51 protein-coding genes (2 of these 51 cut by a window edge) are annotated in these 56,825 nt (G+C 59.4%); 34 read left to right on the forward strand and 17 right to left on the reverse strand.

Features of this window, described 5'->3' with window-relative positions; genetic code table 11:
- On the forward strand, positions 1–322 hold the final stretch of the coding sequence (gene rep / locus MKFW12EY_RS01850; protein WP_054762386.1) for a DNA helicase Rep. Its footprint begins 1,688 nt before the window's first position; 322 of the gene's 2,010 nt are visible here — the last part of the coding sequence; the start codon falls outside the window, past its left edge; the stop codon is at positions 320–322.
- Positions 323–325: 3 nt separating this feature from the next.
- Here rep and MKFW12EY_RS01855 read toward each other — a convergent pair whose 3' ends face one another.
- The gene (locus MKFW12EY_RS01855) at positions 326–1,666 is read right to left on the reverse strand and encodes a DegQ family serine endoprotease (protein WP_197496063.1); all 1,341 of its coding nucleotides are present in this window, start codon (positions 1,664–1,666) and stop codon (positions 326–328) included.
- Positions 1,667–1,815: 149 nt separating this feature from the next.
- Here MKFW12EY_RS01855 and MKFW12EY_RS01860 point away from each other — a divergent pair, with 149 nt between their 5' ends.
- On the forward strand, positions 1,816–3,159 hold the full coding sequence (locus MKFW12EY_RS01860; protein WP_054762383.1) for a cyclic nucleotide-binding domain-containing protein: 1,344 nt from the start codon (positions 1,816–1,818) through the stop codon (positions 3,157–3,159).
- Positions 3,160–3,196: 37 nt separating this feature from the next.
- Here the strand turns inward: MKFW12EY_RS01860 and rpmG are convergent, their stop codons facing one another.
- A complete protein-coding gene (gene rpmG / locus MKFW12EY_RS01865) occupies positions 3,197–3,352 on the reverse strand; it encodes a 50S ribosomal protein L33 (RefSeq protein WP_054762382.1) in 156 nt (51 codons plus the stop codon).
- Between the two features lie 11 nt (positions 3,353–3,363).
- Complete coding sequence (rpmB, locus tag MKFW12EY_RS01870) at positions 3,364–3,600, reverse strand: 50S ribosomal protein L28 (RefSeq protein WP_054762397.1); 237 nt, start codon at positions 3,598–3,600, stop codon at positions 3,364–3,366.
- 138 nt (positions 3,601–3,738) lie between these two features.
- On the opposite strand from rpmB, the gene gshB reads away from it, so the two are divergent.
- The 18 genes from gshB to MKFW12EY_RS01960 all read left to right on the forward strand — a co-directional run bounded on the left by gshB (position 3,739) and on the right by MKFW12EY_RS01960 (position 26,980).
- Positions 3,739–4,689, forward strand: coding sequence for a glutathione synthase (gene gshB / locus MKFW12EY_RS01875; RefSeq protein ID WP_054762380.1), 951 nt, complete (start codon positions 3,739–3,741; stop codon positions 4,687–4,689).
- A 1-nt stretch (position 4,690) separates the two neighbouring features.
- The gene (locus MKFW12EY_RS01880) at positions 4,691–5,584 is read left to right on the forward strand and encodes an energy transducer TonB (protein ID WP_064029831.1); all 894 of its coding nucleotides are present in this window, start codon (positions 4,691–4,693) and stop codon (positions 5,582–5,584) included.
- Positions 5,585–5,600: 16 nt separating this feature from the next.
- Positions 5,601–6,167 carry a YqgE/AlgH family protein gene (locus MKFW12EY_RS01885; RefSeq protein WP_054762395.1) on the forward strand — a complete coding sequence of 189 codons (567 nt, stop codon included), beginning with the start codon at positions 5,601–5,603 and terminating at the stop codon, positions 6,165–6,167.
- Positions 6,160–6,606: a Holliday junction resolvase RuvX gene (gene ruvX, locus MKFW12EY_RS01890; RefSeq protein ID WP_054762377.1), complete on the forward strand. Its 447-nt coding sequence runs from the start codon at positions 6,160–6,162 to the stop codon at positions 6,604–6,606. The genes MKFW12EY_RS01885 and ruvX overlap by 8 nt, the downstream gene beginning before the upstream one ends.
- A gap of 72 nt (positions 6,607–6,678) precedes the next feature.
- The gene (gene pyrR, locus MKFW12EY_RS01895) at positions 6,679–7,200 is read left to right on the forward strand and encodes a bifunctional pyr operon transcriptional regulator/uracil phosphoribosyltransferase PyrR (RefSeq protein ID WP_054762375.1); all 522 of its coding nucleotides are present in this window, start codon (positions 6,679–6,681) and stop codon (positions 7,198–7,200) included.
- A complete protein-coding gene (locus MKFW12EY_RS01900; protein ID WP_054762374.1) occupies positions 7,197–8,159 on the forward strand; it encodes an aspartate carbamoyltransferase catalytic subunit in 963 nt (320 codons plus the stop codon). The genes pyrR and MKFW12EY_RS01900 overlap by 4 nt, the downstream gene beginning before the upstream one ends.
- Before the next feature lie 58 nt (positions 8,160–8,217).
- Positions 8,218–9,522, forward strand: coding sequence for a dihydroorotase (locus MKFW12EY_RS01905; protein ID WP_221053913.1), 1,305 nt, complete (start codon positions 8,218–8,220; stop codon positions 9,520–9,522).
- A 45-nt stretch (positions 9,523–9,567) separates the two neighbouring features.
- Positions 9,568–10,269 (forward strand): LOG family protein, encoded by a 702-nt coding sequence (locus MKFW12EY_RS01910; protein ID WP_221053914.1) that lies wholly within the window; start codon positions 9,568–9,570, stop codon positions 10,267–10,269.
- A gap of 65 nt (positions 10,270–10,334) precedes the next feature.
- A complete protein-coding gene (locus MKFW12EY_RS01915; RefSeq protein WP_064029825.1) occupies positions 10,335–11,321 on the forward strand; it encodes an AAA family ATPase in 987 nt (328 codons plus the stop codon).
- On the forward strand, positions 11,321–12,235 hold the full coding sequence (locus MKFW12EY_RS01920; RefSeq protein ID WP_054762372.1) for a DUF58 domain-containing protein: 915 nt from the start codon (positions 11,321–11,323) through the stop codon (positions 12,233–12,235). Before MKFW12EY_RS01915 ends, MKFW12EY_RS01920 begins: the two co-directional genes overlap by 1 nt.
- Before the next feature lie 15 nt (positions 12,236–12,250).
- The gene (locus MKFW12EY_RS01925; RefSeq protein WP_221053915.1) at positions 12,251–16,396 is read left to right on the forward strand and encodes an EAL domain-containing protein; all 4,146 of its coding nucleotides are present in this window, start codon (positions 12,251–12,253) and stop codon (positions 16,394–16,396) included.
- 17 nt (positions 16,397–16,413) lie between these two features.
- Complete coding sequence (locus MKFW12EY_RS01930) at positions 16,414–16,881, forward strand: DUF4381 domain-containing protein (protein ID WP_064029821.1); 468 nt, start codon at positions 16,414–16,416, stop codon at positions 16,879–16,881.
- The gene (locus tag MKFW12EY_RS01935; protein ID WP_221053916.1) at positions 16,878–17,864 is read left to right on the forward strand and encodes a vWA domain-containing protein; all 987 of its coding nucleotides are present in this window, start codon (positions 16,878–16,880) and stop codon (positions 17,862–17,864) included. Before MKFW12EY_RS01930 ends, MKFW12EY_RS01935 begins: the two co-directional genes overlap by 4 nt.
- On the forward strand, positions 17,864–19,648 hold the full coding sequence (locus MKFW12EY_RS01940) for a vWA domain-containing protein (RefSeq protein ID WP_221053917.1): 1,785 nt from the start codon (positions 17,864–17,866) through the stop codon (positions 19,646–19,648). Before MKFW12EY_RS01935 ends, MKFW12EY_RS01940 begins: the two co-directional genes overlap by 1 nt.
- A gap of 39 nt (positions 19,649–19,687) precedes the next feature.
- Positions 19,688–20,977, forward strand: coding sequence for a hemolysin family protein (locus MKFW12EY_RS01945; protein ID WP_221053918.1), 1,290 nt, complete (start codon positions 19,688–19,690; stop codon positions 20,975–20,977).
- A gap of 135 nt (positions 20,978–21,112) precedes the next feature.
- Positions 21,113–22,156 carry an efflux RND transporter periplasmic adaptor subunit gene (locus tag MKFW12EY_RS01950; RefSeq protein ID WP_096875589.1) on the forward strand — a complete coding sequence of 348 codons (1,044 nt, stop codon included), beginning with the start codon at positions 21,113–21,115 and terminating at the stop codon, positions 22,154–22,156.
- 3 nt (positions 22,157–22,159) lie between these two features.
- Positions 22,160–25,285, forward strand: coding sequence for an efflux RND transporter permease subunit (locus MKFW12EY_RS01955; protein ID WP_221053919.1), 3,126 nt, complete (start codon positions 22,160–22,162; stop codon positions 25,283–25,285).
- Between the two features lie 15 nt (positions 25,286–25,300).
- Positions 25,301–26,980 carry a BatD family protein gene (locus MKFW12EY_RS01960; RefSeq protein WP_221053920.1) on the forward strand — a complete coding sequence of 560 codons (1,680 nt, stop codon included), beginning with the start codon at positions 25,301–25,303 and terminating at the stop codon, positions 26,978–26,980.
- A gap of 1 nt (position 26,981) precedes the next feature.
- Here MKFW12EY_RS01960 and nudE read toward each other — a convergent pair whose 3' ends face one another.
- Positions 26,982–27,533, reverse strand: a complete 552-nt coding sequence (gene nudE, locus MKFW12EY_RS01965; protein ID WP_054762356.1) for an ADP compounds hydrolase NudE — start codon at positions 27,531–27,533, stop codon at positions 26,982–26,984.
- Positions 27,534–27,577: 44 nt separating this feature from the next.
- The gene (locus MKFW12EY_RS01970; protein ID WP_221053921.1) at positions 27,578–29,080 is read right to left on the reverse strand and encodes a methyl-accepting chemotaxis protein; all 1,503 of its coding nucleotides are present in this window, start codon (positions 29,078–29,080) and stop codon (positions 27,578–27,580) included.
- 145 nt (positions 29,081–29,225) lie between these two features.
- Between MKFW12EY_RS01970 and yrfG the strand changes: the two genes are divergently transcribed.
- Positions 29,226–29,903, forward strand: a complete 678-nt coding sequence (yrfG, locus tag MKFW12EY_RS01975) for a GMP/IMP nucleotidase (protein ID WP_054762351.1) — start codon at positions 29,226–29,228, stop codon at positions 29,901–29,903.
- Here the strand turns inward: yrfG and rhlB are convergent.
- The gene (gene rhlB, locus MKFW12EY_RS01980; protein ID WP_054762349.1) at positions 29,818–31,149 is read right to left on the reverse strand and encodes an ATP-dependent RNA helicase RhlB; all 1,332 of its coding nucleotides are present in this window, start codon (positions 31,147–31,149) and stop codon (positions 29,818–29,820) included. The genes yrfG and rhlB overlap by 86 nt on opposite strands.
- Positions 31,150–31,250: 101 nt before the next feature.
- Between rhlB and trxA the strand changes: the two genes are divergently transcribed.
- From trxA to MKFW12EY_RS02000, 4 genes are all read left to right on the forward strand, one after another.
- Positions 31,251–31,577, forward strand: coding sequence for a thioredoxin TrxA (trxA, locus tag MKFW12EY_RS01985; protein ID WP_054762347.1), 327 nt, complete (start codon positions 31,251–31,253; stop codon positions 31,575–31,577).
- Between the two features lie 164 nt (positions 31,578–31,741).
- Positions 31,742–32,998: a transcription termination factor Rho gene (gene rho / locus MKFW12EY_RS01990; RefSeq protein WP_054762345.1), complete on the forward strand. Its 1,257-nt coding sequence runs from the start codon at positions 31,742–31,744 to the stop codon at positions 32,996–32,998.
- Between the two features lie 241 nt (positions 32,999–33,239).
- Positions 33,240–34,910: an ABC transporter ATP-binding protein/permease gene (locus tag MKFW12EY_RS01995; protein WP_197485158.1), complete on the forward strand. Its 1,671-nt coding sequence runs from the start codon at positions 33,240–33,242 to the stop codon at positions 34,908–34,910.
- Positions 34,911–35,068: 158 nt separating this feature from the next.
- Positions 35,069–35,326: a hypothetical protein gene (locus MKFW12EY_RS02000; protein ID WP_054762343.1), complete on the forward strand. Its 258-nt coding sequence runs from the start codon at positions 35,069–35,071 to the stop codon at positions 35,324–35,326.
- Here the strand turns inward: MKFW12EY_RS02000 and MKFW12EY_RS02005 are convergent.
- Positions 35,308–35,760, reverse strand: coding sequence for a molybdenum cofactor biosynthesis protein MoaE (locus MKFW12EY_RS02005; protein WP_054762360.1), 453 nt, complete (start codon positions 35,758–35,760; stop codon positions 35,308–35,310). The two genes, MKFW12EY_RS02000 and MKFW12EY_RS02005, sit on opposite strands and share 19 nt — an antisense overlap.
- Before the next feature lie 5 nt (positions 35,761–35,765).
- Positions 35,766–35,999: a MoaD/ThiS family protein gene (locus MKFW12EY_RS02010; RefSeq protein ID WP_054762341.1), complete on the reverse strand. Its 234-nt coding sequence runs from the start codon at positions 35,997–35,999 to the stop codon at positions 35,766–35,768.
- 51 nt (positions 36,000–36,050) lie between these two features.
- Between MKFW12EY_RS02010 and moaC the strand changes: the two genes are divergently transcribed.
- Positions 36,051–36,545: a cyclic pyranopterin monophosphate synthase MoaC gene (moaC, locus tag MKFW12EY_RS02015; RefSeq protein ID WP_054762339.1), complete on the forward strand. Its 495-nt coding sequence runs from the start codon at positions 36,051–36,053 to the stop codon at positions 36,543–36,545.
- On the opposite strand, the gene MKFW12EY_RS02020 is transcribed toward moaC, so the two are convergent.
- The 6 genes from MKFW12EY_RS02020 to rlmH all read right to left on the reverse strand — a co-directional run bounded on the left by MKFW12EY_RS02020 (position 36,542) and on the right by rlmH (position 44,323).
- On the reverse strand, positions 36,542–37,117 hold the full coding sequence (locus tag MKFW12EY_RS02020) for an outer membrane protein assembly factor BamC (RefSeq protein WP_064029801.1): 576 nt from the start codon (positions 37,115–37,117) through the stop codon (positions 36,542–36,544). The genes moaC and MKFW12EY_RS02020 overlap by 4 nt on opposite strands.
- Before the next feature lie 8 nt (positions 37,118–37,125).
- Entirely contained in the window at positions 37,126–37,944 is an 819-nt protein-coding gene (locus tag MKFW12EY_RS02025; protein ID WP_064020299.1) for a carbon-nitrogen hydrolase family protein, read from the reverse strand.
- Between the two features lie 61 nt (positions 37,945–38,005).
- Positions 38,006–41,812: a YhdP family protein gene (locus MKFW12EY_RS02030; protein WP_221053922.1), complete on the reverse strand. Its 3,807-nt coding sequence runs from the start codon at positions 41,810–41,812 to the stop codon at positions 38,006–38,008.
- 9 nt (positions 41,813–41,821) lie between these two features.
- Positions 41,822–43,279: a ribonuclease G gene (gene rng / locus MKFW12EY_RS02035; RefSeq protein WP_064020301.1), complete on the reverse strand. Its 1,458-nt coding sequence runs from the start codon at positions 43,277–43,279 to the stop codon at positions 41,822–41,824.
- The gene (locus tag MKFW12EY_RS02040; protein ID WP_054762329.1) at positions 43,276–43,854 is read right to left on the reverse strand and encodes a Maf family protein; all 579 of its coding nucleotides are present in this window, start codon (positions 43,852–43,854) and stop codon (positions 43,276–43,278) included. The genes rng and MKFW12EY_RS02040 overlap by 4 nt, the downstream gene beginning before the upstream one ends.
- Positions 43,855–43,858: 4 nt before the next feature.
- Positions 43,859–44,323, reverse strand: coding sequence for a 23S rRNA (pseudouridine(1915)-N(3))-methyltransferase RlmH (gene rlmH / locus MKFW12EY_RS02045; RefSeq protein WP_221053923.1), 465 nt, complete (start codon positions 44,321–44,323; stop codon positions 43,859–43,861).
- A 310-nt stretch (positions 44,324–44,633) separates the two neighbouring features.
- Here rlmH and MKFW12EY_RS02050 point away from each other — a divergent pair, with 310 nt between their 5' ends.
- Complete coding sequence (locus MKFW12EY_RS02050; protein ID WP_054762324.1) at positions 44,634–45,224, forward strand: Uma2 family endonuclease; 591 nt, start codon at positions 44,634–44,636, stop codon at positions 45,222–45,224.
- A gap of 41 nt (positions 45,225–45,265) precedes the next feature.
- Here MKFW12EY_RS02050 and MKFW12EY_RS02055 read toward each other — a convergent pair whose 3' ends face one another.
- Positions 45,266–45,478, reverse strand: a complete 213-nt coding sequence (locus MKFW12EY_RS02055) for a phage integrase N-terminal SAM-like domain-containing protein (RefSeq protein ID WP_054762322.1) — start codon at positions 45,476–45,478, stop codon at positions 45,266–45,268.
- 222 nt (positions 45,479–45,700) lie between these two features.
- On the opposite strand from MKFW12EY_RS02055, the gene MKFW12EY_RS02060 reads away from it, so the two are divergent.
- The 3 genes from MKFW12EY_RS02060 to MKFW12EY_RS02070 all read left to right on the forward strand — a co-directional run bounded on the left by MKFW12EY_RS02060 (position 45,701) and on the right by MKFW12EY_RS02070 (position 46,946).
- Positions 45,701–46,048, forward strand: coding sequence for a hypothetical protein (locus MKFW12EY_RS02060; RefSeq protein ID WP_157199424.1), 348 nt, complete (start codon positions 45,701–45,703; stop codon positions 46,046–46,048).
- An 82-nt stretch (positions 46,049–46,130) separates the two neighbouring features.
- Positions 46,131–46,586, forward strand: a complete 456-nt coding sequence (locus MKFW12EY_RS02065; protein ID WP_221053924.1) for a hypothetical protein — start codon at positions 46,131–46,133, stop codon at positions 46,584–46,586.
- A gap of 99 nt (positions 46,587–46,685) precedes the next feature.
- Positions 46,686–46,946 carry a hypothetical protein gene (locus MKFW12EY_RS02070; RefSeq protein WP_221053925.1) on the forward strand — a complete coding sequence of 87 codons (261 nt, stop codon included), beginning with the start codon at positions 46,686–46,688 and terminating at the stop codon, positions 46,944–46,946.
- Between the two features lie 541 nt (positions 46,947–47,487).
- Here MKFW12EY_RS02070 and MKFW12EY_RS02075 read toward each other — a convergent pair.
- Together MKFW12EY_RS02075 and MKFW12EY_RS02080 are read right to left on the reverse strand one after the other, a co-directional pair.
- Positions 47,488–47,748, reverse strand: a complete 261-nt coding sequence (locus MKFW12EY_RS02075) for a DUF2024 family protein (protein WP_054762316.1) — start codon at positions 47,746–47,748, stop codon at positions 47,488–47,490.
- Between the two features lie 107 nt (positions 47,749–47,855).
- Positions 47,856–48,905 (reverse strand): threonine aldolase family protein, encoded by a 1,050-nt coding sequence (locus tag MKFW12EY_RS02080; RefSeq protein WP_221053926.1) that lies wholly within the window; start codon positions 48,903–48,905, stop codon positions 47,856–47,858.
- 208 nt (positions 48,906–49,113) lie between these two features.
- On the opposite strand from MKFW12EY_RS02080, the gene MKFW12EY_RS02085 reads away from it, so the two are divergent.
- The 4 genes in view from MKFW12EY_RS02085 to MKFW12EY_RS02100 are tightly spaced (at most 43 nt apart) and all read left to right on the forward strand, a layout consistent with a single transcriptional unit that may run on beyond the window.
- The gene (locus MKFW12EY_RS02085; protein WP_054763640.1) at positions 49,114–50,586 is read left to right on the forward strand and encodes a complex I subunit 4 family protein; all 1,473 of its coding nucleotides are present in this window, start codon (positions 49,114–49,116) and stop codon (positions 50,584–50,586) included.
- A gap of 43 nt (positions 50,587–50,629) precedes the next feature.
- Positions 50,630–53,779 (forward strand): DUF2309 domain-containing protein, encoded by a 3,150-nt coding sequence (locus tag MKFW12EY_RS02090; RefSeq protein ID WP_221053927.1) that lies wholly within the window; start codon positions 50,630–50,632, stop codon positions 53,777–53,779.
- Positions 53,780–53,787: 8 nt separating this feature from the next.
- Entirely contained in the window at positions 53,788–55,359 is a 1,572-nt protein-coding gene (locus tag MKFW12EY_RS02095) for a proton-conducting transporter transmembrane domain-containing protein (RefSeq protein WP_082409908.1), read from the forward strand.
- Positions 55,356–56,825, forward strand: partial view of a complex I subunit 4 family protein gene (locus MKFW12EY_RS02100; RefSeq protein WP_064020315.1) — the 5' portion only. It continues 66 nt past the right edge of the window; only the first 1,470 of its 1,536 coding nucleotides appear in the window; it begins with the start codon at positions 55,356–55,358; its stop codon lies off the right edge, out of view. The genes MKFW12EY_RS02095 and MKFW12EY_RS02100 overlap by 4 nt, the downstream gene beginning before the upstream one ends.

Raw genomic sequence — 56,825 nt, forward strand, 5'->3', positions numbered from 1 at the left:
GGGCCTGGAGTTTCCGCACGTGTTTCTGATCGGCATGGAGGAAAACCTGTTGCCGCACCAGAACAGCATCGAGACCGGCAATATCGAGGAAGAGCGGCGTTTGGCCTATGTCGGCATTACCCGCGCCCAACAAACCCTGACCTTCAGTTATTGCACCCACCGCAAGCGCTACGGCGAGCTGGCCGAATGCGAACCCAGCCGATTTTTGAGCGAGTTGCCGGAGGAGGATTTGGAGTGGGCCAACCGAAAACAGTTGGCTCCGGAAGAGATCAAGCAGCGCGGCAAGGCCAGCCTGGCCGCGCTGAAATCGATGTTGGCTTGAGGCTTATTGCAGCACCACGAAAAACGCCTCGCCGCCGCGCTGCAGGTTGACCAGCAATGGCGCATTCGGGTTGACCACCTGTTTCATTTCGTCCAGGTTTCTGACCCGGTAGCGGTTGGCGGTGACGATGACGTCGCCGGGGCGCAGGCCGGTTTTCCAGGCTTTGGAGTTTTGCTCGATTTTTTCGATCAGGATGCCTTCCACTTGATCCTTCGGCGTGACGCCGAGCGTGGCGCCGCTCAACACCGGATGCAGTTTGGCGCCTTCCAGTTGCGGCCGTTTCGGTTTGCCGATTGTGGCTTGCACGGTTTTGCGTTCTTCGCCGCGCATGATGTCCAGCTCGGCGGTATCGCCGACTTGCAATAGGCCGATCGCGTTGCGGATTTGAGCGCTGCCGCCTTTGACATCCTGGCCGTTGATCGCGACGATGATGTCGCCCGGTTCCAGGCCGGCTTTTTCGGCCGGCGAGCCGGCTTCGACTCGGCTCACCACCGCGCCGCGCTGGCTTTTCAACGAAAACGCCTTGACCAATTCCGGCGTCAGATCCTGGGTGGTGACGCCGAGCAGGCCGCGCCGTACCTCGCCGTGTTGCACCAAAGATTCCATCAAACGCATCGCCATGTTGGACGGAATCGCGAAGCCGATGCCGACGTTGCCGCCGCTGGGCGCCAGGATGGCGGTGTTCATGCCGACGAATTCGCCGCGCAGATTGACCAGCGCGCCGCCGGAGTTGCCGGGGTTGATCGAGGCGTCGGTCTGGATGAAGTCTTCGTAGCCTTCGATGCCCAGGCCGGAGCGGCCCAAGGCGCTGACGATGCCGGAGGTGACGGTTTGGCCCAGGCCGAACGGATTGCCGATCGCGACGACGAAGTCGCCGACTTTCAATTGGTTGGAGTCGGCGATTTTTAACGCGGTCAGGTTGTCGGCCGGAATTTGGATCACGGCGACGTCGGCTTCCGGGTCGGTGCCGAGCAGTTTGGCGTTAAGCTGGCGGCCGTCGGCCAAGGTCACGGTAATCTTGTCGGCTTTGTCGATCACGTGGTTGTTGGTCAGCACGTAGCCTTGGTCTTTGTCGATGATGACGCCGGAACCCAGGCTGTTGCGTTGTTGCTGCTTGGGGTTGTTGGGGATGTTGAAAAAGCGGCGGAAAATCGGGTCGTTCATCAACGGGTTTTCCTGCATCCGCACATTGGTCGAGGTGGAAATGTTGACGACGGCCGGCATGCTTTGCTCCAGCATCGGCGCCAGCGACGGCAGGTTGCTGCCGTCCACTTGCAGCGGCAGTGCGGCGTTGGTTTGCCAGCTACTCAAGCCAAGCAACAATAGCAGAATCAGTTTATTCATGGTCGTCATGTTCTCCGGTTGTGGGTCGTTGAATCGCCGGCATGGACACGCCGGAGCCTAAATTTGTTTCAAAGTGTTTGATTAATAATCGGCTATCATAGGCCATGTTCTGTCGTTGGATTCCGTTCACTTCAATCCGCACCTGACTCGTGGCTGTCGACATCCATTCCGCCGAGGGCCGGATTATCCGGCAGTTAATTCCGCTCTCCACGCTGCCGTTTAGTAAATTTGAGGCGATATGCGCGCAAATCAATATCGAATCCGCCGAAGAGGGTAAATTTTTATTTGAACGCGGCGACGAGCGTAACGAGCTGGTCTATTTGCTGGACGGCAGCGTGACCTTGCAGACCGAAGCGCTCAAGATCGAAACCATCAGCGCCGACAGCCCTTCGGCGCGGTTTGCGCTGGCGCACCAGATTCCGCGAAAGGTGAACGCAGTCGCTAATAGCAGAATTCGGTTTTTACGTTTGAATAGCGATGTGGTCAAATCGGCGCAAGACGGCAATTTCGAGGAAAACGAGAGTTTTATGGTAGTAGAAGAGGTGGAAGACAACGACGACTGGATGACGACGCTATTGAAGTCGCCGGTGTTTCGGGCGTTGCCTCCGGCCAATCTGCAGAAAATTTTGATCGGCATGCAGGAGTTGCGGGTCGAGGTCGGTGAAGTGATCGTCAGGCAGGATGACCCTGGCGACTATTTCTACATCATCAAGAAAGGCCAGTGCCAAGTCAGCCGCCGGCCGGCGCCGAACGCAAAAGAGATCAAGCTGGCCCAGCTCGGCGATCAGGATACCTTCGGCGAGGATGCGTTGATTTCCGGCGAACCGCGCAACGTGTCGGTGACCGCGCTGAGCGATGTCAGCCTGTTGCGTTTGTCCAAAGAGCTGTTTCTGACGCTGATCAAACAGCCGACGCTGAAATACATCGATTACCGGGAGGCGCAGGATTTGGTGGCGAAGGGCGCCGATTTGATCGATGTGCGCGAGCCGGACCGATACAAGCCATCGCATTTGCCGATGAGTATCAATATCCCGTTTTTTTCGCTAAGGATGCATTTGAAGACCTTGAATCGCCAACATCCGATCGTGGTGGTTTGCCAGAACGGCAGGATGAGCGAGGCGGCGGCATTCATCTTGATGCGGCATAAATTCAACGCGCTGATTTTGGCCGGCGGCATCGACGCTATCGATCCGGCCCATTTGAAAGCGCCGTCTTCTTTTCCGATCGACGATGGCGTCGAAACCAGCAATTTTCGGGAAGTATCCGGCGAAACCGGCATATCCGCCGCTAGCAGCCAAGTGTTCGCCGAGCCGTCGTCGTTACAGGACGACATGCTGAAGCTGCGCCGCTATTTGCAGCAATTTAAGACCAAGTACAATATTTTGGAAGCCGAGAAAAAGGCTTTGGAAATGAAGTATGTGTCGCTCGCCAAATACGCGGAAAGCCTGAAGGCTGAGTTGGCGGAGCTGAAGAAAGCCGACAACCGGGGCTGACCGGGTATCCCGGCCGCCCGGAGGGCTAGAAGCGGATTTATTTGATTTTGGCTTCTTTGTACATCACGTGCTTACGGACGACAGGATCGTATTTTTTGATCTCCATCTTTTCCGGCATGGTTTTCTTGTTTTTGGTCGTGGTGTAGAAATGGCCGGTGCCTTCAGTCGAAACCAATTTGATTTTGTCGCGCATTGTCTGTCTCCTTAAACTTGTTCGCCGCGGCTACGGATGTCGGCCAATACCGCATCGATACCGTTTTTGTCGATGATCCGCATGCCTTTCGAGGATACTCTCAAGCGTATCCAGCGGTTTTCGCTTTCGACCCAGAATCTGTGGTGGTGCAGATTCGGCTCAAAACGACGCTTGGTTTTGTTCATCGCGTGTGAAACGTTGTGCCCGCTCAGGGGGCGTTTACCTGTTACTTGGCATACTCTGGACATGACTACCTCAATGCGAGCTTTTGATTCAAAATAGCCGCGCTTTATATCAAAAAAACTTTTCCGGGTAAACCACAGCCCGGAAAATAAATTTGATAAAATCCGCTCCATTTCCACTTATTTCGCGTACTACAGGACTTTATGGCACTCAAACTCGGCATGGTCATGGACCCCATCGACCAGATCAATATCAAGAAAGACACCAGTTTTGCCATGTTGCTGGAAGCCCAGGCCCGCGGTTGGGAGCTGCACTATATGGAGCTGTCCGATCTGTTCATGCACAACGGTCACGCCTACGCCCGCAGCCGCTTGCTCGAAGTCAAGCGCGACGAGCGGCAATGGCATGCGTTCGGCGCCGAGCGGCAGATCGAGTTGTCCGAACTGGACGTGATCATGATGCGCAAGGATCCGCCGTTCAACCAGGAATACATCTATGCCACCTACATATTGGAACAGGCCGAACGCCAAGGTGTGTACGTGGTCAACAAACCGCAGTCTTTACGCGACGCCAACGAAAAAATGTTTACCGCCTGGTTTCCGCAATGCTGCACCGATACGCTGGTGGCTCGGGACCCGCAAAAAATCCGCAATTTTCTGGCCGAACAAGGCGAGATCATTCTGAAGCCTTTGGACGGCATGGGCGGCGCCTCGATTTTCCACGTGCGCGAGGGCGACCCTAATCTGAGCGTGATTCTGGAAACCATGACCCGCCACGGCAGTAGTTACATCATGGCGCAACGTTACTTGCCGGCGGTCAGGGACGGCGATAAGCGGATTTTGATGGTGAACGGCGAACCGGTGCCTTATTGCCTGGCGCGGATTCCGGCCAGCGGCGAAAGCCGCGGCAATTTGGCCGCGGGCGGCCGCGGCGAAGGCCGCGAATTAAGCGCGCGCGACCGCTGGATCGCCGAACAGGTCGGGCCGACCTTGCGCGAAAAAGGCTTGGTGTTCGTCGGTTTGGACGTGATCGGCGACTATCTGACCGAGGTCAATGTCACCAGCCCGACCTGCGTTCAGGAATTGGACAAGCAATTCGGCATCAATATCAGCGCGCAATTAATGGACCACATTGCCGCCCAAGTACAAGGCTGAAATGCAGGCTCCGCAATTGACGCCGACTCCGCTGTCGCAAGGCGATTCGCTGATCACGGCGCTGTTCCTGGCAGCGGTAGTTCATATCGCTCTCGTGCTCGGGATCAACTTCACGGCGCCGCAGCCGGCAAAAGTGAATAAGTCGATGGAAATCACCGTGGCGCACACGCCGCTGAAAAAAGCGCCGAAAGATGCCAAATATCTGGCCGCCGAGCATCAACTCGGCGCCGGCGAAGAAACCAAGAAACCGGAGCCGTTGCAGCATAGAGAGGCCGTGCCGCTCGCACCGCCGAGTCCGCCGCCGAAAAAAGTGCAGCCGCAACCGGCGCCGGTACCGGCAAAGCCGGTCACCGAGAAAGTCCTGGTCCAAGCCAAGGCGCCGGCCAAAGTGGCCGCCGAGCCGGAACAACCGGTGCAGACGCCGGAACCGGATGAAGTGCACGATGCCGCCCCCAAATTGTCGGCGGAAGCTCTGCAGCAGCAAATCGCGCAATTGGGCGAACGGATTCGCAATAGCCAGCAAAGCACCCAGGAATCCAAGATCAAATTCGTGCACTCGATCAGTACCCACAAATACCTGGCGGCACAGTACGTCAAGGATTGGGAGGACAAGGTTGAGCGTACCGGCAATCTGAATTATCCTGAAGCGGCACGCAAAAAAGGCGCTTCGCAGACCTTGACGATGGATGTCGGCATCAACGCCGACGGCAGTATTTACAGCATGCGGATAGTCAAATCGTCCGGTAATCCGGCGCTGGACGACGCCGCCAAACGCATCGTCAAGATGAGTGCGCCGTTCGCGGCGTTGCCGGACGAGTTGTTACGGGAAGTGAACGTTTTGGTGATCACCAGGGTCTGGAAATTCTCGGACGAAACCGGTATGACCGCACGCTAGCCTAATGAGCAATGCCATGACAGACGTAACGTATTTGAACAATCAGTTTTTGATCGCGATGCCCGGCCTGGCCGACCCGCATTTCTTTCATACCGTCACCTACCTGTGCCAGCACAATGCGGAAGGTGCGCTCGGTATCGTCATCAACCGGCCCACCGGTATGAAATTGAAAGATATTTTCGAGCAGATGGGCATCAAATCCGAAATCGAAGCGGTGTTGAACACGCCGATTTTCGCCGGCGGCCCGGTGCAGCAGGAGCGCGGCTTCGTGATACATAATGCCTGCGGACAACGTTGGGACTCCAGCATTTCCACCGCGGAAAACATTACCTTGACCAGTTCCCGCGACATCCTGGAAGCCATCGCCGAAGGCAGAGGCCCCAGCCACTACCTGATCGCGCTGGGTTATGCCGGCTGGGGTAGCGGCCAGTTGGAAAAAGAAATCGTCGAAAACGCTTGGTTGAATACGCCCTGCGGCGAAGCCATCCTTTACGAGACGCCGATCAGCCAACGCTGGAACGCCGCGGCCGGCCAGCTCGGGATCGACATCAATCGCCTGACCACGCCGGCCGGACATGGTTAAAATCGATCCGCTGGCTGCCAAATTAAGCAGCGACGCCTATCTGGGATTCGATTTCGGCAACAAAAAAATCGGCGTTGCGGTCGGTTATGCCGGCAGCGGCATCGCCAGTCCGCTGCAAACCATCCGTTCGTTAAACCAAGTGCCGGATTGGAGCCGCATCGGCCAGCTTATCGCCGAATGGCGGCCGGCCGGATTGGTGGTCGGCATTTCCCGCCAAGCCGACGGTTCCGACAATGTCGTGACGCCGCGGATGCAAAAATTCTGCCGCCAGTTACACGGCCGTTACAATCTGCCGGTACACCAGATCGACGAAGCGCTGACCACATTTGCCGCCAAACAGATGCTGTTCGACGAATTGCAACTCAGCGCGACTAAACTATGGGCGGTACAGGACCAACTTGCCGCCCAATTGATTCTGCAAAGTTGGTTTGACCGATAAATCCGGATTTAGGGCGGATGGGTTTTTGTCCTGCGCTCTATCGATAATAACTATAAGACTCTCGACCACGCCATGCCTACCGCTTCATTGAATATCGACATTCTGCTGGATAACCTGGAACTTGCCATCCGCCAGCAGATCGGCGAACGCAAACTGCATAATCCGCTGCTGATCGGCATTCACAGCGGCGGCGCTTGGGTCGCCCGCCACATGCACTTACGCTTGGGCATCAGCGAACCGCTGGGTTTGCTGGACATCACCTTTTACCGCGACGATTTTTCCCAAATCGGCATGCATCCCAAGGTCAAGACCAGCCAGTTGCCGCCGCATCTGGAAGGGCGCGATATCATTCTGATCGACGACGTGTTTTACAGCGGCCGCACCAGCCGCGCCGCACTGAACGAGATTTTCGATTACGGCCGCCCCAGCCAGGTAGTGCTGGCGGTGTTGATCGAGCGCAACGGCCGCCAAATTCCGCTGCAGCCCGATTGCCGCGGTATCCGTATCGATCTGGCCGAGGGCCAGCGGATCAAATTGACCGGTCCCGACCCGCTCGGCATCGAGATTCAGGACTTGGCCGGAGTCGCGGCATGACCCGGCATCTGCAACTGACCGAGCAAGGCAAGCTCAAGCATTTTCTGACCATCGAAGGTCTGGACCGGGAGTTGTTGACCGAGATTCTGGACACCGCCGAGTCTTTCGTCGGCATGTCCGAGCACCAGGTCAAAAAAGTGCCGTTGCTGCGCGGCAAGACCATCGTCAACCTGTTTTTCGAAAACTCGACCCGCACCCGCACTACCTTCGAGCTGGCCGCCACCCGGCTGTCGGCCGACGTGTTGAACATGGACATCGCCCGTTCCGCGACATCCAAGGGCGAGAGCCTGCTCGACACCATCCGCAATTTGGAAGCGATGCAGGTCGACATGTTCGTCGTCCGCCACGCCTTGAGCGGCGCGGCTCATTTCATCGCTCAGCAAGTGGCGCCCCACATCAGCGTAATCAATGCCGGTGACGGCCAGCACGCCCATCCGACCCAGGCCATGCTGGATATGTTCACGATCCGCCAATACAAGAAACAATTCGCGGGCCTGAAAGTCGCGATTGTCGGCGACATCCTGCATTCGCGTGTGGCGCGTTCGCAAATCCTGGCTTTAAACGCGTTGGGAGTGGCCGAAGTTCGGGTCATCGCCCCCAAAACGCTGTTGCCGGCCCAGGTCAAAACCATGGGCGTCACGCCGATCCACGACATGGACGAAGGCCTGGCCGATGTCGATGTCGTGATCATGCTGCGTCTGCAAAAGGAACGGATGAACTCGGCCTTCCTGCCCAGCGAAAGCGAATTTTTCCGCTGTTTCGGTTTGACCGAAGCCAAGCTGCAGCGGGCCAAGTCCGATGCGATCGTGATGCATCCGGGCCCGATCAACCGCGGCGTCGAGATCGCCTCCAGCGTTGCCGACGGTTCGCAATCGGTGATCCTGCAGCAAGTCAGCAACGGCGTGGCGGTAAGGATGGCGATCATGTCGATGGCCATGCAAAGCGGAGGTACGGCATGACCCCATTTCAGGACGGAAATTTTGCACCGGCAGCGGCGGTCCGCCAGGGAGGTATCGCGTGAGCAGGATCAAAATCGAGAACGGCCGTATCGTCGATCCGGCCAACGGCATCGACGCCATCGGTTCGCTGTATATCTCGGGCGGCAAAATCGTCGCCGTTGGCGCAGCGCTGGCCGATTTTGACGCGGAACAGACCATCGATGCGGCCGGCCAAGTGGTGTGTCCCGGCTTCGTCGACCTGAGCGTGCGCCTGCGCGAGCCGGGCCAGACCCAAAAAGGCAATATCCAATCCGAAACCCGGGCCGCACTCGCCGCCGGCGTGACGTCCTTGTGTTTGCCGCCCGACACCAAGCCCTGCATCGATACGCCGGCCGTGGTCGAGTACATCAAAGACAAGGCGGAGCAGGCCGGCTATGCGCAGGTTTACAGTATCGGTGCGTTGACCCAGCGCCTGGACGGCAACGAACTCAGCACGATGTTTGCCTTGAAACAGGCCGGCTGCATCGCGGTGGGCAATGCCAGCGCGCCGCTTGGCAATTTGTTGATTTTGCGCCGGGCCATGGAATACGCCAGCAGCCACAATTTGCTGTTGATGTTCCGCGCTAACGAGGCGTCGCTATCCGGCAAGGGTTGCGCCCACGAAGGCGCGGTCGCTAGCCGTTACGGCTTGCCGGGCATTCCGGAAGCGGCGGAATCGATTGCGTTGGCGCAGTGTCTGGAACTGGCCGAACTGACCGGCTGCCGGGTGCATTTCAGCCAGATCAGTTGCAAGCAATCGGTGATCAAGATCCAGCAGGCCAAAAAGTACGGTCTGAACGTCACCGCCGACGTTGCGATACATCAACTGCATCTGACCGAAAACGACATCGAACCGTTCGACAGCAACTACCACGTGATGCCGCCGCTACGCGCGGCGATAGACCGCCAATACCTGCGCGAAGCCTTGGCCAACGGCACCGTCGACGCCATTTGTTCCGACCACCAACCGCACGACCTGGATGCCAAGCTCGGCGCGTTTCCGGAAACCGAATCCGGCGTGGCGGCACTGGAAACGCTGCTGCCGTTGACGCTGGCGTTGACCGGCCAACACCGGATCGGTTTGGCGCAAGCCCTCGCCGGCCTGACCTGCAATCCGGCGCGGATTATGGGCTTGGCCGCCGGTACGCTGGCAATCGGAGCGAACGCCGACGTCTGTATTTTCGACCCCGCTCTGGTCTGGCGGGTCGAGCGCCCGGCCTGGCTCAGCGCCGGCTGCAATACGCCCTATTGGGGGCGCGAGTTGATCGGGCGCGTGACCCACACCTTACAAGCCGGACGGGTGGCTTACCGGCTGCAGCAACCCGCGGCAACCAACCGGGCCTGACCTCCGTAACCGTGACGGCGGGCAGCCCTCGCCAAGGAAGCAAACATGAGTTGCATCAAAAACCGAACCAGCAGTTCCGCATCGACCAGCATTATCGACGATTTGAAGGGCGATCAATCCTGGCGTATTTTTCGCATCATCAGCGAATTTACCGAGGGTTTCGACGAATTGTCCGGCCTGTGCGACGCGATTTCGATTTTCGGCTCGGCCCGCTTGAAACCGGAGCATCCCTACTACGCCAAGACCGTGGAAATTGCCGACCTGCTCAGCAAACAGGGCTTTGCCATCATCAGCGGCGGCGGGCCGGGCGTGATGGAGGCGGCCAATAAAGGTGCCATCGCCAACGACCAGCCCTCTATAGGGTTGAATATCGAATTGCCGATGGAACAAAAGCCCAACCCTTACCAGAACATCGCGCTGAATTTCCGTTATTTCTTCGTGCGTAAGGTGATGTTCGTGCGCTACTCGATCGGTTACGTCTGTATGCCGGGCGGTTTCGGTACGCTGGACGAATTCTTCGAAGCGCTGACCTTGATGCAGACCCACAAGGTCTACCCGATACCTTTGGTGTTGTTCGGCAGCGATTTCTGGAACGGGCTGATGGACTGGATGAAGGCGAAAATGCTCGAATACGGCACGATTTCCGAAGAAGATTTGGCGCTGATCACCGTCACCGACGACCCGCACGAGGTCGTCAAAATCATGGTTGCCCACCGCGAATGGAAAGACCGGCAACGCAAAAACTAGTCAAACCGCAACTTTTCGGACCGTTGCCGGTCCCAGACCGGCAAACTTTAAAACCTTAATCAGACATGACCGCTACCAGCCCAGATTCCTGCCAAACCGCGCTGCAACAACTCAAACACCACATCAACAGCCAAATCATCGGCCAGGAAGTCCTGGTGGAACGGATGTTGATCGCGTTGCTGGCCGACGGCCACCTGTTGGTGGAAGGTGCGCCGGGTCTGGCCAAAACCCGCGCCATCAACGTTCTCAGCCAGGGCATTCAGGCCGATTTTCACCGGGTGCAATTTACCCCGGACCTGTTGCCGGCCGATTTGACCGGCACCGAAATTTACCGGCCGCAGCTCGGCAGTTTCGAATTTCAGACCGGCCCCTTGTTTCATAACTTGATTCTGGCCGATGAAATCAACCGGGCGCCGGCCAAAGTGCAGGCGGCGTTGCTGGAAGCGATGGCCGAGCGGCAGATCACGGTCGGCAAAGCCACTTATCCGTTGCCGCAACTGTTCATGGTCATGGCCACGCAAAACCCGATCGAACAGGAAGGCACCTATCCGTTGCCGGAAGCGCAGCTCGACCGGTTTTTGCTGCACGTCAAAATCGATTATCCCGATGCGGGCCACGAACAAGCCATTCTGCATTTGGCCCGTGCCGAAGCCAGAGGCGCCTTGCAGGCCGGCGCCGCGCCGGCGGTAAAGATCAGCCAGCAAACTCTGTTCGCCGCCCGCGGCGAAGTGCTGGACCTGTATCTGGCCGACAGCCTGGAGCAATATTTGTTGCAGATCGTATTGGCAACCCGTAAGCCGGCGGCTTACGGCCAGGACCTGGCGGGCTGGATCCAATACGGCGCCAGCCCGCGGGCCAGCATTGCGTTGGATCGTTGCGCCCGGGCCAAGGCCTGGCTGGCGCAGCGCGATTTCGTCGATCCGGCCGATATCCAGGACATGGCTTACGACGTGCTCCGCCACCGGCTGATTTTGTCTTACGAAGCCGAAGCCGAAGGCATCACCGCCGACTATGTGGTCAAGGAACTGATCGCCAGAATCGCCGTGCCCTGATGAATGCGCAACCAACGGCCGACAACCCGCGGGTGGCCGTCTCTCTAAAAGCGTTGGTCGATCTGGCCAAACCGGCCGCTGCAATCAGCCTGGGCCATGCCAACATCCGCGCGGCGCAGAGCGGCAATTACCTGTCGCATCTGAAAGGGCGCGGCATGGCATTCGACGAAACCCGGCTGTACCAGCCCGGCGACGACGTGCGCCGCATCGACTGGCGCGTCACCGCCCGCACCGGCAAACCGCACAGCAAGATTTTCAAGGAGGAACGGGAGCGGCCGATGTTCATCGCCGTCGATTACCGGGCGGCGATGGCGTTCGCTACCCGCGGCGTATTCAAATCGGTGCAGGCCGCTCGTCTGGCGGCGTTGCTGGCTTGGGCCGCACTACAGCAGGGCGATCGCATCGGCGGCCAGATTTTCAGCGAAGCCGGTTGCCAGGAGATCCGGCCGCAAACCGGCAAACCGGCCTTGCTGCGTTTTTTGAATGCCCTGGTAAAACCCGCCTATAGCGGCGATCCGGCCGCTACGCTCGACCTGCCGTTGTCCCGGTTGCTGCACCACGCCCACCCCGGCAGCCGGGTCTATATCCTCAGCGACTTTCGCGGCCTGAACCCCGCCGCCGAGCGGCATCTGGCCAATTTGGCCAAGCACTGCGAAGTGGTCCTGGTTCACATCGCCGATCCGCTGGAAATCAGCCTGCCCGGCAAGGGTCGCTACCGGTTTACCGACGGCTTGCGGGAAATCCTGTTCGACAGCGGCGACCGGCAACGGGCGGAGGCTTACCGGCAACGTTTCGCCGACCGCCGCCGGTTGTTGCAAAAGTTGTCCAACCAATTGCGCCTGCTGTTGATTCCCTGCAGCACGCAGCAAGCGGCGCTGGACGTACTGACCGGTGCCCGGCCGCAATACCGCTAGCGTTTTAGAACGACCATGCCCGCTTCCCAGAATCTGTTACGTTCCGCCAATCTGGCCGCCCCGGCGCTGCGGGCACGGCAAGCCGGATTTATGCGGCCATGGCATTTCGCCGGCGGTATCGGTTTGCTGGCGGCCGCGATTTTTCTCGGCGGTTGGTTGGGGATGAAATTGGTGATTCCGCCCGGTTATTCCAGCCCGCTATGGCCGCCGGCCGGGATTGCATTGGCCGCGCTGCTGATATTCGGCCGCCGGTTCTGGCCCGGCATCTGGTTGGGGGCGCTGCTGAACGAACTGGCCACGGCTGCGAGTTTCTCCGGCCAATTGGACTCCGCCGCTATTGCCGCCGCGTTGCTGATCGCCAGCGGCAGTACCCTGCAAGCCGTGGTCGCGTCCGTGTTGTCCGAAAAATACCTGCAGCCGGGCCTGCCGAAGTTGGAGACGCCGGGCGCCATCCTGGCGTTTTTCGTGTTGGCCGGTCCGCTGGCCTGTTTGACCGCACCCAGCGTTGGTGTCGCCACCCTGTACGGCCTGGATTTGATGCCCGGCGACGAGTTGCAGAACTCCTGGCGCAACTGGTGGATCGGCGACAGCTTGGGGGTGATGGTGATCGCGCCGTTGCTGTTTTGCGCCTGCGGCCGGCCGCAGGCGTTGTGGCGGGCGCGGCGCTTGAGCGTGGCTTTGCCGCTGCTGGGAACTTTGCTGGCGCTGGTTTTAGTGTTCATGCAGGTGTTTCGCGCCGAGCAAACCCGGATCCAGCAGGCCTTCGACAATCGGGCAGCGGCCATCGAAACGCTATTGGTGGAATATACCACCCATGTCGTCGACAGCAGTCTGGCGTTGCGGGATGTGTTTCTGGCGTCCAGCGATGTCAGCCGCGCGGAATTTGCCGTGTTCGCCCGCGGCATTTTGGAACGGCATCCGGAAATCCAGGCCTTGGAATGGTTGCCGCGCATCCGCCTCGAGCAACGCGCAGCCTTCGAAGCCAAAGTACAGCAAGAAGGCTACGCCGGCTTTCGCATTACCGAGCGCGGCGCCGACGGCGGTTTGGCGCCGGCCGCCGAACGCGCCGAATATTTTCCGGTGGCCTACGTCGAGCCGATGGTCGGCAACGAAAAAGCGTTCGGCCTGGATTCGCTTTCCAATCCGCTGAGCAAACTGGCCAAGGACGAGGCCCGCGCCACCGGCAAGCCGACCGCGTCGGCCGGCCTCAGTCTGATGCAGGTCAACGGCTCGGCGCCAGGCGTATTGGTGTCGATACCGGTGTTCAAGGCGGCGGCCGGCGTTAGCGGCCAGGATTTTGCCGGTTTCGTATCGGCGGTGATTTTGCCGGCGCGGATGGTGGAAGTCGTTACCAAGGGGCTGAACACGCAATCGTTGGACATCAGTATCGAAGATACCGCCGGTACCGGCGTGCATAAGGAACTGTTTGCCAAGCGTCTGCCGGCCACGGTAAGGCAAAATTACGCGCTGCGGGATTGGCAGCGCATCTTCAAGTTCGTCGACCGCGATTGGCGGGTGACGATCTCGCCGAGCAGCCTGTTCATCAACGAACAGGGTTCTTCGGTGCTGTGGGTGACCTTGCTCGGCGGGCTTTGTTTCACCAGCTTGATGAACATCATGCTGTTGATCGTCAGCGGCCGTACCGCCGCCGTCGAAGCTTTGGTCGAACAACGCACCCGCGATCTGGAAACGGCGGTGGCCGAACAAAAAGCCGCGGCGCAACAGGCGCAGGAGTCGGAGCTGAAATTGCGCACTATCGTCGAATCGCAACCGGAATGCGTAAAACTGCTGGCGCGCGACGGCAGCCTGCTGCAGATGAACCGGGCCGGCCTGGACATGATAGAAGCCGATAGCTTGCAACAGGCGCAGGATTGCCGGTTGGAAGATCTGGTTGGCGCCAAATACCGTAGCCAATTCAAGAAATTGATCCGCCGCGTCTTCGCCGGGGCTTCCGGCACGCTGGAATTCGAAATCACCGGTTTACGCGGCGGCCAGCGCTGGCTGGATACCCATGCCGTGCCGATGCGCGATGCCGACGGCAACATTACCGCCTTGCTCGGCCTGTCGCGCGACATTACCGAGCGCAAATTGGCCGAGGACGATTTGAAACTGGCCGCCCGCGTATTCAGCGCAGCCCACGAGGGCATTTTGATCACCGACGCCGCCGCCAACATCATCGACGTCAATCCGACGTTTTGCGAGATTACCGGATACAGCCGGGACGAAATCGTCGGCAAAAATCCAAGCATTCTGCAATCCGGCAAATACGGCCCGGAATTCTATGCCGAGATGTGGCGCGAGTTGCGCCAGCACCAGCATTGGCACGGCGAATTGTGGAACCGCAAGAAAAACGGCGATTTATATGCGGAATGGTTGACGATTTCGGCGTTGTGCGACAGCGACGGCCACATCACGCATTACGTCGGCCTGTTTTCCGACGTGACCCAGGCCAAACAGCAGCAACAGCTTTTGGAGTTGGTGGCGCATTACGACCCGCTGACCCGCTTGCCGAACCGGATATTGTTCGCCGACCGTCTGAGCCAGGCTATCGCCCACAGCAAGCGGGACAAGTCGCTGCTGGCGATCTGCTTTCTGGATCTGGACGGTTTCAAACCGGTCAACGACGTGTTCGGCCACGACGTCGGCGACCGGGTGCTGGTGGAAGTGGCGGAGCGCATCAAAAATGCCATACGCGAGGAAGACAGCGTGTCGCGCCACGGCGGCGACGAATTTGCGTTGCTGCTGCGCGATATCGACACGCTGGAGCAATGCGAGCAGGCCATTCGGCGCATTCACCAGGCGATTTCCGAACCGTTCGCCATCGACGGCCAGCAAGTCACGGTCGGCGCCAGCAGCGGCTATACCTTATATCCGCTGGACGATGCAGATCCGGACGGCCTGTTGCGTCACGCCGACCACGCCATGTACCAGGCCAAATTGGCCGGCAAGAACCGCTGCCAGTTGTTCGATGCGACCCAGGACCAGCAGATCATGCATCGCCACCAGCAATTGCGCGATATCGAAGCGGCCTTCCTCAACGGCGAAATGTGCCTGTATTACCAGCCCAAAGTCGATATCAAGCGCGGACGGGTGGCCGGGGTCGAGGCGCTGATCCGTTGGTTGAGCCCGCAACGCGGCATGGTGCCGCCGCTGGATTTTTTGCCGGCCATCGCCTCCACCGATCTGGAAATCCGCATCGGCAATTGGGTGATCGAGCAGGCCTGTCGCGACCTGGCGGCCTGGCGGGCGCAGGGGTTGAAGTTGGAAGTCAGCGTCAATATTTCCTCTTACCACTTGCTGTGGCCCGGGATTCAGGACCATATCGCCGGCATCTTGCGGCAACATCCCGAGGTTCCGGCGCAAGCCTTGCAGCTCGAAATTCTGGAAAGCACTGCGTTGGACGATTTGGGCGCCGTGAACCGCATCATCAAGAATTGCCGGGAACAACTCGGCATCAGCGTGGCGCTGGACGACTTCGGCACCGGCTATTCGTCGCTGACCCATTTACGGCATTTATCGGTCGATACCGTCAAAATCGATCAGACCTTCGTTCGCGACATGCTGGACGACCCGGACGATTACGCCATTATCGACAGCGTGATCGAGCTGAGCCAGGCTTTTAACCGTAAGGTGGTTGCCGAAGGCGTCGAAAGCCAGGAGCAGGGCGTCGTACTGTTGTTGCTGGGCTGCCGGCTGCTGCAAGGTTACGCGATTGCCAGGCCGATGCCGGCCGCGCAGATCGCCGAGTGGGTCGCCGGGTACCGGCCTTTCGCCGACTGGAATTTCTATGCCAATGCCGAGTTGACGCCGGAACAGACCATGATCGCGATCCGGCGCTGCGATGCCCGGCAATGGTTGCAGCGGGTGCGGGATTGCCTGTACGGTGCCGGGCAGAAGCCGGCGCCGGCCTGGCCGATCATGGATCGCAAACGCACCCATCTCGGGCGCTGGCTGCGTCAGGCCAAGCAGGAGCGGCAATACGCCGAGGATTGGCTGGAACGGCTCCAGCAATTGCAGCACGATTTGCACAGCCAAGCCGACCGCTTGAAGCATCGGTACGATGCCGGCGAGTTGGCGGCAGCGCAAGCCGGGTTTGCCGATTTGCAGGCGCTACAACAGGAAATCGACGAACGCCTGATCCTGTATACTCAACTTCCCTGAATTCGATAACGCCAACGATGGAACAATTGCCGTTAAGAGATATTCATTTGCCCGACGCCGTCGGTTTTTGGCCGCCGGCGCCCGGCTGGTGGGCGTTGGCGCTGTTGCTGCCGGTTTTGGCGCTTGCCTTGCGCCAACTTTATAAAAGAATGCGCCGGCGCAGCGCCGTTAAAATCGCCGGCAAATTGCTGCAAAGTATGCGCAGCCAACCCAACGGCGATGCCAAACAAACCGTGGCGGCCTTGTCCGCGTTGCTGCGCCGGGTCGCGCTGAGTACCGCGCCGCGGCGGGACGTGGCCAGCCTCAGCGGCCACGCCTGGCTGCAGTATCTTGACCGCTCCCTGCCGGATGCGCCGTTCACGCAAGGTCCGGGCCGATGCCTGGCCGATGCCCACTTCCGGCCGCACGCGCCGGCCGAAGCCGAACTGGACGCGGTGTTCGAGCTGTGCGAACGCTGGCTGAAACAACAGGCGAAACACGCATGATAACGCTGGTCTGGCCTTGGCTGTTGGCCCTGGCGCCGTTGCCGCTGTTGCTGCGCCGCTGGTTGCCGGCCCAGGCTCCGGCCCGGCAAGCGGCGTTGAAAACGCCGTTTCTGGACGATTTCGGCAGCGATCCGGGGCAAATCGCCGGTAGCGAACGGCGCTGGCCGCTATGGCTGGCCGCTTGCGCCTGGCTGTGTCTGCTGTTGGCGGCGGCGCGGCCGCAATGGCTGGGCGAGCCGTTGGAGCAGGCGGTCAGCGGCCGCGATCTGATGCTGGCGGTCGACGTATCCGGTAGTATGCAGGAGGAAGACTTCCTGTTGGGTAAACAGCGGGTAGACCGGCTGACCGCGATCAAACAGGTGGCCGGAGACTTCATCATGCGCCGCGCCGGCGACCGTCTCGGCCTGATTCTATTCGGTACCCAGGCTTATCTGCACGTACCGTTGACCTTCGACCGTAAGACCGTGCAGACCTTGCTCGGCGAAGCCTTTATCGGCATCACCGAAGACGAACCGAAAACCTCGATCGGCGATGCCATCGGCCTGGCGATCAAACGCCTGCAAGACCAGAAAGATGCCAGCCGGGTGCTGATTCTGTTGACCGACGGCGCCAACACCGCCGGCGAACTGGAGCCGCTGAAGGCGGCCGAATTGGCCGCCGAACACCACTTGAAAATCTATACCATCGGTATCGGCGCCGACGAGATTTTGGTGCGCAGTCTGTTCGGCACCCGCCGGGTCAATCCGTCGGTGGATTTGGACGAAAAAACCTTGACCGCCATCGCCGATACCAGCGGCGGCCACTATTTCCGCGCCCGCAATACCGAGGAATTGGAGCGCATTTACCAAATGCTGGACCAACTGGAACCGGTGGAAAAAGACAAACAATATTTCCGGCCGCGCGCGGAGCTGTTCCATTGGCCGCTGACCCTGGCCTTGTGGCTGGCCGGTTTGGTCGCCGCCGGGAGTTTGCGGTGGAGCTGATGCCGGCAGAGTTCCATTTCTTGCGTCCGCTCTGGTTTCTGGCCTTAGTGCCGGCAGCTTTGCTTTTGCTGAAACTGGCGCGGCACCGGCAAAGCCGGGCGAATTGGACCGAGGTTTGCGATGCGGAGCTGCTGCCGTTTGTCCTGCAGGACCAGCCGGCGGCAGCGCAACGGCGCCACAGCGTCGTCGCCGCCGCGCTGGCGGCAGTACTGGCGGTCACCGCGTTGGCCGGCCCGACCTGGGAGCGTTTGCCCAGCCCGGCTTTTCGCAACGATGCGGCACTGGTCATCGCGCTGGACTTGTCCAAATCGATGGATGCCGCCGATATCAAGCCCAGCCGCATCGGCAAGGCCCGCTACAAAATCGCCGATCTGCTGAAACAGCGCAAGGACGGCCAGACCGCGTTATTGGTTTACGGCGGCGACGCCTTTACCGTGACGCCGCTGACCACCGACACCGCGACCATCGACAGCCAGTTGCCGGCATTGACCACCGACATCATGCCCAGTCCGGGCAGCCATACTGCTATCGCCATCGAACACGCCGCCAATTTGTTGCGCCAGGCTGGGCTGGCCAAGGGCCATATCCTGCTGGTCACCGACGGCGCCGACGCCGATGTGGCGGAACAAGCCGAGCATTGGCTGGGCGGTTACCAATTGTCGGTGTTGGCGGTCGGTACTGTCGACGGCGCGCCGATCCAAGCGGCCGGTGGCGGCTTTTTGAAAGACCGCAGCGGCAACATCGTCGTCGCGAAAATGGACGACACCACGTTGGCGACTCTGGCCCGCCATGGCGGCGGCCTTTACCAGCCGGTAACGGCCGGCGACGAAGACGTCGAAGCCTTGAGCCGGGCGTTTAACGCGGCGCAAACCGATCCGCAAAACCGGGATTCGAATTTGCTATTGCAGCAATGGGACGAGAAAGGCCCGTGGCTGGTTTTGCTGGTGTTACCGTGGGCGGCACTGCAGTTCAGGAAGGGTTTGCTGCTCTGGTGCCTGTTGAGCCTGGCGCCGCTACCCAGAAACGGGTACGCGCTGGATTGGCAAAGTTTATGGAAAACCCCCGACCAACGCGCGCAACAAGCCTTCCAGCAGCAGCAATACCAGCAAGCTGCCGAACAGTTCCGCGATCAAGCCTGGCGCGCCGCCGCCCAATACAAGGCCGGCCAATACGAACAGGCCGCCGAAACCTTGCAGCACGCCGACAGTGCGGAAGGCCATTACAACCGCGGCAACGCGCTGGCTCTTGCCGGCCGGCTGCCGGAGGCGGTGGAGGCTTACCGCGAGGCCTTGCGGCTCGACCCGCAGCACCAGGACGCGCGCTTCAACAAGGAATTAGTCGAGAAGAAATTGCAGGAGCAACAGCAACAAAACCAGGGCCAGCAAGGACAGCCACAGGACGCCGGGCAAGACCGGCAACAGCAACAGCAAGCGCAGTCCGGTCAAGCCGACCGCGACCGGCAGGCGCAATCGGCTGAGCAACAACGAGAACCAGCGGCGGAGCAACGGCAGTCTGGGCAGCAACCGCAAACGCCGCAGGAGCCGAAACAAACGGATGAACAACAACCGGCGCAGCCCGACCCGGCCCAAGCCCAGCCCAAGGACGCCAAACCGGAACCGCAGCCGGCGCAATCGGCCGCCGAGGTCGAGCAGAACGAAACCGAGCGCGCCAACCAACAGCTATTGAAACGTATCCCCGACGAGCCCACCGGTTTGTTGCGGCGTAAATTCAAATACCAATACAGCCAACGCAATCGCCGGACTCAGGCCGAAAACCCCTGGTAAAGCGCAGCGTAACCCGTTCCACAGACTGATGAGAAGACGATGGATATTGGCCTGATACTGCTCTTGATTTTGCTCAACGGCGTGTTCGCCATGTCGGAAATGGCGCTGGTGTCGTCCGGATTGGCCCGCTTGCAGAAATTGGCCGGAGAAAAGCGCGCCGGTGCCGCCACCGCATTGAAACTGCACCAAGACCCGTCCCGGTTTTTGTCGACGGTCCAAGTCGGCATTACCTCGGTCGGCATCCTCAGCGGCGCGCTCGGCGAGAGTGCCTTGACCGAGCCGCTGCAGCGCTACCTAGCCCAATTTCCCTGGTTGGCGGCTTACGCCGATAGCATCGCTCTGATCGCAACCGTGGTTGCCATCACCTATTGCTCGGTCGTGGTCGGCGAATTGGCGCCGAAGCGCTTGGCTTTGCTGAATCCGGAACGGATTGCGCTGGCCGTCGCCAAACCGATGAACATGTTGGCTGCGCTCGCCAGTCCGCTGGTCTGGTTGCTGTCTTCGTCCAGTTCGCTGTTGTTGCGCTTGTGCGGCGCCCACCAGCCGCCGCAGGCCAGCGTGACCAACGAGGAAATCAAGTTGCTGATGGAAATCGGCGCCGAGTCCGGCGTGTTTCATGCCAGCGAACGCCATCTGGTCGGCAACGTCATGAAACTCGACGAGCAGCGGGTCGGCGCGGTGATGACGCCGCGGCTGCAGATTTATGCCGCCGACCTGGAGGACGGCGACGCCGCGGTGCGGCGCAAGATTGCCGAATGCCCCTACGCCAGAACCGTGATTTGCCGCGGCGGGCTGGACAACATCGCCGGTGTGTTGGCGCGCAGCGATTTGCTGCTGCCGGCGATGAGCGGAACGGCGTTCGAAATTGCGCCGTTCGTCCGCACGCCGCATTACGTGCCGGAGACGATGACGCTGGTGCAACTGCTCGAGTATTTCAAAGCCAATAAGGCCGATTTGGCGCTGGTGGCCAATGAATACGGCGATATCGAGGGACTAGTGACGTTGAGCGATGTGTTAAAGGCCATCGTCGGCGAACTGCCCGGCGGCGACCTGGATGTCGACATTGCCGAACGGGCCGACGGCTCTTGGTTGGTCGACGGCGGTGTCTCGGTGCAGCGCCTGAAATCGTTGATCGGCATCAGCGGCGAACTGCCCGGCGAAGCCGACAATGCCTACCATACGGTGGGCGGCTTCGTCTTGTTTTACTTGGAAGACATTCCGCGCGTCGCCGAAACCTTCGAATACCGGGAATGGCGGTTCGAAATCGTCGACATCGACGGCGTGCGGATCGACAAAGTGCTGATCACACCGCGCCCCGGCGAAGAATAAGCGCCGGGGCCGGCCGGTTGCGGCAGCACCGGGCAAGCAGATTACTGACAAAAGGAAATAACCATGCAAGTACAGCGATTCTTAACTCTGTTCCTCGTTTTAGTTTGCTGGGCCGGATCGGTTCCGGCCGCGGACATGAAACCGTTGCTGGAAGCGTCGCCGGCGTTGATGAAATTGTTGACGATAGAGGAAGTCAGGCCCGGCGAGATGCGGGAGTCGTTGAGCTTGTCGGCACAAGTGGACTTGGACCAGCATCGGGTGGCCCGGATCGGTGCCAGCGTGACCGGCCGCATCACCGAAATCAATGCGATGCTGGGCCAGAGCGTCAAGAAGGGCGACCGGCTGGCACTGTTGAACAGCACCGAACTGAGTCAAGCCCAATCGGATTATCTGAAAGCCACCTCGCAAGTCAATCTGCGGCGGATCACCGTCAAGCGCGCCGAACGTTTGCTGGAAAGCGGCGTGATCGCCGAAGCCGAGTTGCAGGAACGCCAGGGCGTGCTGGTCGAAGCCGAGGTGGACTTGCGCGCTGCCAGCGACCGCCTACGGGTGATGGGCATGAGTGAGGCCGATCTGAAGCGGCTGGACAAGCAGCGCAGCATCCATTCGTTTTCGCCGGTCACCTCCAGCATCGACGGCGTCGTGATCGAGCGTAACGTTGCGATCGGCCAGGTGGTGCAGCCGGCCGACAGCCTATACACGGTCGCCGATTTGTCGCAACTGTGGCTGGTCGCCGAGATCCCTGAACAACAGGCGCACTGGGTGCACCAGGGCGACCAAGTGCTGGCCGAGGTGCCGGCGCTGCCGGGCGAGAGCGTCAGCGGCAAATTGATCTACGTCTCCGATCTGGTCGATCCCGACACCCGCACCGTGACGGTAAGAATGGCGCTGGCCAACCCGCAACGGCTGTTCAAACCGCAGATGCTGGCAACCCTGAAAATCAGCAAGCCCGGCGCCCAGTCGCTGCTGATTCCTAGCCAGGCGGTGGTGCGGGAAAACGATAAAGACCACGTGTTCGTGCAGAACGCCGACAACCGCTTCGAATTGCGTCCGGTCAAACTGGGCCGCGAGGAAGCGCAAAAGCGCGAATTATTGGACGGACTGCGGCCCGGCGAAAAGATCGTCGTCAACGGCGCCTTTCATTTGAACAACGAACGCCTGCGCAGCACATTGGAGTAAGCCATGGTCAACCGTCTGATAGAACTGGCGCTGCAACAACGGATTTTGGTGGCGGTGCTGGCGGTGGGTATTGCGTTGTTCGGCGTGCGCGCGGTGCGGCACCTTTCGGTGGATGCGTTTCCGGACGTGACCAACATTCAAGTGCAAATCGCCACCGAAGCCGCCGGAAAATCGCCGGACGAAGTCGAGCGACTGGTGACCGTGCCGTTGGAGATCGCGATGGCCGGCTTGCCGGGGCTGGAGGAAATGCGTTCGCTGAATAAAAACGGCCTGTCGCTGATTACATTGATCTTCACCGACAAGACCGAAGTGTATTTCGCCCGGCAATTGGTGATGGAACGCCTGATCGAAGTCAAGCAGCAGATGCCGCCCGGCGTCAACCCGGTGCTGGGCCCGGTATCGACCGGTCTGGGCGAGGTTTACCAATACACGCTGGACCGCGACGACGACGGCGAGCGGCCGTTGACCCAGGAAGAGTTGCAGTACCGGCGCGAAGCGCAGGATTGGGTGGTCCGACCGTTGCTGCGCGGCATACCCGGCGTGGCCGAAATCAATTCCCAGGGCGGTTACGTCAAACAGTACCAGGTATTGGTCAATCCCAATCGCTTGCACCATTACCGGATTTCGTTGAACGAGGTATTCGAGGCCTTGGCTCGCAACAACGCCAACAGCGGCGGCGGCGTACTGCCGCACTATGCCGAGCAGTATTTGATTCGCGGCGTCGGTTTGATCAACGACGTCAACGACATCGGCAATATCGTATTGAAAGAGGAAGACAGCGTGCCGGTGCACATGCACGACGTCGCCGAAATTAAAATCGGCCACGAAGTGCGGGCCGGCGCGGTCATCAAAAACGGTTACACCGAATCGGTCGGTGGCATCGTCATGATGTTGCGCGGCGGTAACGCCAAGGAAGTGGTGAGCCGGATCAAGGAACGGGTGGCGGAAATCAACGCCAAGGGCATGTTGCCGGGCGGCTTGAAAATCGTGCCGTATTACGACCGCAGCGATTTGGTCGACGCGGCCTTGCATACCGTAACCAAGGTGTTGATGGAAGGCATCGTCTTGGTCGTCATCATTTTGTTTCTGTTCCTGGGCGACGTGCGTTCCAGTTTGATCGTGGTCGGTACGCTGATCGTGACGCCGCTGGTGACCTTCATCATGATGAACCAGCTAGGCTTGTCGGCCAATCTGATGTCCTTGGGCGGCCTGGCGATTGCGATCGGCTTGATGGTGGACGGCTCGGTGGTCGTGGTCGAGAACGCGTTCCGCCTGCTCGGCGAGCGCAAGGGCCGCGCCACCAGCCGGGTGCGGGTAGTGCAGGCCGCGACCCAGGAAGTGGCGACGCCAGTGTTGTTCGGCGTCGGTATCATCGTCCTGGTGTTTTTGCCGCTGATGACGCTACAGGGCATGGAAGGCAAGATGTTCGCACCGCTGGCCTATACCATCGCCATCGCCTTGCTGATTTCGCTGGTGGTGTCGCTGACCCTGTCGCCAGTGTTGTGCGCGTTTGCGCTGGAGGGCCACGACGGCGAACACGACACCCGCTTGATTGCCTTTATCAAACGCCATTACCTGCGCTTGCTGGATTTTGCGATGGCCAACCGGCTGAAAGTGGTTGGCGCCGCTGTGGCGACGTTTATCGGCTCGTTGCTGCTGTTGCCGTTGCTCGGCACCTCGTTCATTCCGGAAATGAAGGAAGGCTCCATCGTGCCGGCAATTAACCGGATGCCGAATATTTCGCTGGAAGAAAGCATCAACGTCGAGATGCAGGCGATGAAAATGGTGATGCAGATTCCCGGCGTCAAGAACGTGGTGTCCGGCGTCGGCCGCGGCGAAAGCCCGGCCGATCCGCAATCGCAAAACGAGTCGACGCCTATCGTCACTTTGAAACCGCGCGAGGAATGGCCGCAAGGCTGGACCCAGGACAATATTGCCGATGCGATGAGCGATAAGCTGGTGGAAAACCTGCCCGGCATGCAGGTGGTGATGGCGCAACCGATTTCCGACCGGGTCGACGAGATGGTGACCGGCGTGCGTTCCGACGTGGCGGTAAAAGTGTTCGGCGACGATCTGGCCGAACTGAAACGGCTGGCCGACGCAATCGCCGGCGTTGCCAACGGCGTCAACGGCGCCCGCGATATCCGGGTCGAGCGGCTGACCGGCCAGCAGTATTTGAACATTACCGTGGACCGCCAGGCGATTGCCCGCCACGGCCTGAATGCGTCGGACATCCACGACGTGATCGAAACCGCGATTGCCGGCAAGGTGGCGACCGAGATTTACCAGGGCGAGCGGCGTTTCTCCGCTGCGGTGCGATTACCGGAACCATTCCGTAACAATATCACTGCGATCGACCAGTTGATGCTGACCTCGGCCAACGGGGCGCGGGTGCCGCTGGGCGACGTCACCAAGATCAGCCTGAACGACGGTCCGGCCCAGATCAGCCGGGAAATGGGCAAGCGGCGGATCGTGGTCGGCATCAACGTCCGCGACCGCGATTTGGGCGGTTTCGTCGCCGAATTGCAAAAAGCCGTGGCGGACAAGGTCAAATTGCCGGAAGGCTACTATCTGCAGTGGGGCGGCCAGTTCCAGAACATGGAGCGGGCCTTGGGCCATTTGCAAATGATCATTCCGGTGACGATTGCGGCGATCTTCTTTCTGTTGTTCATGCTGTTCAAATCGCTGCGTTTTGCGGCGTTGATCATTTTGGTGCTGCCGTTTGCCTCGATCGGCGGTATCGTCACGCTGTTCCTGAGCGGCGAGTACTTGTCGGTGCCTGCCTCGGTCGGTTTTATCGCCTTGTGGGGCATCGCGGTGTTGAACGGCGTGGTGTTGGTGTCGTATATCCGGGCGCAGCGCGAGAGCGGCTTGAATCTGGAATATGCGGTGCGCCGCGGCTGCGAACAGCGTTTCCGGCCGGTGATGATGACGGCGACGGTGGCCTTGCTCGGGCTGGTGCCGTTTCTGTTTGCGGTCGGACCCGGTTCGGAAGTGCAAAAGCCGTTGGCCATCGTCGTGATCGGCGGCCTGATCAGTTCCACCTTATTGACCCTGGTGGTATTGCCGGTGCTGTACGGCTGGTTCGACGGCCGCCAGGATGTTCATAAACCGTTTTCGATGAAATGAACCGGGTTTTTGCTTATGCGTAATTGTTTGCTGCCTTGTTGGTTGGGGCTGTGCTTGTTTTGGCTGAGCGGCGTTGCCGCCGCCGAGATCGGCGTTGCGGTGGACCGCAATCCGGTCGGGCTGAACGAATCGTTTCAAATCACCTTTACCGCGGCCGAACAACCGGACGGCAGTCCGGATTTCGAGCCGTTACGGCAGGATTTCGAGATCGTCAACCAACAACGCAGCACTAGCGCGTCCTGGGTTAACGGCAAAAGCAGCCGCAACGAACAATGGCTTTTGACGGCAATGGCCAAACGTAGCGGCGAGTTGACGATACCGGCGATTGCCTTCGGTGCCGACAGCAGTAAGCCGTTGGCGCTGACGGTGACCGAAACCGCGCAGCCGACCGCAAAGGACGACGAACTGTTCCTGGAAGTCTCGGCAACGCCGGAGCAGCCTTACGTGCAGGCGCAGGTGATTTACACGCTGAAATTGTTCCGCCGGGTCCAGATTACCCAGGCCAGCCTGAGCGAGCCGGAAATCAAGGATGCCTTGGTGGAAAAACTGGGCGAGGACAGCACTTATTCGACCCAGATCAAGGGCGTCGATTATTGGGTCACCGAGCGCAAATATGCCATTTTTCCGCAGCAGAGCGGGCTGTTCACGATTGCGCCGCTGGTGTTGAACGCCGAATACGTCAGCGGCCGGCAGCAGCCGCGATTCAACGGTTTTTTCAACCGGCCCAGCACCGAAACCCGGCGGGTGGTATCGAAAGCCGTGACGCTGAACGTGCGCGCGGTGCCGGCCGAGTTTAAAGGCGCCTGGCTGGGCGCGGAATCGCTGGAATTGAGCGAGAGTTGGTCCGACGCCTCCCGCCAAGCCAAAGTCGGCGAGCCGCTGACCCGCACTTTGACCCTGAAAGCCAAGGGGGCGACGGTCGGCCAGTTGCCGGAGTTGTTCGACAAAACCCCTATCGACGGCATCAAGACCTATCCCGACCAACCGCTGTTGAACGAAGACAAACAAAGCGACGGCTTAACCGCGTCGCGCGAGGAGAAAATCGCCTTCATTCCGTCCAAGCCCGGCGAATACAATCTGCCGGCGTTGCACATCCGCTGGTTCAATACCAAAACCCACAAAATCGAGGAAGCCGCATTGCCGGCCGCCAAAATCAAGGCCTTGGCCGTCGCCGGAACAGCGGAGCCGGACGTTGCCGCGGCCGCGGCCGCGGCCAAGCCGGCCGAACCCGGCGCGGTTGCCGCAATGCCGATCAGCGTTTGCTCGGATAGGGAAACCAGAGTGTGGCAGGCGGTGTCGGCCATTCTGGCGCTGGGGTGGCTGCTGACGGTAATCGGCTTGGTTCGCCGCCGCCGCAACGGCGGCCGGACCGGCGCCGGCAACCAGGCTCCGGGCGAGAGCGCGCTGGAAAAAGCCTTGAAGCGGGCCTGTTGGGAAAACAATCCGCAGGCGGCCAAACAATTATTGTTGCAATGGGGCAAAACCCGCTACGGCAGCGACAGTTTGGCCGGTTTGGCGAATTGTTGCGGCGAGGCGCTGCGCAGCGAAATCGATAGCTTGAACCGGTTGCTGTATACCCCCGGCGGCCAGGACTGGCAGGGACGGGATTTGTGGGCGGCGTTCAGCGCCGAACCGCGGCAGGTCAGCGATGTGGCGGACAACGGCGACGGCCTGGAGCCGTTGTTCAAAATCTGAGCTAACCGCGCCGCTCCAGGTGGGCCAAAGCCATGTACAGCGCGGCGATAGAGCGCGCCTCGCTGCATTCTCCGCTGGCCAACAAGCTGTCGATGGCCCGCAGCGACCAGGGGACCACCTGTAACTCCTCCGGTTCGTCGCCTTCCAATTTTTCCGGGTACAGCTCTTCGGCCAGGATGATGTCGATGGTGTGTTCCAGATAAGACGGCGCCAGCGAGACCCGGTGCAGATGTTGCAGTTTGCCGGCGCCGTAGCCGATTTCTTCCTTCAACTCCCGGTTGGCGCCGCTGAGCATATCTTCGCCGGCGTCGAGTTTGCCTTTCGGCAGGCCCAGTTCGTAGCGGTGGACGCCTGCCGCATATTCCCTGACCAGCAATACCGTTTCCGGATCCAGCATCGGGACGATCAGTACCGCGCCGTGCGAGGTGCTGCGCGCCAGCCGTTCGTATTGGCGGCGTTCGCCGTTGCTGAATTCCAGGTCCAGCGCTTCGATGCAGAATTGGCGGGTCTGGGCCAGTACCGTCTGTTTCAGGATTTTCGGTCGCTTGGGCATGGTCGTTGGCGGGGTAGCGATTAAGGCCGGTGGTCGGGCTTGGGTTATACCCGAAAAAAGTCGACCGCGCTTTGCAACTGTTCGGCCTGGGCGTTGAGTTCCTCCGCCGTTGCCGCCATTTCTTCGGACGCTGCCGCGTTTTGCTGGGTGACTTTGTCGAGTTGCCGCATCGCCTCGCTAATCTGGCGTACGCCGACAGCCTGTTCGTCGGAGGCGGCGCTGATCTCTTGCACCAGTTCCGAGGTCTTGGCGATATTCGGCACCACCTCGCCGATCAATTGCCCGGCCCGTTCGGCGATGGCGACGCTGTTGGACGCCAATTCGTTGATTTCCGCCGCCGTCGTGCGGCTGTTTTCCGCGAGTTTTCTGACTTCGGCGGCGACCACGGCGAAGCCCTTGCCGTGCTCGCCGGCCGAAGCCGCCTCGATCGCGGCGTTCAAGGACAACAAGTTGGTTTTGTAGGCTATGTCTTCGATCACGCCGATTTTTTTGGCGATTTGGTGCATCGCCTTGACCGTCGCCGTTACCGCGTCGCCGCCTTGACCGGCTTCTTCGGCCGAGGATTTGGCCAATTGTTCGGTGGCGCGCGCGCTTGCCGAATTGTGTTGGACCGAGGCGCTGAGTTGTTCGACGGCGCTGGTGGTTTCGTCGACGCTGGCCGCCTGCTGCGTTGTGGCCTGGCTGATCGATTGCGCGGTGGCGTTGACTTCCCGCGAAGCAATGCTCAATGTTTCGGCGTTGCTTTGCACTTGGCGCACTGTTTCGGCGAGTTGGTCGGCCATGGTTTTCAAATCGAACAACAGGCTGCCGGTGTCGCCGGGTTGGATGTCGATATGCGCCGTCAGGTCGCCCTCCGCCATTTGTTTGACGGCCGCCGCGGCGTAACTGGGTTCCCCACCCAGTTGCCGCATCAGGCCGCGGGTGATCAGGTAAGCCGCGGTGCCGCCGCACAGCACCGACAGCAAAGCCATCAGCTCGATGATGCGAACGCTATTGCTGACCGCGGTGCGCGCCTCCTTGCCGGTGGCTTCCATCAATTCGGTTTGAAACGCGATCAAAGCGGTTGCGTTGTCGAAGTAACGGCTTTGCAGTTGCCGGATTTCGTTTAGCAGGTAGTCGGTGGCCTCTTGCTGTTTGCCTTGCCGGGCCAGGGCGATAAAGCGGTCTTGCGCCGCCACATACGGCGTCCGGGCGTCGAGTATGGCTTGCAATAAGCGGCGGCCCTCGGGGCTGTCGATTTTGGCGTCGAGCTTGTCCAGGTTTTCCTTGATTTTGCCGCGAGCTTGCTGAATCCGCGCCAATTCTTTTTCGATCGTGGCTTGGTCTTTGACGATCAGGGTATTGCGCATCGAGCGGGCAATGACGTTGATGTTGTCGATGATGTCGTGGGTCCAGACCGTTTTCGGAAATTTATCCTCGACCATGTTTTCGATATTGACCAGCAGTCCGTTTAAGTTGTTGACGCTGACCAAGGCGACGACGGCCAGCAACAGCATTACTCCGCCGAATCCGAGTCCGAGCCGGGTTTTGACAGTCAATTCACGCATATGGGCTTCCTTTGTCTAGTGCCTGAGCTTTGCTTGCCATTGTAAAGCGTTGCCGGTACGGCGGATAGGGTTGAATTGGCCGAAGCTGCCGTAGCCGGCGGCGTCCGGCTTATAATTGGCGAAAAATTAACGGAGAATTTTAGCGATGTTGGACTGGCGGCAAATCGAGACGGTGATGCTGGATATGGACGGCACCTTGCTGGACCTGAATTTCGATAACCATTTCTGGCAGGAATTCGTGCCGAAACGCTTCGCCCAATTGCACGGCTTGACGCTGGAGCAGGCCAAACAAGCATTGGCGCCGCGCTTCAAAGCGATGGAAGGCCGTCTGGAGTGGTATTGCCTGGATTATTGGAGCAGCGAGTTGCGGTTGAATATCGCCGGCTTGAAGCAGGAGCTGGCCGGCCTGATAGCGGTGCATCCGCACGTGGTCGAGTTTCTGGATGCGTTGCGCGGCAAGCGGCGCCTGCTGTTAGTGACCAACGCCCACCGCGACAGTCTGAATCTGAAAATGGAGAAAACCTGTCTGCACCGCTTCTTCGACGAGATCGTCAGTTCCCACGACTTCGGTTTTGCCAAGGAACAACAGGACTTTTGGCAAGCTTTGCAGCAACAACATCTATTCGAGAAACACAGCAGTTTGTTGGTCGACGACAGCCTGGCCGTGCTGCGCTCGGCGCGCCAATTCGGCATTGCTCATCTGGTTTCGATCAGCAAGCCGGACAGCCGGCGCCCGGTCAGGCCGATTGCGGAGTTTCCGGCGATTGAGGATTTTCGGGCGTTGATGCCTGGCTTGCAGCCGGATGCGGCCGGTGTTCCCTAGGTTTGCGCTCGGGCCGCGGCGGACGTTTGCCGTGCGGTACCACCCGTTCGCGCGGCTCGCGGCGTTCCGGCTTGGCGACGTGTTCGGCCAGTAGTTCCGGTTCGATCGCCGCGACCGGTACTTTTTCGCCGATATAGTCTTCGATGTCCGGCATCGAATAGGCGTATTCCTCGCAGATGAAGCTGATCGCTTCGCCGCTGGCGCCGAAGCGGGCGGTGCGGCCGATACGGTGCACGTAATCCTCGACGTCTTGCGGCAGGTCGTAGTTGAAGACGTGAGACACGTCCGGAATATGTAGGCCGCGGGCGGCAACGTCGGTGGCGATCAGCAGGTTGACCTGGTTGTCCTGAAACGCGGCGAGCAGTTTTTGCCGTTTTTCCTGCGGCACGTCGCCGCTCAGCATCGCGACTTTGTAGCCGTTGGATTGCAAGTAATCGTCGAGCCGTTCGGCGCAACGCTTGGTATTGACGAAGACGATGCTGCGCTGCGGCTGGTGGTGTTTCAATAAACCCAGCAGCAGCGGAATCTTCTGGTCGTTGGCCGGGCAATAAGCGATTTGCTTGATGGCTTTGGAGGTGACTTCCTCGGGTTCGATCCGGATCAGCACCGGGTTGTTCATGTGTTCGTAAGCCAGCTCGGTAACCTTGTAGGACAGTGTGGCCGAGAACAGCAAATTCAGGCGTTTGTCGGCCGGCGGCATCCGCCGCAGCAGAAAACGGATGTCCTTGATAAAGCCCAGGTCGAACATGCGGTCGGCTTCGTCCAGCACCGTGACCTGGATGTTGTCCAGCGTAAACGCGCCTTGTTTGTAGAAGTCGATGATGCGCCCCGGCGTGCCGATAATGATGTCGACGTTGGTCTTAATCTTGTCCAGTTGTTTCTGGTAATCGGTGCCGCCGTAGATTAGCGCTAACTTCAGGTTCAGATACTTACCCAGCACCAGTGCGTCCTTGTGGATCTGAATCGCCAGCTCGCGGGTCGGCGCTAGGATCAGTGCCCGCGGATTCTTGATTTTTTCGCTTTCGTCGTTGATCAAGTGCTGGAAGGTGGCGAGCAGGAAGGTCGCGGTTTTGCCGGTGCCGGTTTGCGCTTGGCCGGCGATGTCTTTGCCGCGCAAGGATAACGGCAGGGACTTATCCTGGATAGGGGTACAGTTGATAAAACCCGCTTCTTTCAGACCTTTGATGATGGAGTCGGACAGCTCCAGATTGCTAAATCGCGTTTCCGTTAAGTGTGTTTTTTTCATAACTCGCTAGAATAACTCAAAATGCGGCGCGGTTGAAATCGATTGACAATTTAAGCGCGGCGAAACTATAGTCTTGGCTTTGCAAACTAACGGAGAATGGCGTGAGCGACCTAGTCCTTCATGTATCAGACGCTGATTTTAACGAAACAGTCTTAAAAGCCGGCTCACCGGTATTGGTCGACTACTGGGCCGAATGGTGCGGCCCTTGCAAAATGATTGCTCCTGTACTGGATGAAATCGCATCCGAGTACCAAGGCAAACTGACCGTCGCCAAACTCAATATCGACGAAAATCCGAAGACCCCGCAGCACTACGGTGTGCGCGGTATTCCTACCTTGATGATTTTCAAGGGCGGCGAGGTGGAGGCTACCAAAGTCGGCGCCTTGACCAAATCGCAGTTGGCCGCATTCATCGACAGCAACCTGTAGTACGGCTGCAACCGGGCTTGTCGAAAATGTTTTGATAAGTCCGGTTATTGCGCTAGAATTCCGCCCGCTTCTCGCACCCCGATCGCCCGAGTTTTTCCAACACACTTCTTCCGCCGTAAACAGCCTTCTGCTGTTTTGCATTTCTTCCATTTCCCTAAGTCAACATGAACCTTACCGAGTTAAAACTTAAACAACCGACAGAAATCATTGCTATCGCCGAATCCCTGGGGCTGGAAAACATCGACAGAGCCCGAAAGCAGGAACTGATTTTCTCGATTTTGAAGAAGCAGGCGAAAAGCGGAGAAGACATATTCGGCGATGGGGTGCTGGAAATTTTGACTGACGGTTTCGGTTTTCTGCGCACGCCGGGTTGTTCTTACTTGGCCGGACCGGACGACATATACGTATCGCCCAGCCAGATTCGGCGTTTCGGCCTGCGCACCGGCGATACCGTCAGCGGCAAGATTCGGCCGCCGAAAGAGGGCGAGCGTTACTTTGCGATGCTGAAGGTGGAAAGCATCAACTTCGAATCCCCCGAGCAATCCAAAAACAAGATTTCCTTTTCCAACCTGACGCCGTTATTCGCCAACAAACGCTTCCGCCTGGAGCAGGGCAACGGTACCAGCGAAGACTTGACCGCCCGCATCATCGATTTGATCGCACCGATCGGTAAAGGCCAGCGCGGCCTGATCGTGTCGCCGCCGAAAGCCGGTAAAACCATGATCATGCAAAGCATTGCCCACGCCATCGCCGAGAATAACCCTGAATGCTACCTGATCGTGCTGTTGATCGACGAGCGTCCGGAAGAGGTGACCGAGATGGAGCGTTGCGTGCGCGGCGAAGTGGTGTCCAGCACCTTCGACGAACCGGCTACCCGCCACGTGCAGGTCGCCGACATGGTGATCGAAAAAGCCCGGCGCATGGTAGAGCACAAGCACGATGTGGTTATTCTGTTAGACTCGATTACGCGTTTGGCTCGTGCTTACAACATGGTGGTGCCGTCCTCCGGCAAGCTGCTGTCCGGCGGTGTCGACGCCAATGCCCTGGAAAAACCGAAACGCTTTTTCGGTGCGGCGCGCAATATCGAAGAAGGCGGCAGTTTGACGATTATCGCTACCGCGCTGGTCGAAACCGGCTCGCGGATGGACGAGGTCATTTTCGAGGAGTTTAAGGGCACCGGTAACATGGAGTTGCATCTGGAGCGGAAAATTGCCGAAAAGCGGGTCTATCCGGCCATCAACATCAACCGTTCCGGCACCCGCCGCGAAGAATACCTGGTCGATCCGGACGAGCTGCAAAAAACCTGGATCTTGCGCAAGATTCTGCAACCGATGGACGAATTGGCGGCATCCGAATTTTTGCTGGGCAAACTGAAGGACTTCAAAACCAACGCCGAATTTTTCGATTCGATGAAGCGTTAATGCTTGTCCTCGGGTCGGCGGATGGCGCTCTGCTCGCCGTTCGCCGCCGATCCTCCCCCGTTTTCCAGTCTCCTGCGCCCTGCCGCATTTTTTCCCGCCAGCACAGCAACCTAGTTCCAGTCTAAGCCGCGTTCGCCATAACACCGAAATATTTCTTGGTTGTGTAAGCGATTAATTTTGTTATATTGCGCCCCGACCTTTACGCGGAGAGATGGCCTTGCGAAATACCAGCAAATTTTTCATGCAGTTCGTCCGACTGGCGGGACCTTTCTGGTGTTCCGAAAATAAGGCCAGCATTCGCGGACTGTCGGCGGCGCTGGTTGCGCTAACCGTCGCTCAAATCGCGGTTTCGGTGATTATCACCGAATGGAGCGCGGACCTGTTCGATGCGCTGGAACAGCGCTCGATGTCGCGCTTCTTTACCCAAATCGGGCTGATCGTACTGATTTTTCTGGCGAACATCGCCATTACCGCCACGCACCTGGTGGTGAAACGCCGCTTGCAACTCGGTTGGCGCGGTTGGCTGACCGACAAGCTGATCGGCCAGTGGATGCGCGACGGCCGGCACTATCTGGTCACGCACATTCCCGGCCAGCACGACAATCCCGACGGCCGCATCGCCGAAGACGTGCGGATATCGACCGAATACGCGATCGACTTGCTGCATACCATGTTCTATTGCCTGCTGTTGTTGATCAGTTTTACCGAGATTTTGTGGACATTGTCCGGCAGCGTGACCATGGACCTGGGCATTGCCGAAATTCCGATCCAAGGCCATCTGGTCTGGTTGGCCCTGATTTACGCGGCTAGCGCTTCTGTGCTCGGCTGGTGGATAGGTAGGCCGTTAACGACGGCGACCGACAACCGGCAAACCGTCGAGGCCAATTTCCGTTTTGCCTTGGTCAAGGCCCGCGAAAACGCCCAGGCGATTGCGTTAATCCACGGCGAGCGCCACGAAAATCCGCATTTTCACCGTTTGTTCGGCAATATCGTCGATGCCTGGAACCAGCAAACCCATGCCTGGCAGCGGATTACCATGTTCAGTTCCGGTTATTCCATCCTGTCGATGGCTTTTCCGATCCTGGTGTCCGCGCCGCGTTTCATTCTGGGAACCATCAGTCTGGGTGCTTTGATGCAATCGGCCCAAGCCTTCCAGCAAATGGTCGCCGCTTTGTCCTGGCCGGTGGATAACATGGGTAAGGTCGCCGAATGGCGGGCGTCGGTAGAACGTATCCTGGGCTTGAGCAAAGCTCTGGAGCAATTGGAGCGGGAAATTGCCAAGCCCGATCCGCACCGCATCCGCATCGTCAAGAATGAAGGATCGGTGTTGGCATTCCGCAATTTGTGCATTAGCCGGCTGGACAATATCGTCTGCGTGTCGATGCTGAACGAAGAAATCCGTGCCGGCGAGCGGGTATTGATCGCCGGTAACGCATTTTCCGGCAACAAATTGTTCAAGGCCATCGCCGGTTTGTGGCCCTGGGGCGAAGGCACGATAGAGCTGCCCGACGACGAACCGATGTTTTTCATGCCGCCCAAGCCTTACTTGCCGACTGGCCTTCTGCGTGCCTCGATTTGTTACCCGAGCGACGCCGGCGCGTTCGATCCCGAAGTATTGGCTAGTATCATGCAATTGGCCGGCGTCGGCGAACTGGTGGAGCAGTTGAACCAACAGGCAGACTGGGATAAAAGCTTGGAGCGCGAGCAAAAGCAACGTTTGGGCTTGGTGCGGCTGTTGCTGCACAAGCCGAAGTGGATTTTGATGCAGGAGGCCTTCGATTCGCTCGATCCCGACGGCGAGGTGGAAATGGTTAGCCTGATCCATAAGAAATTGCCGCATGCGGCGATGCTGACGATTACCAAGCAGCCGACGATACAGGGTTTGCATAAACGCCGGATCACGCTGAATTGAGCGCAGGCCGGATGTATTGTCGGCCATGGGTACACTTGACCCGGGTAAATTTTTAATAGCAAAAGTGGGGGAATTGGTTTCTGAAACGTCTTAATGGATAAGGAGCCCGAGGTGCGACGCAAATGCCGGGGCAGTCCTTAACATGCTCAGGTAATTTTATGAAATCAAGACATTCTCGCAGCAGGCCGGCGGATTCGCCGGCCGACAAGGTCGAATCCGGTTTTCCGTCGGCCCGTTATTTTCAGGTTCATTTCGAATATCTTCACGAAACCATCGGCGAACTGAAGCAGCAGATCGAGACGGCGAACCGGCAAATTGCCGAATTGCAACAGCGGCTGTTGGATACGGAATCCAAGGGTATCGAATTGGAAGGCCAACCCGGCAACGCCTTTACGACTCAAGATTGGCGTTTGTAACCGCCGCTGTTTTTATCGACCCAGCGCTGCTCGCCGTTAGCCAGCGTTTCGCGTTTCCAAAACGGCGCCCGGCTTTTCAGATTTTCCATGATAAAGCGGCTGGCGTCGAAGGCGTCGCCGCGATGTTCCGACCAGACCGCAACCAGAACTAGCGTATCGTTAGGTTCGACCCGGCCGACGCGGTGTACGACCAGCGTCTCCAGCACCTGCCATTGGCTTGTGGCTTGCGTAACGATCAGTTGCAGTTGGGTCTCGGTCATGCCCGGATAGTGTTCCAGATACATGCCGCAGACCGCATCGCCTTGGTTGAAATCGCGCATCGTGCCGACGAACACGGCCGTGGCGCCGTATTTTCCGGCCATTCCGGCCGCTTGCTGGTGGTTCGCGATTTCTTGCCAAGGATCGAAAACCGTATCCGATAATTTCACCGCCATAGCCTTCAACCTCCCGTGACCGGTGGAAAGAACGCCACCTCGTCGCCGTCGCTGGCCAGACTATCCAGGCTTGCGTAATTCATATTGACCGCCGCCAGCAAAGCATTCGGCAGCGGCAGGTCAGGATTCGCCAATTGCCAGAGTTCCAGCAGCGAAACCGGCGCCGAAACCTGGAGTTCGTCGCCGCTACGGCCAACTTGGTCTTTAAGGCTTGCGAAGTACAGCACTTTGATCGACATTCTGTTCCACCGGGTAATACAATGCGCGCTGTTTCAATAATTCCATCTGCCATGTCCAATTCGCCGCTCACCCATTTCAACGCCGCAGGGGACGTCCACATGGTCGATGTCGGCGCCAAAGCCGTCACCCAGCGCAGCGCGGTTTGCGAGGGCTATATCGAAATGCGGCCGGAAACGCTGGCGTTGATTGTAAACGGCGCGCATAAAAAAGGCGACGTACTTGGCGTGGCCAGAATCGCCGGGATCATGGCCAGCAAGAAGACGGCGGAACTGATTCCGTTGTGCCATCCGTTGCCGCTGACCCACGTCGAAATCGATCTGCAGCCCCAGGCCGGCCTGAATCGGGTTTATTGCCGGACATTGGCCAAAACCAACGGCCAGACCGGCGTCGAAATGGAAGCGCTGACCGCGACGCAGATTGCCTTGCTGACCGTCTACGACATGTGCAAGGCCGTCGATCGCGGCATGGTGATCCAGGGCGTGCGGCTGTTGGAAAAAAGTGGCGGCAAGTCCGGGGATTGGCAGGCAGACGCCGCCGCGCCTTAGTTTTCCGGTTTGGCCTGCGGGCTCCGGTTCAGAATTTTCTCGTCTATAGTTTTGTGCAGCAAGCGCAACAATTCGGCTGAGCCGTCTTCGTCGCTCTCCATTTCTTCCGGTTTGGCCAAAGCCGCGCTGACACGGATGCCGCCGGTTTCCTGATGCAGCGTAATCAGATACTCGGCTTCGGCGTAATGGTTGTTCAGCAAGGTTCGGATTAGGCTCAGATCCTTGCCGGCCGTATCCGGATCGTAACGCACTTGAAAGCGGCCGTCCTGCTGGTTCTTATCCAGGATTTCAATGTCGGTGATTTTCAAAGCCGTTGCCAACATATCCCAGGCCCGTTCTTCGCGGGTCTTCAGGATCAGCAGCGGTTTGTCGCCGTCGGTGAAGGCCATCAGCCCTGCCAGGACCGATTTCGGTTTCAAGTCGTCGGCGTCGATGGCCGGTTGCGGATTGGTGTGCTCGATCGGCAATACCGGCGGTAATTCCAAGTGGTGGGTGTCGCGGTATTTCTCGGGCGTTTCGCCGCAGGCGGCCAATAGCAAGCAGGGAAGTACGTGGCGGACTCGTTTCAACATAACCGGATTCACTCGCAAAAATAGCGTCTGTGTTCCAGCACCGGGAACGAGGCTCGCATTTTTTCCAACCGGTTTTTATCGATCTCGCCGCAGACGAAACCGGGACCGGTTTTGTAGCAATCCAGCACCACGCCCCAAGGGTCGATGACCATGCTGTGGCCGTAAGTTTGCCGGCCGTTGATGTGGAAGCCGCCCTGGTTGGGCGCCAGTACGTAGCACAGGTTTTCGATGGCCCGCGCCCGCAGCAGCACTTCCCAGTGTGCGGCACCGGTCTTGGCGGTAAAGGCCGACGGAATCACCAAGATGTCGAGGCCTTTGCGGGCCATGGGCCGGAAAAATTCCGGAAAGCGCAGGTCGTAGCAGACGGCGACGCCCAGGCGGCCGAACGGGGTATCGATCACGCAGGAGCCTTCGCCGGCTTCTACCGAATCCGATTCGCGGTATTCCTCGGCGGTGTCGGGAACGCTGACGTCGAACAAATGCACCTTGTCGTATCGCGCCACGCGTTCGCCCTGGTCGTTGTAAATCAGGCAGGCTGCGCGGACTTTATTCGGCACCGAGGCCTGCATCGGCATCGTGCCGCCGACGATCCAGATGCCGTATTTTTTCGCCGTGGCGGCCAGAAACTCCTGAATCGGGCCTTGGCCGTCGGCTTCGGCCACTTTAACTTTGTCGTATTCGTTCATGCCCATGATGGCAAAGTTTTCCGGCAAAGCCACTAGTTTGGCTCCGGCGTTGACCGCTTCGGCAATTTGTTTTTCGGCTTCCAGCAGATTGGCGCTGACTTGCGGCCCGGAAGCCATTTGAATGGCGGCACATAGTGTCATGAGTAGTCCCTGTTGGTTTTTTAGGTTGATTGCGCGCTGGGGCGGACCGGCGCCGGGCCGGTCATTTGCCGAGCGAGTCCAGCCACTCGAAGCCGGTCAGGCTGCGCCAGGCTTTCTTCACCAAACCGTCCTGGTCGTGCAGCGGCGTGACTTCGACATTGCCCCACGGCCCGCTTAATTTGTATTGCGAGCCGAAGAAATATCCCTCTTTGTAATCGTCGGTCACCGCCTGGGTGATGATAGCGGCGATGCCGCCGACGATTGTACCAGCAATGGGAACGGCGCCGGAACTCTTGGGCACTACCGCCACCCGCTGGTCCAGGGTCTTGCGGACCAAGTCGGCGCTGCCGGCGACGCTGAGTTTGGCCGAGACCGCGTCGATCACCAGATCGTCGGAATACGCCAGGCCGTTGCTGATTTTGACGGTGCCGGTAATCGTATCGAAGGCCAGCCCCTGGCGGTAAACGTCGCTGAAATCCAGACTCAGGCGTTTGGCCCATTGTTCCATCGCGATCAGTCCGAGCAAGCGGCCGAAGCCGGGTTCGATGCTGGAGATGCGGCCGTCGCTGAGTTTGAGCCGGAGTTGGCCGTTGACGTCGGCCAGCGAAAACTGCTGCGGGCCGCCGCGCCAACTGCCGTTGAAGCCGATTTCGGCGTCGGTGCCGCGGAAGTCGTCGGTAAAGCCGAGTTGCGACAGGAACAAGCCGAAGCCCTTCATGTTCAATTTGCCGGTCAGTTGGGTGGAGCTGGCGCTGCCCAATTTCAACCAGTCGGCGCTGAAATCGATGGTGCCGGCCACGCTGGCCAATTGCACGTGTTTGAAATGGATGCCGTTGATCAGCCTTTCGGTGCGCAGTTTCAGATTGCCCAGGTCCACATTCCGCCACAGCAGTTGCTTGCTGTCGATATCGATCAGCGGCAAGTCGCCGACGGCCGCCTCTTCGGCCTCGCCGAAATTCAGCCCTTCCATGGCGGTCAGATTCAGATGCTCCATCTGCAGGCGGATGCGTTCGGCGCCGCCGCGCTGGTCCGGAATCGCGAAGCGGCCGCTGGCCATCGCGCTGTCGATGGTGCCCTGCCAGGCTTGGCCGCTATGCTGCATACTGCAGGCGACCGCGCCGAATTGGTGGCCTTGCCAGATCAACTCGCCGCTGTCCAGCACCAGTTCCTGCAGCGGGGGTAGCCGTGCCGGGGCGTCGCCGGTGCCGAAAGCGGCCAGCGCTTCGGATAATTTGAATTGCGGCTGGCGGATTTCCAGTTTCAGGCCGGGCCGGTCGAAAATTTCCGCGCTGCCTTCGCCGTAAACGATATGCGCCGAACGCAAGCCATTCCGTTTACCGTCGATTTGCAGCGCTGCCTGTAAATCCCGGCCGTAACCTATGTGCAGCGGCACGAATTCGCTGTCGTCCAGCACAAAGCGCAAATTCAGCGCACGTTCCTCGCCGGCGGTTTTGCCGAGCCGCTCCGGCGCATCCAGGCTGACGCCTTGCAAATTGCTGGTGATCTGCAAAACGTCCGGCTGGTCGGCCGCGTAAGGCAGGGTCAGTGCGGCCTGGTAATTGAAGCCGCCCTTGGCGGCCTGGTTTTTCAAGAAAGCGAATTGCTTTTGCAGGCGGTCGACGTCGGTAACGCCGCTGATCAACAATTGCGTCGCGCTCTGGTCGCTTTGCAGTTGGCCGCGGATCGGATAGCCCAGGGCTCTGGCTTCGAGCGGGCTGCTGCTGACGCGGTCTTCGGTAAAGTGCAGCACGCCGCCGATATTGTCGACCAGCAGGTCGACCGGCTTCAGCACCAAGCGCGCCTTGTCCAGATGGGCATCGACTTTAACCGTGGTGGGCAGGGTTTCGTAATAAGCGATTTTCAGGTCCAGATCGACTCGCGTGTCGCCTTCCGGTGCCAGCACCTTGGCCAGCGGGTCGGTTTTGACGTGCAGCGGGGTTTTTTGCAGGTATTGCAGGCTTTGCGGCAGCTTGCTGTGTACCTGGCCCCAGACGTAAACGTAATCGCTGTCGGCCAGATCGGGAATGGTTACCACGGCCTGGCCGATATCGACCTCTTCGCTATGGCCGCCGTCGATGGCAACTTGCAGATCGGCGCCGAGAAATTGGACGTCGGCGTGCACCGCGCGCAAATGCGGCCACAACGCGTTGAACTGGATTTCGCCGTCGTCTATCGCGAACACGACTTCGAAACGGCCGGCGCCGTTGCTGAACGGAAAGTCCGCCAGCTTGCCCTGCAACAGCATTTCGCCGTGGTCGATATGGCCGCCGATAAAGGCGTCGTCCAGCCAGGCTACGGCGTCCTTGCCCATGATTTTGGCCGGCAGGTAGCGCGGCACTTTGCCGATGTCGGCGAAATTGCCGAAGCGGGTATGCATGTCCAGTACCGGGCTGGAGCCGTCGTTCGGTAAGCTCAATTGTAGCCGGGTGTTGGTTTGGAAGTCGGCGCTGTCCAATTGCAGGCCGTCGCTCGAAATCTGCCAATCGCTGCCGGTTTGCACCCAGTCCAGGCTGCCGCTCAGGCGGGCAATCTCCAGCTTGTCCCGGAACAGTTCCGGCGCGTCGAAGCCGGCGCGTTCGGTCGCGAAATCCAGCCGGCCGCGCTGGTCGCCGGCACTGATGCTGCCGCGCAAGCCTTGCAATTGCGGTACGCCGTCGCCGCCGGTTATGCCGAGCTCGGCAAATTCGCCGTGCAGGGCGTAATGCTGCAACGTGCTGTCGCCATAAAATGCCGTATCGCGCAATTCGCCGCGCGGATTTAGTTTCAGCCAGCGCTCGAAGCCGGCGGCGTCGGCCAGAAAAGGCGCGGTCAAATGGTCGAGGGCCTGCAAATTCAATATTTCGATACGGCCGCCGAGATTGCCTTGGGCGTCGCGCTGTAGGTAAAACTCGCCGCCGCGCCAGCGCTGGCGGTTGCTGACCGCATTCATGTCGTAAACGCCCCAGCGTTGGCGGCCGCCGGTTTCGCTCCAGGCCAGATTGCCCTCGAAGGTGTCCAGTTCCAGCGCTTTGCCGTTCTGTTTGCCGATTTTAATCTGTTGGCCCTGGACGTAACCGGCGATCCGGTAAGGCGCCGAGTCGCGCCAATCGCTCCACAGCCGGATATCGCCCGAGCCCGAATAAAGGTGCAGTCCGGCCGGCAAGTCTTCGATCAACCAGGCCGGCCCCTGCAGATTGTCGCCTTCGACGTAGATCCGGCCGTTAAGCGCATTGGCCTGGAAAATATTGCCGTGCAATAGCGCGGAAATCCGCAGGCTATCGCCCAGCGTGTCCGGCAGCCGGCTGATGAGATGAATTTCGTGGTTTTGTTCGGCGCGGTCGTTTTCGATGCGCAAATCGAAATTGGTTATCGTCACCGGCGGCCGCTGCCGTTTCAAGTCCAGCCAAGTGACTTGGCTTTGCAGGATTTCGTACTGGCCGCCTTCCAGCAGCCACAGCGGCTGCTCGTCGCTGCTGTGCAAGCCTTTGATGCGCAGCGAGCCGTCCGCGTCGCGGATGATGTCCAATTTGGCGCCGACCAGCGTGACCCAGCCGGAGGCCATCGCATCCTGGGTAAACAACCATTCCAGCAAATGGACGCCGATCCTGACCTGTTGCAAACTGATCGCCGGTTTGCTGCCGGCTTCCGCGGCGTCTATCGTTATGTCGCGCAGAATCAATTCCGGGCTGAAGCCGCGCATCTTGGCGCTGAGCCGGCCGATATGCAGCGGCACGCCGCTGATGCGGCGAATCTCGCTTTCCAGCCGTTGCCGGTGGTCGGCAATATCGACCAGAAACAGCCTGACCGCGCTAAGCGCAAAGGCCGCCGCGATCAGCGACCAGAACAGCAGATGCCGGGTAGCCCGGCTGACATGGCGGTGGATAAGCAAAACGTTAGCCTATAGCAACACCACGTCGTAGTGTTCCTGGTTATATTCGGCTTCGGCGCGAATCTTGATCGCCACCTTCAGAAACACCTCCAGCTCGGCCAGCATGTCGGCTTCCTCGTCCAGCAGCATTTCCACCACTTGCTCCGAGGCCAGCACCAGAATCTGCTGCACGCTGTATTGGCGGACGACGCGGATAATTTCGCGGAAGATTTCCAGGCAGATCGATTCGGCGGTTTTCAACACGCCGCGGCCGCCGCAGGTCGAACAGGGTTCGCACAAGATGTGCTCCAGGCTCTCGCGGGTGCGCTTGCGGGTCATTTCCACCAGGCCCAGTGCCGACACCTCGGTGATCTTGGTCTTGGCGTGGTCCTTTTCCAGATTGCGCTGCAGCGCGGCCAGCACTTGTTTCTTGTGCTCGTCGCTCTGCATGTCGATGAAATCGATGATGATGATGCCGCCCAGATTGCGCAGCCGCAGTTGGCGGGAAATGGTCTGCGCCGCTTCCAGATTGGTTTTGAAAATGGTTTCTTCCAGATTGCGGCCGCCGACGTAGCCGCCGGTGTTGACGTCGACAGTCGTCATCGATTCGGTCTGGTCGAACACCAGATGGCCGCCGGATTTGAGTTTGACCTTGCGGTCCAGCGCCTTGCTGATCTCGTCCTCGACGTTGTAAATGTCGAACACCGGCCGCTCGCCGGAATAGTGTTCGATGACCGAGACGATTTCCGGCACGAAGGTTTCGGCGAATTCGACCAGCTTTAAAAAGGTTTCCTTCGAGTCGACCCGAATTTTTTCGATGCCGTCCTTGTACAGGTCGCGCAGCGTGCGGATGCTGAGCGGCAAGTCTTCGTGGATCAGCGATTTGACCTTGGCCTTTTTGCTCTTGTCCAGGATCGACTCCCACAGTTTGTGCAGGAAGGTCATGTCCGAATACAGAATCACTTCCTCGACGCATTCGGCGGCGGTACGGGCGATGAAGCCGCCCGGGACCTGGTGTTTTTGCTGATAGGCTTCGATACAGGCCCGTAACCTTACCCGCTCGGATTCGCTGTCAATGCGCTGCGACACGCCGGAATTGCCGGCGTAAGGCATATAAACTTGGTAACGCGACGGAATGGAAATATCGGTGGTGAGCCGGGCGCCCTTGTTGCCGAGCGGGTCTTTGGTGACCTGCACCACCAGCTTTTGGCCTTCCTTCAGGTAATGTTCGATATTCTCCGAGCCTTTTTCGGCCAGCTCCTGGCTGCTGAAATCGGACAAATGCAGAAAGGCGGCCTTGTCCAAGCCAATATCGACAAAGGCCGCCTGCATGCCCGGCAATACCCGGCACACCTCGCCTTTATAAATGTTGCCGACCAGGCCCTTCTGGCGAACGCGCTCGATGATCAGTTCCTGCAACACGCCGTTTTCGATGACGGCGACCCGGGTTTCCGGCGGCGTCACATTGATTAAGATTTCTTCGCTCATTGAATGACTTCTATGCCGGCTTGGCTCAATAGTTGTGCGGTTTCGAACAGCGGCAGGCCCATCACGCCGGAAAAACTGCCGGTGATCGACTCGATAAACACGCTGGCCAGCCCCTGAATCGCATAGGCACCAGCTTTATCGCAAGGTTCCCCGGTCTGCCAATAGCCGACGATTTCCTGGTGGCTCAACGGCCGGAAGCGGACCTCGCTGACGCTCAAAGCCTGCCAGTGGCGGCCTGCGCTGCGCAAAGATACTGCGCTGTAAACCTGGTGGTTGCGGCCGGATAGCCGGCTCAGCATCTCGATGGCGTGTTGCAAGTCGTCGGGCTTGCCCAGAATCCGGCCGTCGCAAATCACGCTGGTATCGGCGGCCAATACCGGCAGAAGGCTGTCGTTTTGGCTGGCGCAGACGGCCGATTTTTCGGCGGCTACCCGCTCGACGTAAGCGGCCGGATCTTCTCCGGGGAATGGGGTTTCGTCGATAGCGACGGCCATCACGGCGTGGCGGATGCCGATTTGCTTCAGCAATCCGCTGCGGCGCGGCGAGGCCGAAGCCAGGATCAGTTGTGCTTGCATGCCGTTAACGGTGGTAAGGGTGGTTGTTGAGCAGACTCCAGGCCCGGTAAATCTGTTCGGCGACGACGATGCGGACCAACGGATGCGGGAAGGTCAGCGGCGACAGGCTCCAGGATTCGCGCGCCAGCTCCTTGACCTGCGGCGCCAGGCCTTCCGGGCCGCCGACCATCAGCGCGACCGGCTGGCCGTTGCCGAGCCAACGTTGCAAGGCTTGGGCCAGATCGGGCGTAGACCACGGTTTACCGGGGATGTCCAGCGTCACGACGTGCGCCCGCGGCGGCAACGCTGCGATCATGCGCTCGCCTTCGTCGCGGGTAATGCGGGCCACGTCGCCGCTTTTGCGCTTGTCCGGCGCGATTTCGCGCAACACCAATTCGCATTCCCGCGGCAGCCGCTTGGCGTAGTCATTATATCCTTGCAGTACCCAGTCCGGCATCTTGTTGCCGACGGCGATCAGATGAATTTGCATGGCGGGGAGGATACACAGATGTTATGGGTGTGACAATGCGATGGCGTTTGGCGTGGCGGGGGATTTCCCGATAGGGGAAGGTGTGGCAGAAAGTCGATTTGACAGCGATGTGTTCGTTGCGGCCGGCTTCATTTTTGCGAAACAGCCTTTCATCTAGCGCCGCCATGCACCGATCTGATGATCGCCAGCTTGCTCATAGCCGCTTTTCTTCGCAAAACCATGCGTCCCAACCCATTTGCCGGGCGCTTGCCGAGCCGCGAGTCGCTGTAATATGCTTGGTTCAAATACATTTGATTTGCCGAGGTGACTCATGTCCACCGTGCTTCAACAAACCCGTTATACCGCCGAAGAATACTTAAGTCTGGAGCGCAGCACATCGATTAAAAGCGAATTCCACGACGGGCAAATTTATGCGATGACCGGCGCCAGCCGGGAACATAATTTAATTTCCGGAAATATTTATAGAGAACTCAGTCAGCAACTGAAAAGCCGTCCCTGCGAAGCCTACATCAACGACATGCGGGTCAAGGCCACCGAAGCTTGCAGTTACCACTATCCCGACATCGCCGTGGTTTGCGGTAAACCCGAGTTCGAAGATGCGCAGGTCGATACTTTGCTCAATCCGATGCTGCTTATCGAAGTGCTGTCGCCATCCACCGAAGCCTACGACCGCGGCGGCAAGTTTGCCCATTACCGAAAAATACCCAGCTTGCGCGAATATCTGCTGGTGATGCAAGACCAGCCTGGTATCGAACGTTATCTGCGTCAAGGCGAAGTCTGGATATTGAGCGAGACGCTGGGCCTGGAAGCAAGCGTAGCGCTGGAAAGCATCGATTGCCGGCTCAGCTTGCGCGAGGTTTACGATAAGGTTTTTGAGGACAATGCAGGCGGGGAGGGGTAAGTCAGTTGCGTCTTGTCGGTCGACATGCAAATGCTTGATTGCTAGACCTGACCCCGATTTTTCGAAGCCACTTGGCGTTCGGTGGCCAGATAACTCAAAAACGCCTCGATCTTGGCCTCGGCGTCCTCGAACAAGGAGGCTCTTTCGCCAAGCCGATGAAACTTGACGAACTGCTTGATCCACTCGCAATAGATCCGCTCGGTATGTAGCGAATAATGCTTGAGCCGCATGATGCGGCGCAAGTCATCCAGCAAGGTCGGCGGGTTTGATGCTTGACATCTAATGATTAGCGAATATATTCAGGCGCTGATTAATTGAAGAGTCAAATCCGCCGGAATTTATGGCTAATATCAGGTTATCAAGGCATATATGCACGGTTTGGCCGTTATCAAGGCAAAGTTTCCGAAAAGATAGGCAATACAGCTCGTCGGGCAGATTTTCGTGATAATCAATAGTTGGGCATTACAAGGAGTGTCATGCGCTTTATCGCAATAGTTCTTCTGGCAATCGTCATTTCGTATTCCGCGCGAGCGGCGGAGACACGGCCCTTCTACGCTGCGACCTTCGGCATCACCATTGACGCTGATGGTGGACTGAAAGCATTTCGCTTAGTTGAAGTCACAGATCCTCTCAGCGGTACTGTGATACCAGTGAAGGTGCAACCGCCACAAAAATACGTGGATGCAGCGCGTCAGATCGTGCTTCAGAAGAAATACACGCCAGTACTCGAAGGAGGAAAGCCCAAAGAATTCTTTACTTGGTTTTTCTACGTGCCATCCCAGCCAGACCGTGCCGATCTTGACCCAACGGAGCCGGTGAAATGATGCCCAACCCTATGCTCAAGTTGGCTCCCTCCGGTCGCTGGGACGCGCCTTCGGCGCGACCCTTAGCTTTACGTTGGGCGTCATGAAGACTGTTTCTCTCATCCTCGCTGCACTAGTTATAACCCGCACCGCATGGGCAGAGGGTGTCCCGCTGAAGAATGGTCGCTACATCGGGCCAGTCATGGTTTTCACGCTGACTCCCGAACAGAAGGGCGTCATCAATCAATTCCGCACCTGCTATCTTGAGAGCTTCAAGACCATGAACAAGTACACACCTTACGTGCTCTGGCTAACGCCTGACCAGTCAAAAGAATTGAAAACCAAATCTGGCTTCGTCCCTCGTGATTTCGAGGCCTTTGAAACGTACCGTGGTTTTAACGATGCAGGGCCCCATTGGAATCTGGCTCTTAGATTTTCGGAGGATCAAATAGAGATACCGCTTGATCTTCTACTTCCAGACAGCAAGGCAAAGCAGGCGCATGCTGAACAAGGCTGGAAAACCACGAATCCATGCTTTCCGGAGCTTGGCAGAAAATGACGTCCAACCAGCGAGTCAACTTGACCGTCAAAAGCTACGCTCCTATCGTCGCTACGCATTTGCCGTCAAGTTAACCTTTTCGTTATGGTTCAAAAGGAAATGGCTGAAACATATGTCACCATTCACGGAGATTCTTGGAAGAACGAGGATATCGAAGAGTCCGTGCAGTGGGCGAAGGGCGAGCAGTGGAATATGGAAACCTGGTCTGGAAATGAAACATGGGACCATGACCACTGCCAAATCTGTTGGTGGAAACTTTACGAGAGCGATGACGCTGAACATGGCGTTGGCTATCGAAGCGAGAAAGACAATTGGCTTTGTACGGAATGTTATGAACAATTCATCAAGCCGGCACCATAACACGTCGCCCAAAGGGACGCTCCGCTTCGCTGCGCGCCCCTTAGCTTGGCGTTAGCTGTATGAAACAGATCGGAGCCATTACCTTTCTTGCTATAGTCGCCTCTATCTCTGGTTGTGATGACGGCTAGCTGTTATACGCATCTTTGCTTGTAACCGTCATTCCGGCAGGGACTCATGTCAGGCTGCCCTGCCTGACACCCCGGTGGTAATGCAAATCCATTCCAGACCGATTTGTGCCGGGGCCTTAGACCGCGAAGGCAAAAGGATGTTTGAAAGTACCGTCCATGGCACTGGATGCCCGCGTCCTGCGGGCGCGACGTTGCGTATAACGATGAGCGGTCCTCCGTTGTAATACCTACTGTATGCAGGCTGATATGCGTTCCCATTTATGCCCTTCGGGTACGCAGAAGCGTGGGAACGAGGAAGGCCATTCGCCAATCCGGTATCCCAAAAGCCAAGTTCGAATCCTGAGGCATTTTCCTGACAAAACGCTCAATCCACCCGCTTCTAACTCGCGCCAGCCCCGTAGAGTAAGTTCCGACTAAGCCGGGCAGCCTTCCATTTTGTAAATAAAGAATCCGTCGCGTTTGATGCTGTCGATTACGTCGGCCGGCGCTTTCTGGCTGTGGCAGAAACGGCATTCCTTGCTGCTGACCGTTGCGTCCGCTTCGCCAATCGACGCCAGCCATTGTTTGGCATAGGCGATTGCCTGTTGGTCGTCGCGTTCCGCGGTGAACACGTCGAAGTGCATCAAGCGGCCGTCGCCGGCGGTGACGTAAGTGTCGTAAACATGGATCTGCATAGTGGGTTCTCCTGGTGCAAAAAATCGGTATTGGCCGGCATATCCGGTCGAGCTATTTTATATCGAATCAATACTAATTTGCCGATTGCTTTGCAGAACGCGGCCGATCATTGCAATAGTTGGATAAAGCGGTCCACTTCTTCGGCTTCTGTGGCGAAGCTGGCGACCAGCCGCAGCAACACCTCGTTGTCGGCGAGCAGGCCGGTGTTGGCATGCGGCGGATTCCACGGGTAGAACACCGCGCCGGCTTCTCGCAGCCGCTCGGCATCGCTCCGTTCCAACACGGCAAACACCTCGTTGGCTTCTGCCGGCCAGGCCAGGCGGGCGCAGCGGGAAGCGGCAATACCTTGTTGCAGCCGGGCCGCCATCGCGTTGGCGTGGCCGGCCAGCTCCAGCCATAACCCGTCTTGCAAATAGGCTTCGAATTGGGCGGCAATGAAGCAGCTTTTGGAGAACAATTGCGCGGCGCGTTTGCGGATGAACGGCAAGTCTTTCGCTGCGTCCGGGTCCATGAACACCAAGGCCTCGGCGCACCAGCAGCCGTTTTTGGTGGCGCCGAACGAGACGATGTCCACCCCGAGTTGCCAGGTCATTTGCGCCGGCGTCAATTGCAGTGCGGCCAGCGCGTTGGCGAAGCGGGCGCCGTCCATGTGCAAAGGCAGCCGGTGCCGGCGGACGACCTCGGCAATGGCGGCGATTTCATCGGGCCGGTACAGCGTGCCGATTTCGGTGGCCTGGGTGATCGAGACCGCCATCGGCTGGCCGGCGTGGATGAAGCCGGGCGGAAAGCGGCCGATTTCGGCGGCCAGTTTGGCCGGGTCGATCTTGCCCAAGTCGCCGTCGACCGGCGCCAGCCGGGCGCCGTGGGTGAAAAACTCCGGCGCGCCGCATTCGTCTTCCAGCATGTGCGCTTCGCGGTGGCAAAACGTGACGCCGCCGGGGCGGTTGATTGCAGCCAAGGCCAGTGCGTTGGCCGCGGTGCCGGTGCCGACGAAAAATACCGCAACCTCGCGTTCGAACAATTCGCAGAAGCGGCGTTCGATGTTGCGGTCCAGTTCGCTGTTGCCGTAAGGTGCGGCGAAGCCGCTACCGGCGGCCAGCAGGTGTTGGGCGATTGCCGGATGGGTACCGGCCCAGTTGTCGGATGCGAAATTCATGGGGTATCGACGCGGTTGAGTTGCTGGAAAAAGGGTTCCGGTTCGGCGTTGGCCAAGCGGTTGCGGCGACGATACCGCTAGCGCGGGCCGGGCAGATCGGTATGGGCGCTAGTTTTGGTTTATTTCAACCAATCGGCTTTTAAAAATGGCTTTTTTCAACCAATAGCCGGTAGAATGCGGCCATTTTCGACTCATTACCCTATCAACGATGGCCATACTCAGCACGCTGCTTTGGACCCCCGCTGCCGGGGCGCTGGTGCTAGTACTGATTCCCGCCCAACGGGCGCAAGCGGTGCGCCTGGCGGCCAATCTGTTCGCCGCTGCGGCGCTGGTTCTGGCCTGCGTACTGTTGGCGCGCTACGATGCCGCCGATCCGGCATTGCAATTCAACGAATTCTACCCGCTCAACCCCAAACTCGGTAGCGCCTATGCCTTGGGCATCGACGGTCTGTCGTTGCCGATGCTGGTCCTGGCGGCGCTACTGACCTCGATTTCGCTGATCGCGTCCTTTAATCTGGCCGACGGCGTCAAGGGTTACCACATCTGCATCCTGCTGCTCGAATTCGGCATGCTCGGCGTGTTCATGGCCCAGGATTGGGCCTTGTTCTATATCTTTTGGGAAGTGACCCTGATCCCGTTGTTTTTTCTGATCGACCGCTGGGGCGGCAAGCGCCGCCATGCCGCCAGCCTGAACTTCGTGCTGTACACGATGGGCGGCTCGGTGTTCATGCTGCTGAGTTTGTTGGCGATCAGCCAGTACGACTTGCAGAACCAGGGCTCGTTGATGGCGTCGATGGGGCAGGCGGCGCAGAACATGCCGGCCGTCGAACAAGTGCTGGTGCTGCTGGGTTTTTTGATCGGTTTCGGCGTGAAGATGCCGATTTTTCCGCTGCACGGCTGGTTGCCGCTGGCGCACGTCGAAGCGCCGAGCGCGGTCAGTATCCTGTTGTCCGGCATTTTATTGAAGATGGGGGCTTACGGCCTGCTGCGCTCGGTGGTGATGCTGCCGGTCGCCGCGCAAATGATCCAGCCGCTGCTGATGTTTCTGGCTCTGTTCGGTATGGTTTACGGCGGCCTGCTGGCTTGGCGCCAGCCGGACATGAAAGCGATGGTGGCCTATTCGTCGTTGAGCCACATGGGCGTGGTGTTGCTCGGCATCGCCACCTTGAACCGGACCGGCTTCATCGGCGCCATTCTGCAAATGAGCGCGCACGGCTTGATCGCCGGCGCCTTGTTCCTGCTGGTGGGGCTGCTGTACGAACGCACCCATACCCGCAATATCCAGGATTACAGTTCGCTAGTGCAGGTGATGCCGCGTTTTGCCGGGCTGGCGACGCTGGCGCTGTTGGCGGCGATGGGCCTGCCGGGCTCGATCGGCTTTGTCGCCGAATTGCATACCGTGATTGGCGGCTTTCAGCAATGGGGCGGCTGGATGGCGTTTTTCAGCCTGAGCATACTGATCAGCGCGGCCTATGCCATGCGTACCATCGGCCTGCTGTTCACCGGTCCGGTCAAGCCGCAGATGCGCGACGTCGCCGATTTGACGCCGCCTGAGCTGGCGGCGTCGGCGGTTTTGGTCGGCGGTATCGTTGTATTCGGCTTGCTGCCGGCGCCGTTGATCGAGTTATCGGCCGCGTCGGTGGGGCGAATGTTGGCCGTGATCGGCGAGAGGTTGCTGTGATGCGGCTAAGCTACGTCGGCCGGGCTGATTCGGGAGCGGTCTGATGGCGGTATCGGTTACCGGCGAACTGGACCCGCGCGGCATTGTCCGCCAGGCGCTCGAGCATCTGGACCACGTATTGCCCGGCCAGGCGCCGATCCACGATTTCGTGCACCACAACACCTTGCACGGCTTTCAGCATTTGCCGTTCGAACAAGCCTTGGCCGAATTTACCGAGCTGACCGGCATCGACTGCTATCTGTCGGCCGAGCAGTTTCGCGAGTTCTACCGGCAACAACGCATCACCGACCGCGATCTCGATGCCGCGCTGCAGCAGCGCTTCGGCAGCGCTTTAACCGAACCGCTGGCCGGCTGCCCCGGCGCGGCGCGGCGCGAACTTTACCGCGCGGTTTTATTGCACGACGTTCAAGTTATTACCCCGCAGCAACTCGCCTGGCGGCTGCGCGAATCGGCCGAATTCGCCAGCGAAACTTGTGGCGGCCGGCCGCTGACGGAGCTGTGGCAGGCCGTATCGGCCAAATTGGAGTTGCCCGCAGCCGAGTTGCACCCCGAGGACATGTTGGAGCTATCCGCCGAGCAACTCGACGACTGGTTGCCGCAGATGGACGATGCCGAAAGTCCGGCACGCTGGTTCGGCCGGGTCGGCGACGGCCGGACTTGGCGCGGCGTGCTGCTGGCGTTGGCCGGCAAGGACATTCTGGATTCGGTGCGGCCGCAATTGATTCGCTTGTGCGCGTCGCTGCTCGACGAAGGTTTGGCGGCCTGGCGCTTGCCGCAGCGCCAGGAACTGGGGCTGTATGCGGCTTGGCGGCAGGCGCTGGAGTACGATGCGCTGCCGTTATTTCACGATTTGGACGATTGGCGCGGCATCACGGCGCGCTTGCCGGAGCAGTCGCTGGACGCCATCGTGCAGCAATTGCAGGCCATGGCGTTGCCGGCGGCACGCTGGGAAGGTTATTTGCGGCGGCTGGCGCTGGAGTTGCCGGGCTGGTCCGGCCTGGTCAACTGGCGGCAGCGGCACCCGGATTATCGGGAAGGCCGGCCGGTGCCGGTCGATTTGGCCGATTATCTGGCCATCCGCCTGGTGTTGGACCGGCTCTACGCGCAAGCGCTGTGCCGCAGCCTGTGGCATAGTCCGGCCCAACTAGACCGGTTGCAGGCATACTTTGAAATGCACCGAGCCGAATTCGCCGTGCGCCGGGCGCTGTTCGCCGGCGAATTGCCGGAGTATTTGGCTCAGGCCGCGCAGCAATTGCTGTCTGCCGCCGATAGCTCGCGGCAAGCGTGGCAAACGCTGGCGGAACGGATTCGGACCTGGCGCCACAGCCCGTTGGCGGTAACTCCAAACCGAGTCAACGCGTGCGACCACGGTTGGCGGCTGTTTTCGCTGTGCCGCCATTTGGCTTTGGCGCCCGACACCGTGTCCGCTATGGACAAAAGCCAATTGCTGGCCTGGTTGCCTATCGTCGATGCGTTCGACGGCCAACAACGGGCCATGGTGTGGCTGGATGCTTACGAGCGCCATTACCGCCAGGAGTTATTGCAGGCCTTGCACGCCAACCGTGGCCGCGGCCGTTGGCGGCAGCGCGAGCGGCGGCCGCAGGCCCAGGTTTTTTTCTGCATGGACGAGCGCGAAGAAAGTTTCCGCCGCCATTTGGAAGAGTTGAATCCGGCCGTGGAAACCTTGGGTGCGGCCGGATTTTTCGGCGTGGCGATGGATTTTCAGGGACTGGACGACCATCATCCGACGCCGCTGTGCCCGGTGGTGGTCACGCCGGCGCACCGGGTCGAGGAAATCGGATTGGCCGGCAGCGATGATGCGCTGACCGCCCACCGCGCCGGCTTGAACCGGGCGCAAATCCTCAGCGATTGGCTGCATCAAACCTTACGCCGGCATCTGTTGCGGGCTTATCCGCTGTTATACCTGTTTGCGCCGCTGAAGCTGGCCGGTTTGTTGGGCAAGACCTTGTGGCCGGGTCTGCAATACCGTCTGGAACAGGCCTGGCAGACGAGTTTGGTGCCGGCGGCGCCGACCCGCTTGCAGTTCAGCGCGGATGCGGCAACGCCGGCCGCAGCGAAACCCGGTTTCAGCGACGAGGAGCAGGCGCAACGGGTCGGCCAATTTTTGCGGACCACCGGCTTGAGTTACGGCTTTGCCCGCATCGTCGCCATTTTGGGCCACGGTTCCACCAGCCAAAACAATCCGCACGAGGCCGCCCACGATTGCGGCGCCTGCGGCGGCCGCCGCGGCGGACCGAATGCCAGGTTGTTCGCGGCAATGGCCAACCGGCCGCAAGTGCGCGCCTTGTTGGCTGCGCAGGGCATCGCGATTCCGGACGATACCTGGTTCGTCGGCGGCCAGCACGATACCTGCAGCGACGCGATTGACTGGTACGACGCCGATCTGGTGCCGGCTGCACTGGCCGACGATTTCGCCCGGTTGCAGGCCGATCTTGCAGAAGCCGACCGGCGGGCGGCGGCGGAACGTTGCCGGCGCTTTGCCTCGTCCGGTTATCCGGCTGCGCCGTGGGCCGCGTTCCGCCATGTGCAGCGCCGCGCCGCCGACTTGAGCCAGGTGCGGCCGGAGTTCGGTCACGCCACCAACGCCGCGGCGTTTATCGGCCGGCGCGCGGCGACGCAGGGCGTGTTTTTCGACCGCCGCCTGTTTTTGATTTCCTACGATCCGACCCAAGACGGCGACGGCGCGATTTTGGAGAACATTTTGCTGACCGCCGGACCGGTCGGCGCCGGCATCAATCTGGAGTATTACTTTTCGACCGTCAATAACGACCGGCTCGGCTGCGGCACCAAGATTCCGCATAACGTCACCGGTTTGTTCGGCGTGATGGAAGGCGCCGCCAGCGATTTGCGCACCGGTTTGCCGTTGCAGATGGTGGAAATTCACGAGGCGATGCGGCTGCAAATCGTGGTCGAGGCCAAGACCGAAGTGCTGGAACGCATTTACGGCCGGCAAGCGGCGTTGCAGGAACTGGTCGGCGGCGGTTGGGTGCATTTAAACGCTGTGGACCCGGACGACGGCCGGATTTTCCTGTTCGACCGCCGCGCCGGTTTCGTAGCCTGGCAACCGGAACCGCGCGAGTTGCCGCTGCGCGACGATTCGGCGGCCTGCTATGCCGGGCAGACCCAAGCCGTTGCGCCGATGCTGGTGCGGCAACCGGAAACCATGGAATAACGACGACGATGGCCGCATACGCATTCTTGATACCGCTGTTACCGCTGCTGGCTGCATCGTGCATCGGCGGCCTGCATTTTTTTAATCGGTTGCACGGTGTCGCCGGCGAGCGCATCAGCGTCCGCTTGGCAGTAGCGTCGATTGGCTTGGCCGCCGCGTTGGCCGCGAGTCTGGTCGGGTTGGAGCTGGTCGGCAGCGCCGGCGGGTTACAGGTTTACGGCAATTGGCTGGCCAGCGGCAAACTGGCGATAGCCTTTTCGTTGCAAGCGGGCGGTTTGAATATGGCATTGGCGGCCTTGTTCGGCGTGCTGTTGCTGGTCGTGGCCCGCTTTTCCGCCAATTACCTGCACCGCGAGCCCGGTTTTCACCGTTTTTTCTTTATTCTGAGCCTGTTTGCCGCGGCAATGCTGTTATTGGTGTTGGCCGGTAATGCGATATTCACCTTCGTCGGCTGGGAGGTCGCCGGGGTCTGTTCCTATCTGCTGATCGCCTACGCCTACGACCGGCCGGTAGCGGCGCACAACGCCACCCGCGCGTTTGTCACCAACCGGGTCGGCGACGGCGGGTTTTTGCTGGGCATCGGCTTGATGCTGGCCTGGCTGGAAACCGCCGACTGGCAAAGCCTGAATGCCGGCGCGGCCGATCTGGACCGCGGCGACGCCACCTTGCTGGCTTTAAGTTTTGCCGTCGCCGCCTTCGCCAAATCGGCGCAGATCCCGTTTACGCCGTGGTTGGCGCGGGCGATGGAAGGGCCGACGCCGTCCAGCGCGATCTTTTACGGCGGGGCGATGGTGCACGCCGGCGTGTTCCTGGCCATACAACTGCGGCCATTGTTCGAGCAGGCGCCGGCGGCGATGGCCTTGTTGGCGGCGATCGGGGCGATGACGGCGGTTTACGGCTATTGGGTGGGTTTGAGCCAGACCGATATCAAAAGCTCGCAGATATTCGCCGCGTCGGTGCAACTGGGATTGATGTTCGTCGAATGCGGTTGCGGCTGGTGGACGTTGGCGGTCTGGCATTTGGCGGCACATGCCGTGGTGCGTTGCTATCTGTTCCTGACGGCGCCGTCGATTTTGCATAGCACGCATGGCCGGCCGATAGCGCCGGTCGCGGCCACGCTTGCCGATTGCCGCTGGGCCTTCGTGGCCTCGTTACAGCGCGGCTGGCTGGAACCGGCCGTGGATTGGTTGTTGGTGAAGCCGGTGTTGCAATTGGCCAAGGACGCCCGCTATATCGAAGAGCGGATTCTGGACCCGCTGATGGGCTCGCCGGCGCCGGCGATTCGGGCGATGTCGACGTTGGCGCAACGCGAGGAGCAAAAAATGGGTGCCAATCTGAGCAGTGCCGAAGACCGTTTCGCCCAGGGTAGCGGTCTGGCCGGCAAGCTGGCGCAATGGACGGCGGCGTTGCTGAACTGGTTCGAATACCATTTCATCTTGCGCGGCATCGGCCGCGACTCGATCCAGGTCGGACGCCGGCTGGGGCGGGCGGCCAACCGTTTCGAACATTTGCTGCTGCGAGCCCGTTATCTGGCACTGTTCGTCTTGATTACCTTGATGGTGGCTTTGGGATACCGATGACGACCGATATTGTTTATTGGCAAGCTGCCGCGGCATTTCCGGTGTTGAGCGTGTTGACCGCGCTGCCGCTGTTGACCTGCGGCGCGGTTTTGGGCTTGAAAGGCTGGCGGCTGTGGCCGACCGCGTTGACCGGCGCGGTGCTGAACGTGGTGTTGAGCATTTATCTGCTGTGGGTGTTCGACGCCGAAGCCCCCGGCATCCATCTGGCCGAGAAAATCGACGGCCTGGGCTACCGGGTCGGCGTCGACGGCACCAATATTCTGTTCATCCCGTTGACGGCGGTGTTGGGCGCGCTGGCACTGGTCTATACCCTGATCACCCGCCACTGCAACGACCGCTTGTTCGTCGCCTGTCTGCTGGCTTACCAAGGCATTCTGATCGGCGCATTTGCGGCGCTGAATACGCTGCAGTTTTGGTGCTGGAGCCTGTTGGAGCTGGTGCCGGTGGCCTTGCTGACCATGGTTGCCGGTACCGGCCGCTTACGTAACCAGGCCGTCAAAACCCTGCTGCAATACTGGTTGTCCGCTCTGGCGATGAGTTTGGCCGGATTTCTGTTGTTGAGCTTCGGTCTGGCGGCGAACGGTATGGAATTGAGCTTCGATTGGCTGGCGTTGAAGCAGCATAATCTGGCGATTCCGAACGAGACCTTGATCTTTCTGTTGCTGTTCTTCGGCTTCGCGGTGCGGATGCCGCTGTTTCCGTTCCACGCCTGGCTGCCGGTACTGGGCGAACACGGTACCGCAGCCAGTGCGGCGATTTTCCTGCACGGCCTGAAGCTGGGCATCTACGCCTTAATCCGTTTCATCTTGCCGCTGACGCCGGGCGCCGCCGAACAATGGACCCATTTCGTCGTCACGCTGGGGTTGATCGGGATTTTTTACGGCGCATTGCTGGCCTTGATGCAAATCAACATGCGGCGCTTGATCGCGTTCGCGGTAATCAGCCATACCGGCATGCTGGCCATCGGCGTATTTTCGTTCAACGATTTTGCGCTGGAAGGCAGTATTTTGTTGTCGGTGGCCTACGGTCTGGCTTCCGCCGGCATGCTGTTCAGTATCGGCCTGATTTACGAACGTACCCGCACCTCGTTTCTGCCGCGCTTGGGCGGGCTGTTCGAGACCAATTCGACCTTGGCCCTGCTGTTTCTGATCTCGGCGCTGAGTACCATGGTGATGCCGGGCACGCCCGGATTCGACGCCGCCCACCTGCTGATCGAGGGCACCATCGAAGAGCACGGCTGGTGGATCGCGATCTCGATTCTGTTGGGCAACGTGCTGGGCGCGGCGTTTTTATTATGGGCGTTTCAGCGCCTGTTCATCGCCCATCCGCGCCGTTTCGTGCAGCCTTACGGCAGTATCCACCATCCGGTACTGAAAGAACGCATCATCGCCGTCACCGTGTGCGGTTTATTGATAGGCACCGGTTTTTATACGACGCCTTGGTTGAAATACATCGACCAGGAAGCC

Origin of the sequence: Methylomonas koyamae, assembly GCF_019669905.1 — a bacterium.
Lineage (GTDB): Bacteria > Pseudomonadota > Gammaproteobacteria > Methylococcales > Methylomonadaceae > Methylomonas > Methylomonas koyamae.

Excerpts from the sequence above, each read along its gene's own strand:
- MKFW12EY_RS02060 (WP_157199424.1), top strand. The coding sequence starts at position 45,701 with ATGCGCTTTATCGCAATAGTTCTTCTGGCAATCGTCATTTCGTATTCC.
- MKFW12EY_RS02090 (WP_221053927.1), top strand. The coding sequence starts at position 50,630 with ATGGCGGTATCGGTTACCGGCGAACTGGACCCGCGCGGCATTGTCCGC.
- MKFW12EY_RS02010 (WP_054762341.1), bottom strand. The coding sequence starts at position 35,999 with ATGTCGATCAAAGTGCTGTACTTCGCAAGCCTTAAAGACCAAGTTGGC.
- MKFW12EY_RS01945 (WP_221053918.1), top strand. The coding sequence starts at position 19,688 with ATGGATATTGGCCTGATACTGCTCTTGATTTTGCTCAACGGCGTGTTC.
- rlmH (WP_221053923.1), bottom strand. The coding sequence starts at position 44,323 with ATGCAAATTCATCTGATCGCCGTCGGCAACAAGATGCCGGACTGGGTA.
- MKFW12EY_RS02080 (WP_221053926.1), bottom strand. The coding sequence starts at position 48,905 with ATGAATTTCGCATCCGACAACTGGGCCGGTACCCATCCGGCAATCGCC.
- MKFW12EY_RS01910 (WP_221053914.1), top strand. The coding sequence starts at position 9,568 with ATGAGTTGCATCAAAAACCGAACCAGCAGTTCCGCATCGACCAGCATT.
- yrfG (WP_054762351.1), top strand. The coding sequence starts at position 29,226 with ATGTTGGACTGGCGGCAAATCGAGACGGTGATGCTGGATATGGACGGC.
- MKFW12EY_RS01900 (WP_054762374.1), top strand. The coding sequence starts at position 7,197 with ATGACCCGGCATCTGCAACTGACCGAGCAAGGCAAGCTCAAGCATTTT.
- MKFW12EY_RS02075 (WP_054762316.1), bottom strand. The coding sequence starts at position 47,748 with ATGCAGATCCATGTTTACGACACTTACGTCACCGCCGGCGACGGCCGC.
- MKFW12EY_RS01935 (WP_221053916.1), top strand. The coding sequence starts at position 16,878 with ATGATAACGCTGGTCTGGCCTTGGCTGTTGGCCCTGGCGCCGTTGCCG.
- MKFW12EY_RS01920 (WP_054762372.1), top strand. The coding sequence starts at position 11,321 with ATGAATGCGCAACCAACGGCCGACAACCCGCGGGTGGCCGTCTCTCTA.
- ruvX (WP_054762377.1), top strand. The coding sequence starts at position 6,160 with ATGGTTAAAATCGATCCGCTGGCTGCCAAATTAAGCAGCGACGCCTAT.
- MKFW12EY_RS01940 (WP_221053917.1), top strand. The coding sequence starts at position 17,864 with ATGCCGGCAGAGTTCCATTTCTTGCGTCCGCTCTGGTTTCTGGCCTTA.
- MKFW12EY_RS01960 (WP_221053920.1), top strand. The coding sequence starts at position 25,301 with ATGCGTAATTGTTTGCTGCCTTGTTGGTTGGGGCTGTGCTTGTTTTGG.
- nudE (WP_054762356.1), bottom strand. The coding sequence starts at position 27,533 with ATGCCCAAGCGACCGAAAATCCTGAAACAGACGGTACTGGCCCAGACC.
- MKFW12EY_RS01970 (WP_221053921.1), bottom strand. The coding sequence starts at position 29,080 with ATGCGTGAATTGACTGTCAAAACCCGGCTCGGACTCGGATTCGGCGGA.
- MKFW12EY_RS01880 (WP_064029831.1), top strand. The coding sequence starts at position 4,691 with ATGCAGGCTCCGCAATTGACGCCGACTCCGCTGTCGCAAGGCGATTCG.
- MKFW12EY_RS02025 (WP_064020299.1), bottom strand. The coding sequence starts at position 37,944 with ATGACACTATGTGCCGCCATTCAAATGGCTTCCGGGCCGCAAGTCAGC.
- MKFW12EY_RS02070 (WP_221053925.1), top strand. The coding sequence starts at position 46,686 with ATGGCTGAAACATATGTCACCATTCACGGAGATTCTTGGAAGAACGAG.
- MKFW12EY_RS02040 (WP_054762329.1), bottom strand. The coding sequence starts at position 43,854 with ATGCAAGCACAACTGATCCTGGCTTCGGCCTCGCCGCGCCGCAGCGGA.
- MKFW12EY_RS02020 (WP_064029801.1), bottom strand. The coding sequence starts at position 37,117 with ATGTTGAAACGAGTCCGCCACGTACTTCCCTGCTTGCTATTGGCCGCC.
- MKFW12EY_RS02005 (WP_054762360.1), bottom strand. The coding sequence starts at position 35,760 with ATGGCGGTGAAATTATCGGATACGGTTTTCGATCCTTGGCAAGAAATC.
- rpmB (WP_054762397.1), bottom strand. The coding sequence starts at position 3,600 with ATGTCCAGAGTATGCCAAGTAACAGGTAAACGCCCCCTGAGCGGGCAC.
- MKFW12EY_RS01925 (WP_221053915.1), top strand. The coding sequence starts at position 12,251 with ATGCCCGCTTCCCAGAATCTGTTACGTTCCGCCAATCTGGCCGCCCCG.
- MKFW12EY_RS01950 (WP_096875589.1), top strand. The coding sequence starts at position 21,113 with ATGAAACCGTTGCTGGAAGCGTCGCCGGCGTTGATGAAATTGTTGACG.
- MKFW12EY_RS01955 (WP_221053919.1), top strand. The coding sequence starts at position 22,160 with ATGGTCAACCGTCTGATAGAACTGGCGCTGCAACAACGGATTTTGGTG.
- rhlB (WP_054762349.1), bottom strand. The coding sequence starts at position 31,149 with ATGAAAAAAACACACTTAACGGAAACGCGATTTAGCAATCTGGAGCTG.
- moaC (WP_054762339.1), top strand. The coding sequence starts at position 36,051 with ATGTCCAATTCGCCGCTCACCCATTTCAACGCCGCAGGGGACGTCCAC.
- MKFW12EY_RS01995 (WP_197485158.1), top strand. The coding sequence starts at position 33,240 with ATGCAGTTCGTCCGACTGGCGGGACCTTTCTGGTGTTCCGAAAATAAG.
- MKFW12EY_RS01915 (WP_064029825.1), top strand. The coding sequence starts at position 10,335 with ATGACCGCTACCAGCCCAGATTCCTGCCAAACCGCGCTGCAACAACTC.
- rng (WP_064020301.1), bottom strand. The coding sequence starts at position 43,279 with ATGAGCGAAGAAATCTTAATCAATGTGACGCCGCCGGAAACCCGGGTC.
- gshB (WP_054762380.1), top strand. The coding sequence starts at position 3,739 with ATGGCACTCAAACTCGGCATGGTCATGGACCCCATCGACCAGATCAAT.
- MKFW12EY_RS02000 (WP_054762343.1), top strand. The coding sequence starts at position 35,069 with ATGAAATCAAGACATTCTCGCAGCAGGCCGGCGGATTCGCCGGCCGAC.
- pyrR (WP_054762375.1), top strand. The coding sequence starts at position 6,679 with ATGCCTACCGCTTCATTGAATATCGACATTCTGCTGGATAACCTGGAA.
- MKFW12EY_RS02085 (WP_054763640.1), top strand. The coding sequence starts at position 49,114 with ATGGCCATACTCAGCACGCTGCTTTGGACCCCCGCTGCCGGGGCGCTG.
- rpmG (WP_054762382.1), bottom strand. The coding sequence starts at position 3,352 with ATGCGCGACAAAATCAAATTGGTTTCGACTGAAGGCACCGGCCATTTC.
- MKFW12EY_RS01930 (WP_064029821.1), top strand. The coding sequence starts at position 16,414 with ATGGAACAATTGCCGTTAAGAGATATTCATTTGCCCGACGCCGTCGGT.
- MKFW12EY_RS02065 (WP_221053924.1), top strand. The coding sequence starts at position 46,131 with ATGAAGACTGTTTCTCTCATCCTCGCTGCACTAGTTATAACCCGCACC.
- MKFW12EY_RS01885 (WP_054762395.1), top strand. The coding sequence starts at position 5,601 with ATGACAGACGTAACGTATTTGAACAATCAGTTTTTGATCGCGATGCCC.
- rho (WP_054762345.1), top strand. The coding sequence starts at position 31,742 with ATGAACCTTACCGAGTTAAAACTTAAACAACCGACAGAAATCATTGCT.
- MKFW12EY_RS02050 (WP_054762324.1), top strand. The coding sequence starts at position 44,634 with ATGTCCACCGTGCTTCAACAAACCCGTTATACCGCCGAAGAATACTTA.
- MKFW12EY_RS02095 (WP_082409908.1), top strand. The coding sequence starts at position 53,788 with ATGGCCGCATACGCATTCTTGATACCGCTGTTACCGCTGCTGGCTGCA.
- MKFW12EY_RS01855 (WP_197496063.1), bottom strand. The coding sequence starts at position 1,666 with ATGAATAAACTGATTCTGCTATTGTTGCTTGGCTTGAGTAGCTGGCAA.